The organism is Sphingomonas koreensis (assembly GCF_002797435.1).
Classification (GTDB): Bacteria; Pseudomonadota; Alphaproteobacteria; order Sphingomonadales; family Sphingomonadaceae; genus Sphingomonas; species Sphingomonas koreensis.
The window spans coordinates 3307869-3362754 of record NZ_PGEN01000001.1 but is presented as its reverse complement, the minus strand read 5'-3'; the positions used below and the strand labels follow the sequence as shown (position 1 = coordinate 3362754).

Genomic DNA, 54886 nt, shown 5'->3' with positions numbered 1-54886 from the left:
CCGAGGTGCACGGCTTCACGCCGCCGGCGAAGAAGTTCCAGGGCTGGGTCCAGGAAGGGCGCATCGGTGCGCAGAAGATCCTGCTGCTCAAGCCCGCCACCTATATGAACGAGAGCGGCCGAGCGATCCGCGCGGCGATGGATTTCTACAAATTGCCGGTCGAGGACGTGACCGTCTTTCACGACGAGCTCGATCTCGCGCCCTTCAAGGTCAAGGTGAAGCGCGGCGGCGGCGCGGCGGGGCAGAACGGCATCCGCAGCGCGATCGCGCATGCCGGCGCCGACTTCCGCCGAGTCCGCATCGGCATCGGCCATCCCGGGCACAAGGATCGCGTCACCGGCTATGTTCTCGGCAATTACGGCAAGGCGGAGATCGAGGATCTGTCCGACCTGCTCGGCGCGATTGCGGGCGAGGCGGAATGGCTCGCCAAGGGCGACGATGCGCGCTTCATGAACGACATCGCACTGCGCCTGCACCAGGAGCCCTGACGGGGCGGCACCGGCCTGCTTCGCCCAAACGAAAAAGGCCGGGGTCGCCCCCGGCCTTTCCGTTCTCAAGTCTCCGACAGATCAGCCCTGGCGGCCGATCACCACGCCGACCGCGCGGTTGTCGGCACCGGTGATCGCGAAGGTGATGCCGACCTCGGTCGCCTTCGGACCATAGGCCAGGCCCTGGAAGGTGCCGCCCGCAGGGCTGCCCGGACCGAAGCTGCCGGTGAACTGGTTGTTGCCCGAGGCGATCGCGCCAGTGCCGGTGTAGGTGCCATAGACCGTGCCGTCCTCCCGCGTCAGGTTGAGCGTCAGGTTGACGAGGCCGGTGGCGTAGTTGAGCAGCAGCGTCACGGTGCCGCCCAGCTTCTGGATGTTGCTCGCACCGGCGCCGGGCGAGGTCACCACACGGCCGGCGACACGCGCGATATAGCTGGAATTGCCCGTGGTCGGCATGTCGCTCGGCACGGTCGGGTAGCCGAACGTGCCATAGGTCACGCGCTTCTGGCCCGCCGTGCTGTCACCGCGCCACCATGCCGCATAGCTGACATAGGTGCGCCCCAGCGCGACATCCGTCGTCACCTTGTCCTTGATCGTGTTGTTGAGCCGCTCGAACTGAGCGAACTTGCCCGTCGCAGCATCGCTCGTGCGATACGAATATTCGGTCACGGTGGTGGCGGGGGCGACGAGCAGGTTCGCGCCCTTGAAGCGCGATTCTTCGCTGCTCTCGAGGATGACTTCGTCGGCCGTGGTGGTCGAGCTGACGTCGGCCTGCAGCGCAAGACGGACACGGTTCGTGAAGGCGTCGGTGCCTGCGGTGCCCAGCGTCACGGGCCCGGCGATGTCGCCGGTGTAGCTCATCGCCGCGTTGACGGTGAACTTCTCTTCGGCCGCAGTCAGCGGGAACTTCGAATAGGTGATCGGCGTCGGGGACGGGCTGGTCGATGCCGACGGCGAAGGGGTCGGCGTCGGAGCCGGGTCGTTGCCACCGCACCCGGCGACGGTCAGCGCCACGGCGGTGCTGGCGATCAGAATGGAACGGCGAATCATCCTTCGACTCCTGTTAGTTGCCCGTCTGCTAGGCGGTTTGCGCCTGTACCGCAGATGAACGGTCCTTGCCCGCAAGGGTTGCGTGCGTTCTCCGGTAGCGTGACGGAGACGCAAACGAAAGGCCGCAATTGGTATGGTCCGCGCACTGGCGGCTGCGCCGGCCGCGCTCAGCTTCCCGTCGTGTCCATGATCTGGCGCAGTTGCTGGATCTTGCCCAGCCGCTCGGCGGGGCTGATCTTCGCCATCGTGCCCGTCCCGAACTCGGCCGCGCTTTGAACGCAGTTGGTGACGGTGGCGTAGTTCTGCGTGCGGTCGCCCTTGGCGAACACGTTCTCGGCCTGATCCTTCGCTGCCCAGTCGAGATAGGCGTCGAGATTGGCCTTCGACAATTCGGGCTTGGCGCCTTCCGCCGCGACGACCTGGTCGCCCAGCTTGTCGGCGATCATCTTGCGATAATAGTCGAGAAACGGCTGCGACCCGCCCGCGATCGAGCGCGGCACCGGGCTGTCGAGCAGCCGCTGCTGCCATTTCACCGCGGCAAAGCAGCGCGTGTTGAGCGCCAGCCCGTCCTCAAGCAGCTTCGCCTTCTGCGTTTCCTGCGCCTTGGCCTTGGCTTCCGCCGCCGCCTTTTCCCTGGCGCCATTGTCGCCACAGGCCGAAAGCGCAACCAGCGCCAGCGGCACCAGCGGCGCCAGAATTGCGATGCGCTTCATGGGCTTCCTCCCAAACAGGACGCGCGAGTTTGCCGCTTGCGACGAGCGTGTCAACATCGGTGTCAACATCTCCCGGCTTGCGCAGGCTCCGCCCCCGTGCTGTGCAAAACGGCATGACGATCCGCAATCTCTTCGCCACCCGCTTCTCCGAAACGGCGCTCGCCGACGACGCGCTGCTTGCCGAGCTGGGCGATGCATGCCGCGATCTCGCCGCACAGGACCGTGCGGGTCAGGCCTGGTCCAGGGCGCACGGCTATCGCGGCTACACCTCCTATGCCTCGCTCGACGATCTCCCGGCGCGGGATCCGCGCTTCGGCGATCTGGTCCGCCACCTCAACCGCCATGCGGCGAAGTTCGCGGAGGAATGCGCCTTCGATCTTGCCCGCAAGCCGAAGCTCGACAGCCTGTGGGTCAATATCCTGAAGCCCGGCGGCACCCATTCGGGGCATATCCATCCGCACAGCATCATCTCCGGCACGCTCTATGTCGAGATTCCGCCAGGCGCGGGCACGCTCAAGCTCGAAGACCCGCGCCTGCCGCTGATGATGGCCGCCCCGCCCCGCCGCTCCGACGCGCCGGACGATCTCCAGACCTTCGTCTATGCGCAGCCCGCACCGGGCACGATCTTCCTGTGGGAAAGCTGGCTGCGGCACGAGGTCGTCGCGGGAAACGCCAGGGCCGAGCGGATCAGCATCAGCTTCAACTATCGCTGAATCGCTGCGATCTGGCTTTTTGGCCGGCCCGTTTCGGGAACCATTGCGCATGTGATACGATTCTATCTCCTAAGTTTCAGGAGATTCACCATGCGCAAAGGTCTGACGGCATTTCTCGCGCTGTCGCTCACCGTCCCGCTCGCCACGCCCGCCCTGACGGGCACTGCGCATGCGCAGAGCTGGGAAGAACGCCAGCGCGAGCGCGACCGCGAATATAATGAACGCCGCGGCGACTGGCGCGACCGGAATCGCGACCGCGACTGGCGGGATCGCGACCGGAATCGGACCCGGGACTATCGCTGGCGCGGCGACAGCAACGACCGTCGCTGGGATCCCTATGACAATTACCGTAACGGCAATTACCGCGAGCGGCGGCTGAGCCGTCAGGACCGCATCTATCGCGGTCGCGACGGGCGCTATTATTGCCGCCGCAACGACGGCACCACCGGTCTGGTGGTCGGTGCGGCGCTGGGCGGCATCCTTGGCGGGGCGATCGGCAATGGCGACCTGCTCGGCGTGCTGCTCGGCGGCGCGGGCGGCGCGCTCGCCGGACGCGAGATCGACCGCGGCAACGTGCGCTGCCGCTGATCTTCTAGATCCTCCCCGACACGGGGAGGGGGCCCAGCCGCGAAACACATCGGCTTGTGGCTGGCCCCCTCCGTCGGCGCTGTGCGCTGCCACCTCCCCGTACCGGGGAGGATTTTTGTTGGGCTGGCCTTTTGCGCGCGTCCGCCCTATCTGCGCGCCTTTCCCGGATCACAGGACCTAGAGACAAATGGGCTTTCGCTGCGGCATCGTCGGTCTGCCGAACGTCGGCAAATCGACGCTCTTCAACGCGCTGACCGAGACTGCGGCGGCGCAGGCGGCCAACTATCCCTTCTGCACGATCGAGCCGAATGTCGGCAATGTCGCGGTGCCGGATGCGCGGCTGGAGTCGCTCGCGAAGATCGCCGGCTCGGCCAAGATCATCGAGACCCAGCTCGGCTTCGTCGATATCGCCGGCCTGGTCCGCGGCGCCAGCAAGGGCGAAGGCCTTGGCAACCAGTTCCTCGGCAACATCCGCGAAGTGGACGCGATCGTCCACGTCCTGCGCTGCTTCGAGAATGACGACATCCAGCATGTCGACAACAAGGTCGATCCGATCGCCGATGCCGAGACGGTGGAGACCGAGCTGATGCTCTCCGACCTGGAATCGCTCGAAAAGCGCGTCCCCAACCTCCAGAAGAAGGCCGCGCAGGGCGACAAGGAAGCCAAGATCGCCGCCAGCGTCCTCGGCCAGGCGCTCGACCTGCTGCGCGAGGGCAAGCCCGCGCGCCTGACCGAGCCGAAGGATATCGAGGAGGAACGCGTCCTCAAACAGGCGCAGCTGATCACCGCCAAGCCGGTCCTCTACGTCTGCAACGTCAACGAGGAAGACGCCGCCAACGGTAATGAATTCTCCGCGCGGGTGTTCGAAAAGGCCAGGGCCGAGGGTGCCGAAGCCGTCGTCGTCTCCGCCGCCATCGAGGCCGAGATCGCGACCATGCCCGCCGACGAGCGCGGCGAGTTCCTCGGCGAGCTCGGGCTGGAGGAAACCGGCCTCGCCCGCGTGATCCGCGCCGGCTACAGCCTGCTTCACCTCCTCACCTTCTTCACCGTCGGTCCCAAGGAAGCGCGCGCCTGGACCACCCATGTCGGCGCCAAGGCGCCGCAGGCGGCGGGCGAGATCCACACCGATTTCGAACGCGGCTTCATCCGCGCCGAGACCATCGCCTTCGACGATTATGTGAAGTTCAACGGCGAAGCCGGCGCGCGCGACAACGGCAAGCTGCGCTCGGAAGGCAAGGACTATGTCGTCCAGGACGGCGACGTGATGCTGTTCCGCTTCAACGTCTGACGGCGGGAGCTCGCGCTCCCCTGAAGCGGTGGCGGAGGGGTGGGCGTCCCCGATGGGCGCCATCCTGCCGACGCCGCGCTGAAACGGCTCAAGGCTGCGCTCAAGCCCGACGCATTGCTGTTCGTCGAGGGGATGGCGCCCATCCCCGCGCGCGACCTCCGATGCTGGCGTCCGGCTTCGCCGCAATCGCCTTCCAACCATGCAGCCGCGCTTTGCCGGATTCCGCAACATCGGACGCCACATCTTGCTGCTTGCCTCGCGCACCCACCGGTGACGGCTGGGGCCAAACGCCCCCTTCGTCATGCGCACCCCACCGGCCAGTCTCCGAAAAAGCCCGGCAACTCAGCGTCTTGCAATGATCATTTTCCTACATGAGCCAATGCGGCTATAATAAATCCCATATCACGAACCAAATAGGCAAATGAAACAATGCGCGCCTACCCGAACGCCCAGCGAAAGGTCTTGGCGATCGCCAGCGTGGATCCGCGTACAAAGGGGGCCGCGGGCGGGCGCTTGAGGCCGTGCATTGCGCGCGCCCAGTCGGGCAGCAGGTCGACCGCCGCGGCGAAGATCGCGGTCTGGGCCGGCGCGACGATCAGGCTGGGCGCGGGATGCTCGAGCACGAAGCGCGCCACCTCGCGCGTGCGGGCATCGACCACCAGCTGCGGCCGCATCGCGGCGATCAGCGCTTCGGCCTCGGCCTTGCTGCGCGGGATCGGGTCGGTGCCCAGCGCCTCGGCGGTCCGCGCAGTCTCGGCGAAGTAGATATCCTCCTCCGCCCGGGTGATCGGCACGCCATAGCGCTGCCAGGCAGCAAGAAAGCTCCACATTTCAGTAACATGTACCCAGGCAAGCAGCTCGGGATCGTCGGCGCGATAGGGCGTCCCGTCGGGCAGCGTCCCGGCGACTCGCTCATGCACCTCGCGCACCTTGGCAATGCTCGCCTCGGCGATACTGCGCTCGGCATAGGTCGTCTCGGCGATGAAGCGCGCGGTGCGGCGCAGGCGGCCGAGCATGTCCTTGCGGAAGGCGCTGTGGTCCCACACTCCAGCCAGCACCGCCGGGTGGAGCATCTGAAGCAGCAGCGAGGCGACCCCGCCGACCATCATCGTCGTCACGTCGCCATGCACGCGCCAGGTGACGCTCCCGCGCGGGAACAGGGCGTCGTCGCTGCGCTGGACCGGCTTCTCGCCCTTGTCCTGGTCGTTGAAGGTACGCCGCACCACCCCGATCAGACGGGTGCGCAGGCCGGAGGCTAGGTCGGGCGGGGGCATGGCGCGAAGCTAAGGCAGGATGCCCGCCTGCGGCAACTCCGCCTTCACCTTGTCATGCGGTCCGGGTAGGCGGCTCCGATGCGCTGGTTCCGATCCACGGCCCTCGCCGCGATGGCGGCCCTGCTTCACGCCTGCACGGCGTCCTCCGTCGCGCCCGCGACCTCCCCCGGCACGGCCCGTGAGACGCGGGCGGCAGTGACGATCCTGATCGGGATCGACGGCTTCCGCGCCGACTATCTCGACCGCGGGGTGACGCCGACGCTGTCGCGGCTGGCGGCGGAAGGCGCGCACGGGGCGATGCGCCCTTCCTTCCCGGTCAAGACCTTCCCCAACTTCTACACGCTCGTCACCGGATTGCGGCCCGACCGCCACGGTATCGTCGCCAACCGGTTCGAAGACCCCGCCCGCCCCGGTCAGCGCTTCACCCAGGCCTCGTCCGAGGCCTGGTGGTGGGATCAGGCCGAGCCGATCTGGGTCGCGGCCGAGCGCGCCGGCATCCGCAGCTCGATCCTGTTCTGGCCCGGCTCCAGCGTTGCGGTGCACGGGGTTCGCCCCTCCGACTGGCGCACATTCGACATGGCGGTGACCAGCGCCGAGCGCGTCGATATCGTGCTCGACTGGCTGCGCCGTCCGGCTAGGACCCGGCCCCGTCTGGTCGGGGTCTATTTCGACACGATCGACAGCGCCGGGCACAAGCTCGGCCCTGCCGCCAGCGAACTCGACCGCCCCCTGGCCGAGATCGACGCGCAGATCGGCCGCCTCGTCCGCCAGCTTGCCTTGCTCGGCCAGCCCGCCAACCTCGTCATCGTCGCCGATCACGGCATGGGCGGATCGAGCCCCGAGCGTCGTATCCGGCTCGACCAGATGCTGCCCGACGGCCTGTACCGCGTGATCGAACAGGGTCCCTATGCCGCGATCGAACCCGCAGCGGGACGCGATGACGAACTCGCTGCGGTGCTGCTCAAGCCCCACCCGCACATGCAGTGCTGGCGCCGCAACGCGATCCCCGTCCGGCTCCACTATGGCACCAACCCGCGCACGCCCGCGTTCTTGTGCCTCCCCGAAATGGGCTGGATGATCGCCACCTCCCCGCCCGCTCCCGAAGCAAGCCGCGGCGAACATGGCTGGGACCCGCACGCCCCGGAGATGCGCGCGCTGTTCATCGCCCATGGCCCCTCGATCGCGCGGATCGGCCCCTTGCCGGCCTTCGACAATGTCGACGTCTATCCGCTGTTGCGCCGCCTCACCGGCCTCTCTCCGGCGCAGGGAATCGACGGCAACGCGGCAACGCTCGCTCGGGTCGCGCCATAGGGGTTGCATCACATCCGTTTCCGATCGAAACTGATTGCATGAAATATTTCGAGGACCTGACGGTCGGCGACAAGGCGAGCTTCGGCTCCTACGAGGTCACGCGCGAGGAAGTGCTGGCGTTCGCGGAGAAATACGATCCGCAGCCCTTCCACCTCTCCGACGAGGCGGCGGCCAGGACCCATTTCGGTCGGCTCGCGGCAAGCGGCTGGCACACCTGCGCGATGACCATGTCGATGTTCGTCGAGCATATGAAGGCCAACCCTTCCGCCAGTCTCGGCGCTGGCGGAATCGACGAGCTGCGCTGGATCAAGCCGGTCTTCCCCGGTGACACGCTCCGCTGCGAGAATGAGCTGCTTGAGAAGGAGGCGATGGAGAAGCGCCCCGAAATGGGCCGTACCCGTGCGCGCATGACCGTCTACAACCAGCATGACGAACCGGTGATGAGCTTCGTCGCCCGCGGCCTGGTCGCCCGGCGCCCTGCCTAGCGGGGCTGGCGCCGGTCCCTGCGGTTTTCGCGCCGCAATTCGCTACGGTCGCGGCGGTATTCCCGGCGATAGTCCCGCCGGTCGTCGCGCCGTTCCTCGCGGAACTGGTCGCGCGTCACCTGGCCGTCACGATAGGCTTGGCGATCCTGCCGACGATCCTGGCGGTAGGCGCGGTCGTCCTGCCGCCGGTCGCGCCCGAACTCGCGCCAATTGTCGCGTATCGCGCCGCGGTCGCCGCGCCAGCCATAGCGGCGTTGCTCCCAATAGCGGCGCTGGCCGTCGTTCCAGCGGTGGGGACGGCGATAGCGGTCGTACACATAGTAGCCGGTACCGGGGTAGTAATAGTCGCCGTACCAACCCCAATACGGGCTGCCATAGCTTCCGGCATAACCGTAATAGCCGTCGTCATAGTAGCCGCCGCTGCCATAGCCGACCGAGACGCCCGAATAGCCATAGCCGTCGGTGCAGGCGGAAAGCCCGAACGCCGCCGCACCGATCAGACCTGCGGCGAAGATACGCGGGATATGCATGGTTGCTCTCCACGGACGCGAGAGAACGTCCTTAACCGTCTGGAAACGGGGGAGAGGCCGATGCGGTTCCCTTAGTGACCGTCGAACGCGACGAGGCTGGTGACATGGATCCCCTCGGCGCGCAGGGCGTCGGCACCGCCGAGGTCAGGCAGATCGATCACGAACGCCGCCTGCGTCACCTGCGCCCCGGCCTTGCGCAGCAGGCGAACGGCGGCGCGCGCGGTGCCGCCGGTGGCGATGAGGTCGTCGATCAGCAGCACGCGCGCGCCGGGCGCAAAGGCGTCGGCATGGATCGCGATCCGGTCGGTGCCATATTCCAGCGCATAGTCTTCGGCGATGGTAGCGCCGGGCAGCTTGCCGTCCTTGCGCACCAGCAGCACCCCTGCCCCCAGCGCCAATGCCACGGGCGAAGCGAAGAGGAACCCGCGCGCCTCGATCCCCGCAACCAGATCGACCGGGCCATCCACGGCATCGATGATCGCCTCGACCGCGCGGGCGAGGCCGGCGGGATCGAGCAGCAGCGTTGTGATGTCGCGGAACTGGATTCCCGGCTTGGGGAAGTCGGGGATGGTGCGGATCAACGCGGCGAGATCGTCGGCAGGCATCGTCCTACCCTTTCAAACGAAACGGCCCGGGAATCGCTTCCCGGGCCGGTGGAGAAATCGTCAGACGGCGAAGGTCAGTCCTTCAGGTTCCGCCAGATCTGCTTCTTTGCGCCATAGGCGAGGAAGCAGAAGATCACGAGGAAGATCAGCGTCGCGAAACCAGCGGTCTTGCGCGCTTCCATCTTCGGTTCAGCGGTCCAGGTCAGGAACGCCGAAACGTCCTTCGCATAGTTGTCGAGCGTCGCCGCGGTGCCGTCCGAATAGGTCACCTGGCCGTCCTTGAGAGGCTGCGCCATCGCCAGGTTCAGCGTCGCGAAATAAGGGTTGAAGTGAAGCCCTTCAGGGGTCTTCGCCTCGGGGAAGTGCTTCAGCAGCTCCTCGCCCTTTTCGTTCTTGTAGCCCTTCTGGTCCTGGTAGCCGGTCAGCAGCGAATAGATATAGTTGCTGCCGTCGTGGCGCGCCTTGGCCATCAGCGAAAGGTCGGGCGGGATCGCGTTGTTGTTCGCGGCGCGCGCGGCGACGTCGTTGGCATAGGGCGACGGGAAGCGGTCGAAAGGCGCGCCGTCTCGGGTCGCCGGCTCGCCGGTTTCCGGGTTGATCGACGGAACCTGGAAGCCCTTGGCGATGGTCTTCACCTGACCTTCGCTATAGCCCAGCGCCTCGAGATCGCGGAACGACACCAGCCGCAGCGAGTGGCAGGCAGCGCACACTTCCTTGTACACCTGAAGCCCGCGCTGGAGCTGCCGGTTGTCGTACTTGCCGAAGAAGCCGTTGAACGAGAAGTCCACCTTCTTCGGATGCGCATGGAACTCGTGCTCCGCGGTCGCGGCCGGGGGCTCCTTGATCCAGTTGTACACCGTGTCGAAGATGCCGAGCAGAAGGGCAAAGACAAACCCGACGCCGACGATAAATCCGCCAATGCGAACCATGTTATCTCAAGCCCCTTTTATTCGGCAGCCAGCGCGGTCTGCGCAGGCGACGTGCCGCCCTTGCCGCCAAGCACCGCCTCGGTGATCGAGTTGGGCAGCGGACGCGGACGCTCCATCGCCGACACGATCGGCAGGATCACGAGGAAGTGCAGGAAGTAATAGACGGTTGCGATCTGGCCGATCAGGATCACCCCCGGCGTCGGCGATGCGCCGCCGATATAACCCAGCACGAGCACGTCGATCAGCAGCACGATCAGGAACCACTTGTACGTCGGGCGATAGTTTGCCGAACGGACCGGCGAGGTGTCGAGCCACGGCAGGAAGAACAGCAGCAGGATCGAACCGAACATCGCCAGCACGCCCCACAGCTTCGCCGGGAAGATGAAGTCGATCGTGAACGACTTCAGGATCGCGTAGAAGGGCAGGAAGTACCATTCGGGCACGATATGCGCCGGGGTCGAGAGCGGGTTGGCCGGAATGTAGTTGTCCGGGTGCCCCAGCAGGTTCGGCGCGAAGAAGATCAGCGACGCGAACACGATCAGCGCCACGCCTACGCCCACGCCGTCCTTGGCAGTGTAATAGGGGTGGAACGGGACGGTATCCTGCTCGCTCTTCACCTCGACGCCGGTCGGGTTCGACGAACCCGGAATGTGCAGCGCCCAGATGTGGAGGATGACCACACCGGCGATCACGAACGGCAGGAGATAGTGGAGCGAGAAGAAGCGGTTGAGCGCGGCATTGTCCGGCGCGAAGCCGCCGAGCAGCCACACGCGGATCGTCTCGCCCACGCCAGGGATCGCCGAGAAGAAGCCGGTGATCACCTGCGCGCCCCAGAAGCTCATCTGACCCCAGGGAAGAACATAGCCCATGAAGGCGGTGGCCATCATCAGCAGGAAGATGACGACGCCGAGCAGCCACACCATCTCGCGCGGCGCCTTGTACGACCCGTACCAGAGGCCGCGGGCGATATGGATATAGACCACCAGCAGGAACATCGACGCGCCGTTGGCGTGCGCGTAGCGGATGAACCAACCGGCATTCACGTCGCGCATGATGTGCTCGACGCTGTCGAACGCGATGCCGGCGTTCGCCGCATAGTGCATCGCGAGCACGATGCCCGAAACGATCTGGATGACCAGGAACATGCCGGCGAGTACGCCGAAGTTCCAGAAATAGTTGAGGTTGCGCGGTACCGGATAGCCGGCGCCCACCGCGTTATAGACGAAGCGCGGAAGCGGGAGCCGGTCGTCCACCCACTTCATCACCGGGTGCTTCGGCTCGTACTGCTTTGCCCAGGGAAAGCTCATGTCCTAATGCCCCCTCAGCCGACCCGGATCGCGGTGTCGGAAATGAATTCATATTCGGGAACCGCCAGGTTCGTCGGTGCGGGGCCGGTGCGGATGCGGCCGGCGGTGTCATAGGCCGAACCGTGGCACGGGCAGAAATAGCCGCCGAACGGCCCCTTGTTCTCGCCCTCGCCGGCACCCAGCGGAACGCAGCCGAGATGAGTGCAAACGCCCAGCGTCACCAGCCAGTTCTGCTTGCCTTTCTTGGTCCGCTCGGCGAGCGTCTGCGGATCGCGCAGATCGGAAACCGGCGTGGCGTTCGCCTCGTCGATTTCCTTCTGGGTCAGGTTGCGCACGAACAGCGGCTGCTTGCGGAAGGTCGCCTTGACCGACTGGCCAGGCTGGATCGCCGACACGTCGAGTTCGGTGGTCGACAGCGCGAGCACGTCGGCAGACGGGCTCATCTGGTTGATCAGCGGCAGCGCGACGACGCCAGCGCCCACACCCGCCCAGGCGACCGCACCGATCGCGAGATAGTCGCGGCGGCGAGGATCGGCCGGCGCGTCGATCGCTCCGTCCTGGGTAACAGCATCATCATGCGTTGCCATGCATCAGCCCTTGCACTTCAAAAATTCACCGAGACGCTTTGCACGACTTCGGTCACCGGATGCGGCGGAGCGCGCGAACGCTACGCCAAGCCCTCCGGCGTCCCCCGGTAGGCTGGCGGGCCTGATAGACGGCACATGCCGCATTTGCCAACCGCCTTTTTGCCCCGCGCCGCACCGACTTGCGGCTGGCCCCGCCCCTGTCCTATCGAAGCGGGCATGCGCGTGGCCCTCTTCCAGCCCGATATCGCCGGAAATGTCGGCGCCGTCCTGCGGATCGGGGCGTGCCTCGCCACGCCGATCGACTTGATCGAACCGATGGGATTCGCCTGGGACGACAAACGCGTCGCGCGCGCGGGTATGGACTATATCGGCCATGTCGCGATCACCCGCCACGCTGACTGGGACGCGTTCGAGCGGCAGGCAAAGGGCCGAATCGTGCTGCTGACCACCAGGGGCGCGACGCCGCTGCACGATTTCGCGTTCGAGGACGACGACATCCTGCTGTTCGGCAGCGAGAGTGCCGGGGTGCCCGAGCAAGTTCATGCTCGCGCCGACGCACGCGTGGTGATTCCGATGGCCGCCGGGCTTCGCTCGATGAACCTTTCGGTCTCGGTCGGCATCGTGCTGGCCGAGGGGCTGAGACAAACTGCCCACTGGCCCTCCCCTACAGCGATCGGCTAGGGGCCGCCCATGCTGACCCTCGACACCCAACAAGCCAACGCCCGCGCCTGGTTCGAAGAATTGCGCGACCGCATCTGTGCCGAGTTCGAGGCGATCGAGCGCGAGGCCGGATCGGACGCGGTGTTCGAATACATGCCCTGGGATCGCGCAGATCCCTCCGGCGAGCCCGGTGGCGGCGGTGTGCGCGGCCTGATGAAGGGCCGCGTATTCGAAAAGGTAGGCGTCAACGTTTCGACCGTCGGCGGCACCTTCGAAGGCGAGTTCGGCAAGACCATCCACGGCGCTGGCGAGGACCCACGCTTCTTCGCCACCGGCATCAGCTTGGTCGCGCATATGGCCAACCCGCATGTCCCGGCGGTACATATGAACACGCGCTTCCTGTGCACGACCAAGCGCTGGTTCGGCGGCGGCGCCGACCTCAATCCGCCGATTCCCTATGAGGCCGACACCGCGGACTTCCATGCCGCGATGCAGGCCGCTTGCGACGCGCACGACCCGGAGCATTATCCGCGCTTCAAGGCATGGGCCGACGACTATTTCTACATCCCCCATCGCAAGGTGCATCGCGGCGTCGGCGGGATCTTCTATGATCATCTCGACAGCGAAGGCGATACATGGGCCGCGAACTTCGCCTTTACCCAGGATGTCGGCCGGGCGTTTCTCAAGACCTTCCCGGAAATCGTGCGTAGGCGGATGGCGACGCCCTTCACCGAAGCCGACAAGGCGCAGCAGCTCGAATGGCGCGGCCGCTATGCCGAGTTCAACCTCGTCTATGATCGCGGCACGCTGTTCGGGCTCAAGACCGGCGGCAATATCGATGCGATCCTGATGAGCCTGCCGCCGCTGGCGACGTGGTCGTGACGCGGTGGGGCTGATCCCGATAAAACCGGGCGAGGTGGCGACGATCGTCACCAGCCTGGAGATGCGCGAGCGGCCCCGCCCCCGGCCGCTCCCCGAATCGCCGCTGCGGCTGGTGAAATGGGAGAAGCCCTCGCCCGAGAAGTACCGCGCCCTGTTCCGCCGCATCGGCGAGCCGTGGCTGTGGTTCTCACGCCTGATCATGGACGACGCCCGGCTGACCGGAATCATCCATGATTCCGGAGTCGAGATCTTCGCCGTCGCCGATCCCCGCGGGATCGAGATCGGTCTGCTCGAGCTCGACTATCGCGAGAAGGAGACCTGCGAACTCTCGTTCGTCGGGTTGGTGCCCGAACTGGCGGGGCAAGGCCATGGCCGCTGGCTGATGGCGCACGCGCTGATGCGGGCATGGCGGCCAGACGTGACACGCGTCTGGGTGCACACCTGCACGCTCGACCATCCCAAGGCGCTTGGCTTTTACCGCGCCTCAGGGTTCGTCCCGTTCGCGCGCGCGGTCGAGACCTTTCCCGACCCGCGCCTGTCAGGTCATTTGCCACGCGAGGCGGCGCCTCACATCCCGTTGCTGGATCCCGCCAGCCGGCGATAGACCGCGATCTGCAGGAGCGTGGTCGCCAGCGTCACCGCGCCGCCTGCCAGCGCCGCGATCAGCCCGCTCGCGGCGATTGCGACGATTCCCGCCTCGGGCCCGCGCGCCGAACTTGCCAGCATCGCGACGAGTTGAGCGGGCAGCGACAACAGGATCGCGGCGGTGAACAGCATCCAGCCATAGCCTTGCGTCAGAGCAAAACCGCGCGCCAGCGCCGCAAACGGATCGGCCCGCCGCTCGGCGACCATAGCGGCCCCCGCGACGAAGGCGCGTCCCATCACGTAAAAGCCCGGAAGCAGGAACAGCATCAGCCCGCCCCAGGTGAGGATCGCGACGAACACTGCCAGCACCACGAACATCGGGAACAGCGGCAACGCCGAGCGCATCGCTCCGGCCAGGGTCGGCCGCTCCGGATCGAGGCAGAGGACGAACAGGCTCGCCACGCCGAAGAGTTCGGCGACGCGCTGAATTGCGATCCAGTGCAGATTGTCGGTGATATAGCCGATCAGCGCCTGCCCCGCGAGACGCTCGCCCTCCGCCGGCGGCGTAGGGACCGGCATGAAAAGCATCATCGCCAGCGCCGGCAGTACGAAGAAGAACGCGCTGAGCGCGATCAGCAGTTCGCGATCCGCACGCCAGATCGCAGCCGCGTCGGCGAAAATGGCTCCGAATGACAGGCGCATTATGCCGGAACGGGCTCTTTGGCAGCGCGCAGCGCAAGGTAGAGTTTTGCAGTGAAGGCGGTGCCGAGGACGGTGAAGGCGGTCGAGACCGCGCCGCCGACGATTCCGGTCAGCACCATGGCGATCGACAGCCCGTCCTCACCCCGGCCGGCAACCAGCGTGATGATCGCGCCGAAGGCGGTCGTCGCAGCGAGATAGGCGATCCATGCCACGATCGCATAGAGGATCAGCACGCCGACGATCCGGAGCGCCGACCCGCGGGTTAGCGCCCAGCTGCGCGGCACCGCTCCGAACATCGTATTCTCACCCACGATCACCGGCGCGACCAGCAGCAGACGCGCGCCCAGCCAGACCGCCACCGGGATCAGCACCAGGAAATAGAACAGCAGCCACGGCGCAGCGGCAGCCGGTATCTGCGGCATCGTACCCGCAGCCCCGCTACTCAGATCGGCTCCGCTCGCCGCCAGAATGATACCGGCTGGGATGGCGAGCAGAAACAGCGCCAGGAACAGCACGACCGTCACGGCCAGCGCGGCGGGCAGTCGTCGCGTCGCGGCGCGCGCAGCACCGCGGCCAATCGCGGGATCGAGCGCCAGCGCGGTGATCGCCAACTGGCCCCAGAAGGTTACGATAGCCAGCAGCAGCGAAGCCAAGCCCAGCCCCGCGGCGAGACCGGGCGCAGCCCCCTGCTGCAACCCCGACAAGCTGCCGCTGATCGCCGACGGCACGAAGATCGCACCGAGCGCGAGGGGGAGCAACCGTCCCAGATTGTCGCTCAGAAACTCCGCCGTCCGATCCCAGACGGTACCCATGCTGACCATATCACACCCCTTGTCGCGAACCGTTAGCCGATCGGACCGGCGCACGCCACTAGGCTTGGCGCGGCCCCGCTGAAACGGCACCGCTGCTTCAGACATTGCGAAGCGGCGCGCGGCGGGCCATCTGCGCGCGATGGAGACGAAGAACGGTATCGAATGGCGGGTGGCTGACCATCGCGTGCCCTACCCCGAAGCGCTGGCCGAAATGGAAACGCGCGTCGCCGAGATCCAGAACGGCCAGGCGGGCGAGTTGATCTGGCTGCTCGAACATCCGCCGGTCTATACCGCGGGCACCAGCGCCGACCCGGCCGAACTGATCGACCCGCGCTTCCCCGTCTTCGCCACCGGACGCGGCGGGCGCTACACCTATCACGGGCCGGGCCAGCGCATCGGCTATGCGATGCTCGATCTCAGCCGCCGCAACAAGGACGTGCGCTGCTATGTCCATGCGCTCGAGGGCTGGGTGATCGCGGCATTGGGAGCGTTGGGGATCAACGCCTTCCGCGCCGAGGGACGGATCGGCATCTGGACGCGCGACGGCGGCAGCGAAGCGAAGATCGGCGCGATCGGCGTGCGCGTCCGGCGATGGGTGACGATGCACGGCTTCGCGGTCAACCTGAACCCGGACCTCGACGACTTCAACGGGATCGTGCCGTGCGGCCTGCCCGAATTCCCGGTGATCAGCGCCGCCGCGCTGGGCAAGGATATCTCCCCTGCAACCTTTGACGCCGCATTGGCGTTTGCGTTCCCGGCCTTTCTCGATGCGGTGGGCGGTACGTGCGCCGCCGAGAAGCAGGGTTGAGAGGACAGGCCGTAGCGGTTAATGTCCACCGCGATCCGGGGAATGACGGCAATGCCGACCCCGATCCATTTCTAGGGAGCCTCATAAATGCGCGCAATTTTCACCAAGGCTGTTGCCGGTTCGATGATCGCCAGCGCAGCGCTGCTGCTGTCGGCCTGCGGCGAGAAGACCGAGACCACCGCTGACAACACCGCGGTCATGGACGTGAACGCGACCGACCCGGTGCTCGACGGCACCGTCAGCGACAACATGACCATGGTCGATGGCGCCACCGGCAACGACACGGGCATGGCGAACGACACCATGGGCAACATGGCCATGGGCAACGGCATGTAAGTTCGCTCCGGCGAATTTTCAGTCGCGGGGCCGTTCGGGAGACCGGACGGCCCTTTCGATTCAAGTCGTTGCAATTCTGCGAGTTCTTGCGCAACCGCAATGATCGCCGCGCGCTCGACGGCCAAAAATCGCTTGGGCACAGGGTAAAAAATCCGTAACCCGGGACATCTTTCGTATCGCGTTCAAGAGGGTCAGGATGCTCGTTTCGCGTTTGCTATGCGCGGCCACCGCGGCGGCGGCATTGTCCGGTGCGGCGCCCGCATCGGCCCAATTCTATTTCAAGGGTCCCGACATCGCCGGTCCGCGTGTCACGGGTGAGGAGCCGGGCATCCTCGCCCAGCAGCTGCCGGGCGCGACGCCGGTCGAACTGCGCGCCGCGATGGTGTGGAACCTGCGCGCTGCGCTCAACGTCGCAGCGCTCCAGTGCCAGTTCGCCAAGACCCTGCTGACGCTGCCCAACTACAACACGATCCTCAAGGACCATTCCGCCGAGCTCAACAGCTCTTATGCGACACTGACCAAATATTTCATGCGCACGAACAAGACCGCCAAGGCCGGGCAGATGGCGCTCGATCAATATGGCACCCGGGTCTACTCCAGCTTCTCGGCGGTCCATGCCCAGCTCACCTTCTGCGCCGCGGCTGACGATGTCTCCCATCAGGTCGTCTTCACGCCGCGCGGGCAGGTCGGCGAAGTGGCGGCGCTGCGCCTGCGCGAACTGCGCAACAGCCTCACCAAATGGGGCGAGCAGCAGTTCCCGGGAATCTACTACGCCCATATCCCCGTCTCGGCGCAGATTCCGATGTTCGGCAACGAGAAATGCTGGCGCAAGAACGTCTACACGCCATCGCGTTGCCTGCCGAAGCGCTGATGCGCTAGCGCAGCCCCAAACTCTTGTGCGCCTGCAACGTCAGGCGCCATTTGGGCCGCTCGAGCGCGAAATCGACCGCCGCCTGGACATTTGCGGCGCCGTTCGCGTCGTCCATCGGCTGGACGAGGAAATGGGCGAAATCCCAGGTTTCCAACGCTGCGACATCGGTGCCCGCCTGCGGCCATACCAGCTTGAGCTCGTCGCCGCTGCGCTGGACGACCTCGCTTCCGGCCTTGGGGCTGATGCACACCCAATCGATGCCCGGATGGACGGGCAAGGTGCCGTTGCTCTCGATCGCAATGCGGAAGCCTTGCGCGTGCAGCGCAGCGACCAGCGCGTCGTCGATCTGAAGCATCGGCTCGCCGCCGGTGAGCACGACGAAGCGGCGCTCGATACCCGGCCCCCAGAAGCCCTGGACCGCGACGGCGAGCGCATCGGCATCGGCGAACTTGCCCCCACCCAGCCCATCGGTCCCGACGAAATCGGTGTCGCAGAATTTGCACACTGCCGCCGCGCGGTCCTGCTCACGACCCGACCAGAGATTGCATCCGGCAAAGCGCACGAACACCGCGCGCGCGCCCGCATTTACCCCCTCACCCTGCAGGGTGAGGAACATTTCCTTGACCGCGTAGCTCATCGCCCGCCTATCCGGCCGTTTCAGCGTAGCGCGTGGGATCGGGTACGCCCGCTTCTTCAAACCCCTTGGACCGCAGCCGGCAGCTGTCGCACAGTCCGCAGTGCAGCCCGCCGGGTGCGGGATCGTAGCACGACCAGCTGAGGCCGAGATCGAGGCCAAGGCGCATGCCTTCCTGGACGATGTCCGCCTTGCTCATGAACTGAAGCGGGGCGCGGATGCGGAACGGGGCCCCCTCTACCCCCGCCTTGGTCGCGAGCTCGGCAAGCTTCTCGAACCCCTCGATGAACTCGGGGCGGCAGTCGGGATAGCCCGAATAGTCGAGCGCGTTGACGCCGATATAGAGGTCGCGGGCGCCCGCCGCCTCGGCCCATCCGAGCGCAAGGCTGAGGAAGATGGTGTTGCGCGCAGGCACATAGGTGACGGGGATATCCTCACCCACCCCGTCCTTCGGCACGTCGATATCCGCAGTCAGCGCCGATCCGCCGAATTGCGACAGATCGAGCGGGAGCACTACGTGACGCTCGGCACCCAGCGCCTGCGCGATACGGCGCGCGGCGGCGAGTTCTACATGGTGACGCTGATTATAATCGACCGAAAGCGCGAGCAGGCGATAGCCGTCCGCGCGGGCACGCGCAGCGGAAACGAATGAGTCGAGGCCGCCCGACACAAGGGCGACGGCAATTTGGCTGTCGGTCATCGTCTTCGGCTACCGGCTTTGCCGCAGCGCGGCAAGGCCGCGGCAGAAACCGGGGTCAGCGGCAGGCACCGGTGCGGCGGCCTTCATATTCTTCGGTGAAGGGCAGGCCACGGCTGATTCCCTGTGTTTCGATCCGGACCAGGCGCGGCGTTTCCACCGTGATGCGCGTGTCGGTCTTGCCCGTCGGGCAGCTGAAGGTGATGCGCCCGCCGTTCGCGCCGTTCTCGACGACGAAATTGGTGCAGCCGGCCGACCTGTCTTTCAGCTGGAGCAGTACGCGCGGATCGGTGACACAGATCGCACGCGTGCTTCCGTCGGAGGCGCGCAACGTCCACTCACCGCGCTCGATCTGGGAGAGCGCAGAGAGGGTGCCGGACTGGGCCAGCGCATAGCCGCCGCCCCCGATCGAGAGGACAAGGGCGGTAGCAATGAAGGCGATTCTGCTCATTTCACCGCTCCAATAACACGATTCGGCTTTCAGTCGGCTGACAATTAGACCGCCAATTACGGCTGCAGTCAGGCGGCACTGACCGAGATCGGGAATTTCTGGGCGCAGAAGGCGCAATCGACGGTGATCACGCCATCCTCGGCCATCTCCGCACGGTCCTCCGGACTGAACTTGGCCAGCACCGATTCGATATAGGCGGCGTCGCACCGGCAGCCGCGAACAAGATCGACGCCGCCCTGCACGCGAACTTCCTCTTCCTCGTTGAACAGGCGCCAGACGAGATTCTCGAGCGAGATCGACGCGTCAGCCAACTCGTCGGCGCCCATGGTCGATCCCAATGCCTCGACATGCTCCCACTCGGCATGCCCCTCGCGTGCGTGCAGCCGTTCGCCCCCCTCCTCGCCTTCGGGAAGATGCTGGAGGAACAGGCCGCCCGCGATGCACTTGCCCTGCGCGTCATGGCCGACGCCGAGCCGCACCAGCGTCGGGATCTGTTCGGACTGGTCGAAATAATTCTCCGCCGCCTCGGCCAGCGATCCGCCGTCGAGCGGAACGATACCCTGATAGCGCTCGCCGGTCGCCGCCTGGTCGAAGGTGACCGCCAGATAGCCCTGATTGAACAGCGCGAAGAGCGACGGGTTCTCACCCAGTTCCGCCAGCCGCGTTTCGTCGAACTGCACATAGCCGCGCAGTTCGCCACCCTTATAGTCGCACACCAGCAGGCGGATGATCCCGCCGCCCCGATCCGCCGGCGTCTGGGCTTGAAGCGTGAGCTGCCCGCCCGAATTCTTGAGCGTCGAGCCAAGCAAGGCGGTCAGCGTCAGCGCTTCGGCCAGCACGCGTTCGATCGGTGCGGGATAGCCATGCGCCGACAGGATCCGGTCGAGCACCGGGCCCAGCCGCGCGACACGCCCACGCGCATGGCGCGCCGGCAGCGTGAAGTTGATCGTCCGATCGAGATCGGTGGCGGGGGTCGTCATCGTCGTATCTCCACCATTCATGCCTGACCCGAGACCGTTGCCGATCCCGGGTCAGGAAGCGAATGGATTGTCAGGTTTCGCCGAATATGGGGAGCCGAAGCCCCGCTTCAACTCGCCGCCGATATCACCCGATCTGGCCGAAGCACCAGCGCAGCACCGCTTTCTGGGCGTGAAGGCGATTCTCCGCCTCCGGCCAGATCAGCGACTGAGGGCCATCGATCACCGCGTCGGTCACTTCCTCGCCGCGATGCGCGGGCAGGCAATGGAGGAATTTCGCGTCGGGGCTGGCCTGAGCCATCAGCGCTTCGGTCACCTGATAGGGCGCGAGCGCGGCGAGCTTCACGTCCGCATGCGCCTGACCCATCGAGATCCAGGTGTCGGTAACGACGACATCGGCACCCGCGACCGCCTCGACCGGATCGTTGACGGTCCGCGCGCGGCCCTTGCCCAGTGCCATCGCCTCTTCAGGCAGCGCGAAGCTCTGCGGACATGCAGCGACAACGTCGAAATGCATCAACCCCGCTGCCTCGACGATCGAGGCAAGGACGTTGTTGCCGTCGCCGAGCCACGCGACCTTGAGGCCGGGCAGCGCCTTGCCGCTCTCCAGGATCGTCTGAAGATCGGCCATGATCTGGCAGGGGTGGCTGTCGTCGGTCAGGCCGTTGATGACCGGGACGGTGGCGTATTGCGCCATCTCAAGCAGCTTGGCGTGGTCGTCGGTGCGTACCATGATCGCGTCGCAATAGCCCGACAGGACGCGTGCGGTGTCCGCCACCGTCTCGCCGCGGCCGAGCTGGCTGGTCGCGGCGTCGAGCACCACCGCGCTGCCGCCGAGCTGGCGGATCGCCATCTCGAAGCTGACGCGGGTGCGGGTCGAATTCTTCTCGAACACCATGGCGAGCGTGCGCCCGGCAAGCGGCGCATCGGCATCGACCGCCCCCTTGGGCTGGCCGGCACGGGCACGCTTGCGGTCGATCGCATCGGCCAGCATTGCCGCGATGCCATCGGCGCCCGCGTCGGAAAGCGACAGGAAGTTACGATAGGTCATGAGAAAATCCTCCCCGGCACGGGGAGGGGGACCGTCGGCGAAGCCGGGGGTGGAGTGAACCCTCCACCCGGGGCATCGCTTGGGGCCGGATCCCCTCCACCATGCCTGCGGCATGGTCCCCCCTCCCCGTTCCGGGGAGGAATGGGTCGATCAATCGTCAGCGGGCGGCACGTAGCTGCGCGCGCCTGCGCTCAGCTTCTCGATGCACTCGGCGATATGGCTTTCCTCGATCACCAGCGGCGGGAGGACGCGGAACACGTTCTCGCCCGCAGCGACCGTCAGCAGCCCGTGATTTTCGCGCAGATGCGCCACGAAGTCGCGGCTCACCGCCGGCTCCTTGAGCTTGATGCCCAGCATCAGCCCCTTGCCGCGGATCTCGTCGAACAGGTGATCATGGTTGGGGATCAGCTGCTCGAACCCGGCGCGCAGGCGCTCGCCCATCTTCTCGACATGTTCGAAGAAGCCGGGCTCGAGCATCACGTCGAGCACCGCCTGTCCTGCCGCCATGGCGAGCGGGTTGCCGCCATAGGTCGAGCCGTGGGTGCCAAAGGTCATGCCCTTGGCCGCTTCCTCGGTCGCGAGGCAGGCACCGAGCGGGAAGCCGTTTCCGATCCCCTTCGCCGCGGTCAAGATATCGGGCGTGATGCCGTAATGCTCATAGGCCCACATCTTGCCGGTGCGGCCATAGCCGCACTGGATCTCGTCGAGGATCAACAACAGGCCATGCTCGTCGCACGCCTTGCGCAGGCCCTGAATGAACTCGACCGTGCCGGCGGTCATGCCGCCCTCGCCCTGCACCGTCTCGACCAGGAACCCTGCGGTCTCGTCGTCGATCTTGGCGATCGCGCCTTCGAGATCGTTGAACTTCACATAGTCGAAGCCCGGCAGCAGCGGCTCGAAACCGTCGCGCATCTTCGGCTGGTCGGTCGCGCTGATCGCGCCGATCGAACGGCCATGGAAGGCGTTCTTGAAGGTGATCAGCTTGTGCCGCTGCGGGTTGCCGTTGACATAGTGATAGCGGCGCGCGGTCTTGATCGCGCACTCGATCGCCTCCACGCCCGAATTGGTGAAGAACACCGTATCGGCGAAGCTGTTGTCGACGATGCGCTGCGCCAGCGCCTCACCCTGTGGACTTCCGTAGAGGTTGGAGACGTGCATCAGCGTCGCCGCCTGCTCGGCGATCGCCTTGGTGAACTGCGGATGGCCATGGCCCAGCGCATTCACCGCGATGCCCGCGGCGAAGTCCAGATAGCGCTCCCCTCGCTCCCCGATCAGGTAGCAGCCCTCGCCTCGCACCGGACGCACTTCACACCGCGGGTAGACGGGCATGAGTGGGGTGATCGACATTGACTGCTCCTCCTTGAACTGGCGCTTCGAAAAGCTGGGTTGGGCTCCGGAAACAACAAAGGCGGCCCAACCGGACCGCCCGGAGCGGGGATTTACGAGCGGAAGGGGGGCGGGGTCAACACCTCGCGAGCGCGGCACGGGCCAGCCCGCCCGCACCGCACCTTGTCAACCGAACCTTGTCAGTCGTCCCAGCGATCCTCGCGCCGATCATCATCCCAGCGGTCGCGGTAGCGGTCATCGCGCCGCTCCGCGCGCAGTCGGTAAATCAAGCGGTTGGCGCGATCGTTGATCTGCTCCCGCTCCCAGCGTGAATAGCCGTCGCGACGGAAACGCGCTTCGAGGTGATAGATCTGGCGCAATTCGTTGCGATAATGATTAGCCTCGCCGCGCGACAGGCTCCCGCGCCGGATCGCGCGATCGAGCATCCACGATGCACGGCGCAGCGAATCGCTGCGGTCGCCGCGATCCCATTCGCCATAGCCGCCGCGGCGGTCGCGATCGTCGTCCCAATCCTGTGCCGCCGCCGGCAATGCCGCCATCGACACGCCTGCCAGTGCCAGTCCGATCATCAGTTTACGCATACGCATCGCCTCCTCAGTCGATGGAGACGGCGTAATTGCGCACGCAGAACGAAAGGCTGAACGCAGCTGACAGCGCGCGTTCAGCCTAGCGCTCAACTCCGCGTTTTCCATCCCGAGCGCAACAACGCGTAACAGGCAAGCCCGAGCAGCATGTTCAGCCCCAGAATCACCGCGCTGCCCAATACGATCGGCGAATCGGCGACGCCGAGAAAGCCGTAGCGAAAGCCCGAGATGATGTAGAAGAACGGGTTGGCGTGGCTGATCGCCTGGAACGTCGGCGCAAGCTTATCGACCGAGTAGAACGTGCCCGACAGCAGCGCGAGCGGCGCGACGACGAAGTTGGTGACCGCCGCGGCGTGATCGAACTTCTCCGCCCAGATCGACGTCATCACGCCGAGCAGTGCCAGGAACAGCGATCCGAGGAAGCCGAACCACAGGATCGCCCAGACATGATGTGGCGCGACCGACACGCCCGGCCATAGCGCCATCGCCAGCCACACCGTCGCCCCGACGCAGAAGGCGCGGGTAACGGCACCCGCACAGAGTGCCGCGAGCAGTTCGCCGGTCGATAGCGGCGGCATCAGATAATCGACGATCGTTCCCTGGATCTTGCCGACGAGCAGCGAGAAGCTGGCATTGGCGAAAGCGTTCTGGAGCATGCCCATCACGATCAGGCCGGGCGCGATGAAATCGGCGAAGTGAATCGACTTGCCGTCGAGCACCACCGTACGTCCGCCGCCGCCCAACGCGACCGTGAAGACGACCAGGAATAGCAGCGTCGTGACCGCCGGCGCCCAGATGGTCTGGAGCTGCACCTTGAAGAAACGGCGCACCTCCTTCACATATAGCGTCCAAAGCCCTCCCCAGTTGACGTTGCGAATCACCGGAACGCCGGGGGCGGCGATAGTTGTTTCTTGCACGCGGGGTTGTTCGGCCATGGTTAGGCCGGGTAATGGCTCCCGCTTCCCCCCGCAACGGGGTTGATGAAGGACGTTTGAATGAGCTGGACCGACGAACGGATCGAGACGCTGCGCAAGATGTGGGATAGCGGCTTGACCGCGACCCAGATCGCCGAGGAACTGGGCGGGGTCAGCCGCAATGCCGTGATCGGCAAGGCGCACCGCCTTGGCCTCGCCTCGCGCCCGTCGCCCGTGAAGCCCAATGCGACCGAGGCTAAGGCCGCAGCCGCGCCTGCGCCCGAGGCCGCCCCCGCGCCCCGGCCGGCCCCGCACCCAAGCCGGCGCCCGCTCCCGCGCCCGAGCCGCGCGAGGCCGAACCGGCGACGGCGGCTGCCGCACCTGTAACGCCCGCTGCGCCTCGACCCGCGGCCGACGGGCCGGTGCTGCGTTCGGTTGGTCCCGGTGGCTTCATCCGCCAGAATCCGGGCGAACAGGCACCACCCAGCGCTCCCGCCCCGCCGCGCCGCCTGGTTCCCGCCAAGCCGAGCAAGGAGATCGAGGGAAAGACCAGCCTGCTCGATCTCAACGACAAGATCTGCAAATGGCCGCTCGGCCATCCGGGCGAGCCGGACTTTCATTTCTGCGGCGACAAGGTGAACCCGGGCTTCCCCTATTGCGTCGCGCATTGCGGCCACGCCTATCAGGCACAGCTGCCGCGCCGCGATCGCCGTCCGCCGCCGCCCATGCCCTATGGCGGTCCGCGCGTGCGTTGAACGGCGAACGGTTTACCGCCCGCTACATACGGTTTGCCGCTCAACAGGATATGACTGATGGAAAGGCCGGGTGATCGCGCGGCCTTTCTTCTCTCGCATTTCCCCGCACCTGCTCCAGCTCGGAGTGGTTGTGGCAAGCCTGCTCGGCATCTCCTTCGCTCCGGTCACGCAGGGATCGATGCGACGTGTCAGTTCGTGACCAGGATCAGCGCCGCCTGAGCGCTGCTAGCTCGCCTTGGGCGCACTCACCGACACCGGGCGCGGCGCGAAGGCGATGTCGCCATTCGTCGAGACCGCGAAGCGATAGGCTTCGTTGGTTCCGCGTTCGCCCGAATGGGTGAAGGCGAGCACGCGCTCGCCATCGGTGCGGACATGGACGATGCCGTAATTGGTCCGCTCGAACCCGAAATAGACCGGCTTTTCCTGGGCCCCCGGCTCGAGATCGCGCGACAGGCCGCGCATCGCGAAGAACGCCGCCAGCTCGGTGCAAAAGATCACGGCGGGCGTGGTGCGCGACGCCTTGCCCAGCGCGGCCATCAGCGTGGCGCGCGGGTGGATATGCTCCTTCGCAGCACTCTCGTCGCCCGAGGAGATCATCGACACGACCGCGCCGACTTCCTTCAGAAACTCCATGTCGAAATCCGCAGCGCCATGGTGCGGGGTCTTCAGGATTTCCGATCGCAGCGCCGCACCAGGCAGCGCAGCACGCATCCGCGCCATCGATTCCTGGTTCATGTCGCCGGTGAACATGAAACGGACATTGCCGTAGCGCAGGCGGAAGGTGATCGAATGGCCGTTGATCGTGTGGCTTTCCGACCAGCCGCCCTTGCCCGGCGGCGGGAAGGTGCCGAGCATCATGTCGGCATCGTTGGGCGGACTGCGCAGGAACCGAAGCCCCGGCCCGGCCGGTGTCGGCTCGCTGATCGGGCCGAGCAACTCGACCGTAACCCCATCCTCGTGCAGGAAATCGAACGCGTCGGTGCTGAGATGATCGACCCGGCGGCGGACCATCGGCGCACCGGTCAGCGCCTTGGTCCGCGCGTCCCAGGTCGCGAGCGCGTCCACCCAGGATTTGAAATGCTTGTTGCGCTCGGGCTCGGGAACGTCGGCGGGATCATCGACCAGGCCGGTCACAAAGGGCACCCCGTCCATCTCCGTCGTCGCACCCAGCATCTCGACGTCCTTGCGCGCCTTGCCGTCAGGCCTCTTCCCCGGCCGCTTGACCATGCCGTTATGATAGTAGCGCAAAGGAGCGATGAAGAGCCGCTGCCGCGCGTCGATCCCATCGTCGGTCTCGGTCCCCTGCAGGATATTGAGCCCTTCGAAATGATCGGCATCGCCATGCGTGACGAGCAGCAGATCGACCTTGAGCGGATCGGCTGCGGTAGTTCCCCGGAAACGGAAGGCGGCATGGCGCGCGAACAGCTTGTTGTCGCCGCCGTCGATGAGGATCGTCTTGCGCCCCGGCGTCTCCAGGATCAGCCCGTCGCCCTGCTGCACATCGATCATGGAGAGTCGAAGCAACGCAGTATCGCGGAACCTGGCCGAGGGCCTTACCATCCCCTCCCGCCGCACCTTGCCGCCATGCTCCAGTGCCTTGATGCGATGCCCGGTGGCGCTGGTCGAAACCAGCTCGACCTCATCGCCCCAGTAGAGATGCCAGATGCTGCCGTCGTCGCAGCGCATGTCGACAAAGTCATCGTCAAGAAACGGCATTGCGCTTCCCCCGCGATCCGTGACGAGAAGGCTAGCGCAAAACGATGACAGGCGCGCGGCGAAACCGTCCGAGGCGGCGCTTCAACAAATGGCGCCGGTCCGGCCGTCAGACAAATAGAAGCACGAACGAAAACGGCCGGCGGATCGCTCCGCCGGCCGTCGCCCTCGCTCACGAGCGAATTAGAAGCGGAACGCCGCCGTCGCGCGAAGCGAATGCATGTCGAACCGGCTCTGGCTGCGCGCGAAATCCGCGCCCCCCGCCAGCACGAACGGATTGGTCGCGCCCGCGGTGCCGTTGCCGACCGTCACGCCCGACTTGTCGTCGTCATAGCGACTGTAGAGATATTCGACGCCGAGCGAGAAGTTATTGCCGATCTTCTGCTCCAGCCCGCCGCCGGCCTGCCAGCCCCAGGCATTGTCGTCACCGGTGACCACAAAGCTGTTCGCGGTGTTGCTCGTCGCGAAACTGTGGTCGATCTTGGCATAGGCGCCGCCGCCGGTGGCATAGACCAGGGTCTTGGGGCCGACCGTATAACCGGCGCGGGCGCGCAGCGCCGCGTTCCAGTCGAGTTCGCGGGTCATGGTGTAGAAGGCCGGCGTGGTGCTGAACGCCGAAACGCTGTCGCTCACCTGCGACTTGCCGAACTCGCCGACCAGGCCGAGCACGACCTTGCCCATCTGCTTGTCGAAGCCGATGCGGGCGTAATATTCGATGTCGTCCTTGTCGTTCTTGCAGGCGAGGTTGTCGTTCGATGTCGCGGCACCGTTGCAGAAGCCGGGCGCGAAGGCGTTGCCGCCGGTCGAGGTCGTGATCGTGTCCCCAAAGCTGCCGTTGCGGCCAGCGTCGAACAGAATCGATTCGCCACGGTCGTTCTTCTGGATCGTGTATCCGACCGATCCGCCGACATAGAAGCCGGTGAACTCATCGCCGCTCGGGGCGTCCTGGGCCTGGGCCGGCGCCGCCGCAACAACGAGGGTCAGGGCGCCGGCAGTGGCGCCCAGCAAGGTACGCATACGCATTAGGGGGTACTCCATTGGTTACTAGCGGCGGGATAACGGTCGATTCCGCCATTCTATCCCTCACATTGCCCGAAACCGTCGATTGTGTTGCATTGCAGCAACAGCCCCGCTTGCCGGGACCCCGCGGAACGATATAGCAACAGGCGATGTCCTCCGATCTGTTCCAGCCCTCCTCCGCCACGCCCGCCAACAGCTACGACGCCTCGTCGATCGAGGTGCTCGAGGGGCTGGAACCGGTTCGCCGCCGCCCCGGCATGTATATTGGCGGCACCGACGAGCGCGCGCTGCATCACCTCGCCGCCGAAGTGCTCGACAATGCGATGGACGAGGCGGTCGCGGGGCATGCAAACCGGATCGAGGTGACGCTTGACGTCGGCAACCGGCTGACCATCACCGACAACGGACGCGGCTTCCCGATCGACCCGCATCCCAAGTTCCCGGACAAGTCGGCGCTCGAGGTGATCCTCTCGATGCTCCACTCGGGCGGCAAATTCTCGGGCAAGGCCTATGCGACGTCGGGCGGCCTTCACGGCGTCGGCATTAGCGTCGTCAACGCGCTGTCGGTCGATACGGTGGTCGAGGTAGCACGCGACAAGCAGCTCTATCGCCAGCGCTTCAGCCGGGGCCAGACGCTGGGTCCGCTCGAGCATCTCGGCGGCACCCCCAACCGGCGCGGGAGCCTGGTCAGCTTCACCCCTGATTCCGAGATTTTCGGGGAGATGAACTTCAAGCCGGCCCGGCTCTACAAGCTCGCCCGATCCAAGGCCTATCTGTTCGCAGGCGTCGAGATCCGCTGGAAATGCGCGCCCGAGCTCATCTCCGACGACACCCCGGCCGAGGCGGTGTTCCAGTTTCCCGGGGGGCTGGCCGACCACCTCAAGGAACAGCTCGGCACGCGCGAGGGCGCGACCGCAGAGTTTTTCTCGGGAACCCAGGAATTCTCCGACTCGCAGGGCCGTGTCGAATGGGCGGTAGCATGGCCGCTGTGGAGCGATGGCAGCTACAGCTGGTACTGCAATACCATCCCGACGCCCGACGGCGGCACACATGAGCAGGGACTGCGTCAGGCGCTGGTGCGCGGTATCCGCGCGTTCGGCGAGTTGGTCGGGCAGAAGAAAGCCAAGGACATCACCGCCGACGACATCATGGTCGGGTCCGAACTGATGCTCTCGGTCTTCATCCGCGAACCGCAGTTCCAGTCGCAGACCAAGGACCGCCTGACATCGCCCGAGGCGACAGCTTTGGTCGAGAAGGCCGTGCGCGACCATTTCGACCATTTCCTTGCCGACCGCATGGACCGCGGCAAGGCGCTGCTCGGCTATGTCCTCGACCGGATGGACGAACGCCTGCGCCGCAAGCAGGAGCGCGAGGTCAAGCGCAAGACAGCAACTTCGGGCCGCAAGCTGCGCCTGCCCGGCAAGCTCACCGACTGCTCGGCCGACGATCCCGCGGGAACGGAACTCTTCATCGTCGAGGGCGACTCGGCCGGCGGAAGCGCCAAGCAGGCACGTGACCGCAAGACCCAAGCGATCCTCCCGATCCGCGGCAAGATCCTCAACGTGGCGTCGGCCACATCGGCAAAAATACTTGCAAATCAAGAGATTGCCGACCTTATCCAGGCGCTTGGCTGCGGCACGCGCAAGGACTGCGTTGTGGACAACCTTCGCTACGAACGCATCGTCATCATGACCGATGCCGATGTCGATGGCGCCCATATCGCGACGCTGCTGATGACCTTCTTCTTCCAGGAGATGCCCGACATCGTGCGCCGCGGGCATCTCTACCTCGCCCAGCCGCCGCTCTATCGCCTCACCGCCGGCACAAAGTCGCTCTATGCCCGCGACGACGCGCACCGCGCCGAGATCGAGGCCAATGCATTCAAGGGCCGCAAGGTCGATGTCGCGCGCTTCAAGGGCCTTGGCGAAATGAACCCGGGCCAGTTGCGCGAAACGACGATGGATCCCAAGACCCGCAGCATGATCCGCATCACCCTTCCTCAGGAATATGAGGAACGCGCAGGCGTGAAGGATCTTGTCGATCGGCTGATGGGCACCAACCCGGCGCACCGCTTCGCGTTCATCCAGGAGAATGCTGCGCGGCTGGATGAGGAAGCGATCGACGCATGAGGCGGCTGGGCGCGCTGCTTCTGGCGATCGCCCCACCCGCCGCCTTAGCGCAGCAGCCGTCCACCCCCGTCGCCGCCGTCCCGGCGGGGCTACAGATGCGGATCGATGCGCTGCCCGCGATGGTCAACCGCGTCGGTGACTTCGAGGATTATTTTGCCCCTGCCTTCAAGGCGCAGGTGCCCAAGGCCCAGTTCGACCAGATCGGCGCGCAGTTGAAGGCGCGGTTCGGCGTGGCGGTGAAGGTCGAGAAGGTCACCGTCACCTCGCCCCACGCCGCCACCGTCGAGCTCGGGTTCGAAAGGGGCGTCGGCACCGTCCAGATCGTGGTCGACCCGGCCGCTCCACATCGCGTGACTGGCCTGCTGCTCAGCCGAATCGAGCCCCGCGACGATTCGATCGCGAAGATAGAGGCGGAGATTCGCGCGCTGCCCGGCACCACCGCGATCGGCGTCTATGCGCTGGGCGATGGCGTGACGCCCGTGACCGAACTGGCAGGCAGCCAGTCCATGCCGATCGGATCGGCGTTCAAGCTGTGGATCCTTGCCGAGGCCGCGCGCCAGGTGAACGCCGGCACGCGCAAATGGAGCGACGTCGTTCCACTGGGCGCGCGCTCGCTGCCCTCGGGCATCAGCCAGCGCTGGCCCGATGGCGTGCCGGTGACGCTGCACACGCTGGCGACGCTGATGATCTCGATCAGCGACAACACCGCGACCGACACCCTGCTGAACGCACTCGGCCGCGAGCGGGTCGACGCCATGGTTGCGCAGACCGGGGTCGCCGACGCCAAGGCGACGCTGCCGCTCCTGACGACGATGGAAGCGTTCCAGCTCAAATCGCCCGGCAACGCCGACCTGGCGGCGCAGTGGAAGCCCGCCGGGGCGGACGGCCGCCGCAAGCTGCTCGCCGCAAACCGCGCCCGGCTCGCGGCGACGAAGATCGATCCCGCGATGTTCGCCGACAAGCCGGTCGCGCTCGATATCGAGTGGTTCGCCAGTCCGCGCGACGAAGCCGCAGTACTCGACTGGCTGCGGACGAAGGGCGGCAGCGAGGCGCTGGCGATCCTGGCAGTGAACCCCGGCACCCCCGACACCGGCCTGTTCGACTATATGGGGTTCAAGGGCGGGTCCGAGCCGGGCGTGATCTACACCAACTGGCTGGTGAAGACGAAGAAGGGCAATTGGTATGCCGTCACCGGCGGCTGGACGCGCAGCGACGCCGCGGTGGACGAGCGCGGCTTCGCGATGCTGATGAGCCGCCTGCTTACACAGGTGGCGGCGCAATAGGCGTCAGCGCCCGCCCTCCCACTCGTCGCGCAACAGACCGTAGATCGTCGTATCGCGCACGCCGAGATGCGTTTCCCATTCGGCGCGCAGCACCGCCTCGAGCTTGAATCCCAGCTTCTCGAGCATCGCCCGCGAAGGCGCGTTGTCCGGGTCCGTATCCGCGAACACGCGACGCTGCCCCTCGGCGAAGATCCGGTCGATCACCGCCGACGCCGCCTCGCGCGCGATACCGCTGCCCCAATGGTCGCGCACAAGGATGTAACCGATCTCGGTGACGTTGCCCTGCCGCTTCTCGCCCGCAACGACCACGCCGATCGCGGTATCGTCGCCCTTGAGCGTGATCGCCCAGCGCCGCCATTCGGGCGCATCGCGCGCCAGGTCCGCGCGTGTTTCCTCGACGCTCGCGTGCGGCGGGCCGGACCAGTAACGCATCAGCTCGGCATCGGAGAAGGCGCGGTGAAGCGCCTCGGCATCGTCGAGCCTGCGCGGCCTCAAAATGAGCCGCGCGGTCTCGAGCGTCACCATTTCGCGTTGCGGAGGCGTCACGCCTCTCCCAGTGCCTCGACCAAGGTCTTGACCTTCTTCTGCCGCCATTGCGGGAGCGGCGCGACCATCCAATAGCCGAGGCGTGACGCCTTGGGATCGCCCAGCACCGCGACGCGGCCCGCCTCGATATCGTCGCGCGCCAACAACTCGGGCACGGTCGCCCGGCCCAAGCCCTGCGCGGCCGCATCGAGCGCCAGCCCCGCATCGCCGACGCGCACCAGCGCGACGCCCTCTTCGGCGACGCAGCCCGGCCAGGCGATCGGCGTATCCGCGTTCGAACCGGGACGGCCGACCGTCACCATGCCGTCGCTCTCCAGCGCCTCGCCCTCATGCTCGCCCGGCCCTTCGCCCCAGCGAATCGCCAGGTCGAGATTGGCTTCGGTGAAGTCGATCGCGTCGTCCGCGGTGACCAGCACGAAGCGCAGCTCGGCGTCGTCGCGGGCGATCTCGGCGAGGCGCGGCATCAGCCATTTCTCGGTCAGGTCGCGCGGCGCAGCGATCGTCAGCGACTTGGACGATTGGCCCGCCTGCATCGCGCGAACCGATTCCTCGAACTGAAGGAAGCCGGCACGCAACGCGGCCAGCCCAGCCTCGGCCTCGGGCGTCAGTTCGAGCCCCTTGGTGGTGCGGCGGAACAACACGACGCCAAGCGTGTCCTCGAGCGCGCGAATCTGCTGGCCGACCGCCGCCGGGGTCACCGCCAGCTCGTCCGCCGCACGGGTAAAGGACAGATGCCGCGCCGCCGCGTCGAGCACACGCAGGCCGTTCAGGGGAAGATGAGTCCGCTTCATTCCGCAACCGCCGGGGCCAATAGGGAGAATTTGGGGATCGCCACGTCGAACTCCATGCCGTCCGCGCCAACCATCCGGTAGCTGCCCTGCATCGATCCGGTCGGCGTCGCGAGCGGGCAACCCGACACATAATCGTAGCTGGCGCCGGGTGCGATCATCGGCTGCTCGCCGACCACGCCCTCGCCCTCCACCGAATGCCGCGAACCGCGACCGTCGGTGATGATCCAGTGGCGCGTCAGCAGCTGAACCGCCTGATGCGACTGGTTCTCGATGCGGATGTGATAGGCCCAGAACCAGCGGCCGCGATCGGGCTCCGACTGTTCGGGCAGATAGCTCACCGATACGCGCACGACGATGTCGCGCGTGTTTTCCTCCTGAGAGAAGAGCGCCTTCACAACCCGACCGAGCCGAGGGCCTGATCGAGATCGGCGATCAGGTCCTCCGGATCTTCGAGGCCGACATTGAGCCGCAGCATTCCCTCGCCCACGCCCATCAGCAGGCGCTGGTCTTCGGCGACGCCGCTATGCGTGGTGGAGGCCGGGTGAGTCATCAGCGAGCGAGAATCGCCGATATTGTTCGAGATGTCGATAAGGCCGAGTGCGTCGAGCAGCCCATGTGCCTGGGTACGCCCGCCATCCAGTTCGATCGAGAAGATCGGTCCGGCAGCCGCCATCTGGCTCATCGCCAGATTGTGCTGGGGATGGCTCGGCAGCCCCGGGAAATTGACGCGCGGCACGCGGCCCTCGAGGAAACGCGCGACCTTCAGCGCATTCTCGCTCTGACGCTGGATGCGCAGGTCGAGCGTCTCCAACCCCTTCAGTACGACCCAGGCGTTGAACGGCGACAGCGTCGGCCCGGTGTTGCGGTGGAAGGGCAGCAGCGTGTTGTTGATGAACTCCTCGGTCCCGCACACCGCACCGGCGAGCACGCGTCCCTGCCCGTCCATCATCTTGGTCGCCGAATAGGCGACGACGTCGGCGCCGAAGTCCATCGGCCGCTGCAGCGCCGGGGTAGCGAAAGCGTTGTCGACCACGGTGACGATGCCGCGTTCGCGCGCGATCGCGCAGACGGCCTTCAGATCGACCACGTCCATCGTCGGGTTGGCCGGGGTTTCGAAGAAGAACACCTTGGTATTCGGCCGGATCGCATCGATGAACTGTTGCGGGTCGCGCGCGTCGACGACCGTCGTCTCGATCCCGAACTTGGGAAGCTGCGTATCGGTCAACCAGCGGCACGAGCCGAAGGCGGCACGCCCACCGATCAAGTGATCGCCTGCCGACAGCTGGCAGAGCAGCGCCGCGGTCATCGCGGCCATGCCCGATGCCGTCGCGCGGCACGCCTCGGCGCCCTCGAGCAGGGCGATACGCTGTTCGAGCATCTCGACCGTGGGATTCTGCAGGCGCGAATAGGTCATGCCCTGCTGATCGCCCGAGAAGCGCGCAGCGGCATCGCCCGCACAATCATAGGCGTAGCCCGATGTCAGGAAGAGCGCTTCGCTCGTCTCCCCCCATTCGCTACGAGCGGTGCCACCCCGGATCGCCTGCGTCGCGGGCTTCCAGTTCTGGGTGATGCTGCGGTCTTGTCCGGTACGGCGCTTCATGGCGAACCCTCTAGAAGCCTAGGGCATGGCCGCGCAAGGGCGGTGGGTGACGGCACCCGAAAGCTACGCTATCCACGCCCCCGATGCTCGATCGCCTCGAACAACGCCCCGTCCTGCTGGCACTGCTGATCGGCATCGCAGCGCTGCTGCTGTTCGGCATCGGCGTTCAGCGCCCCAGCATCCTGATGTTCGACGAAGTCCATTACGTGCCCGCCGCGCGTGTCCTGATCGATCTCGCGCATCCGGTGAACATGGAGCACCCTCTGCTCGGCAAATCGCTGATCGCACTGGGAATGCTGATCTTCGGCGACAATCCGATCGGCTGGCGCGCAATGTCGGTGCTGGCCGGCGCGCTGACCATCGTCGGCGTCTACAGCTTCGCCCGCCGCCTGACCGGCGCGACGCGTGCAGGCCTGTTCGCGGCACTGTTCGCGATGCTTGGGCAGCTCGTCTTCATCCAGGCGCGGATCGGCATGCTCGACGTGTTTCTCGGCATGTTGCTGGTATGGGCGGGAGTTGCCTTCCTGCGCGCGATGCAAGGCGATTCGCGGCGGCGCGCGCAGTTTCTCCTATTGGCGAGCGCGATTGCGTTCGGGGGCGCCGTCGCGGTCAAATGGGCGGCAGTGCCCTATGTCGCGCTGGCTGGCATGGCGTTCCTCTGGCTGCGGCGCGGACATCCTGAGCGATTCGGCGGCACCAGCTGGTTTGCGGGCCTGACGATCCTCGGCTGTGTCAGCATCGCCACTTATTTCCTCACCTTCGCACCGGCATTCTTCTACACGACCAATCCAATGACGCTGGCCCGGCTGGTCCCGTTCCAGCTCGAGATGTGGGGCCTCCAGACGCAGGTACTGGCCCCGCACAACTACCAGTCCGACTGGTGGAGCTGGCCGCTGATGCTCCGCCCGATCTGGTATTTCTACGAACCGGATCAGGGCGCTCAGCGCGGCGTGCTCCTCATCGGCAATCCCGCGATCATGTGGGGGGGGCTAGTCGCGGTCGCCGCCTGCTGGTGGGCCGGACTGCGCGACAAGGCGGGCGCACCGCTGACCGCGGCGATCCTCTGGACCGTCTCGCTCGGCGTGTGGGCGGTGATCCCCAAGTCGCTCGGCTTCTACTATTACTACTACCTGCCCGGCATCATCCTGTCGGTCGTGCTCGCCGTCGCCTTCCAGCACTATGCCGCGAAGGTGAAGCGCAACGACGAATGGTATCTCGTGCTGTGCGTCGGGCTGTTCGCCTATTTCTACCCGATCCTTGCCGCGCTGGCGCTGCCGAGCGAGCGGAGCTTCGAACGCTGGATCTGGTTCCCCGGCTGGGCCTGAGCTAGCGCTCGGCGCGCCAAAGCGGACCCTTCACCGACAGGCCCCGACGCTCGAGCCGGTCGAGCACGCCATCTGACTCCGCGAGCACCCGGACCGGTACGACCGCAAGCGTCACGCCAGGCTGTACCAGCGCCTCGTCGATTGCCTCGATCCATTGTCCGCGCAGCGCGGAGCCGAAGCTGTCGTCGGTCCATGGCCAGCAGCGCCCCAGTGCAGTCTCCAACGGATTGCCCATCACCGCAGGAATATCGAAGCGGGTCCACGCCGTGCCACGGGCGGTAACGATATCCGGGCCGATCTCGGCCGCAGCCATCGCCGCATCGAGGCACGGGAGATGACTGGCCGGTGCCATTGCGAACAGATTGTCGAGGATATCCTTGCCCCGTACCTCCCCGACCGGACGGGTCGGAATGTCTGCACGGCGCGCCGACTTGCGTACCACATCGGTGGCGTCTTCCGTCGTATCCTTGCTGAAGGCCAGCCGCTTCGAAAGCAGGTCGAACGCAGTCATCAGGAAGTTCCCGCGGTCATAGCTCTGACCATATCTCGCTTCGAGTGCCCGCAGGCGCGCTAGCCGCTCTGCATCCAGATAGTCGGACGCAACGCCCTTTTCGGGAAGCTTGGTGAGCTTCCCACCCTTGAAGATGATCCGCAGGATATCCCCGGGTGAGACCTTGGCCTTGGTCCCCAGGATGATGCGCTGCGCGCCGGTGGCGGCGGCTTCCAGCCGCTCCGGTCGCCACGGCGCGGTCTGGGGTACATTGGTGATCTCGCCGACGAGCAGCACCACTCCGGCGGATGTCTCTATCGTCCACATCGGCGCGCCCGAGCGCCGCGCCGTGACGACAACCTCCTCTTCCGGATCCGGCACCGCTTCCTGTGCGGCGACGGAGAGGCTGGCACTCGCCCCGATCAGGGCGAGTGGAAGGAGCAGGGAATGAGAGATGGCCATCGCCCTCTCCTCGCGCGCGATCAAAGCGCGAATAAGGCAGCCCTAGTATCTGCCCCACACGAAACGCGACGACAGCGCGAAGTTCCACACCGCGGCCACCACGATCCCCGCCAGCGCGGAGGGGGCCCATTGCGCCTGCTGTACGTCGTGCAGAAACGCCGCGACCCCGACATTGGCGATCGCGCCGACCGAGCATACGATGCAGAAGCTGATCCAGCCGTCGAGCAGCGGACGGAACCCCTTCAGACGCGCATCGCGATAGGTGAGCGCGTTGTTGAGGAAGAAGTTGAAGGTCATCGCGACCAGCGTCGCGACGATGGTGCCGGTCAGGAAGCTGTATCCGAACAGCCGGTAGAACAGCCACAGCGCGCCGAAATGCACGCCCGCGCCCAGCGCGCCGATGGCGGAGAACATCGCGAACCGCACCGGAATGACGCGGCCGAACATGCGATCGTAGAGCGCGATCAGATATTCCATCGCAACGACGTGATCGAGCTTGCTCTCCCCCTCCTGCCGGGTGCGGAAAACATAGGGCAGTTCGACAAACTTCAGCGCGCGCGGGCTCGCCGTCATGATGTCGAGCAGGATCTTGAAGCCGATCGCCGAAAGGTGCGGCACCATCTCGCGCACCACATCGCTGCGGATCATGAAGAAGCCGCTCATCGGGTCGCTGAGCTCGGCCTTGAGCACGCGGCGCGACAGCCTGGTCGCGAATGCCGACTTGGCGACCCGATCCTTGTCCCATTCGCCAGTGCCGCCGCCATCGACGAAGCGCGATCCGATCGCGACGTCGAGGCCCGCATCTCCCTGCAGCGAGTCGAGCATCTTCGGAAGCAGCGTCTCATCATGCTGCATGTCGCCGTCGATCACCGCGACATGCGGCGCGGCGGTAGCGCACATCCCTTCGATCGTGGCGGAGGAAAGCCCGCGCCGCCCAATCCGCTGGATCACCCGGACGCGGGTGTCCGTCCGCCCCAGCTCACGCGCTGCATCGGCGGTGCCGTCGGGGCTGTCGTCATCGACGAAGATCGCTTCCCAACGCCGCCCTGCCAGCGCCTTGTCGAGCGCCGCCACGAGGATCGGCACGTTGCGCCGCTCGTTGAAGGTCGGAATGACGACCGCCAGTTCGAGCGGCCCAGCGCTCATGCAAGCGCCTTCAGCACGGCATCGCCCATCGCTTCGGTCGACAGAGCACCGCCCAGGTCCGCGGTGCGTGCGCCGCCGGCCAGCGCGGCGGTCACCGCGGCCTCGACCTTGTCCGCAGCCGCTTCCATGTCCAGCGAGTAGCGCAGCAGCATCGCCGCCGACAGGATCGTCGCGCAGGGATTGGCCTTGCCCTGTCCGGCAATGTCAGGCGCCGAGCCGTGGATCGGCTCGTACAGCCCCTTGCCGCTGCCGTTGAGCGCGGCGGAAGGCAGCATCCCGATCGATCCCGCGCACATGCTCGCCTGATCGGACAGGATATCGCCAAACAGGTTGCCGGTGACGATGACGTCGAACTGGCCGGGATTGCGCACCAGCTGCATCGCGGCATTATCGACATACATATGGGTCAGCTCGACATCGGGGAACTCTGCCGAAACCTCGATCACCACGTCGCGCCACAGCTGAGAGGTTTCGAGGACGTTGGCCTTGTCGACCGAGCAGAGTTTCCTGTTGCGCACCTGCGCGGTTTCGAAGCCGACGCGGGCGATCCGTGCCACCTCGTCCTCATTGTACGACATGATGTCGTACCCCTCGCGGCGGCCGCTCGCGGTAGTGCGCATGCCCTTCTCGCCGAAATAGACGTCGCCGTTGAGCTCGCGCACGATCACCATATCGATCGCGCCCGCCACCTCGGGCTTGAGCGCCGACGCATCCTCAAGGCCCGGGAACAGCCGTGCCGGGCGCAGGTTCGCGAACAGCTCCAGTTCCTTGCGCAGACCCAGAATGGCCTGTTCGGGGCGCAGGTGGCGATCGAGACCGTCACAGCGAGGGTCGCCGACTGCACCGAACAGCAGCGCATCGGCACGCTTGGCTAGGTCTAGCGTGCGCGCGGGAAGCGGGTGCCCGTCGCTGAAATAGGCCGCGCCGCCGACAGGCGCTTCCTCGAAGCTCAACCCAAGATCGAGCGCATCGAGTACGCGTCGCGCCTGCGCGGTGACTTCCGGGCCGATCCCGTCGCCGGGAAGAATTGCGATCAAAGGCATCTATGCTCCCACCCACTCAGGTCAGGGGCGCATTACCGCCTCGCACGGATCACGCAACCGCCCTGTTGAGCCGATCGACCAGCCGTGCACGTGCCGCGAGCACTTCGGCGGCCTTGCCGTGGAGCAGATCGCGTTCGAGGAAATGCGCGGTGAGTTTGAGCCCGGCAACGATATCGTCCCACTCAGCCGGTCCGCCCGCTACCACGAACCGCGGCAGCCCCAGCAGGCGGGATTCATAGCCGACGGCACCCGAACGGCTCACCGCGATGCCGCTCTTTGGGCTGACAAAGGCGAGATCGTCATTCGTCCCGGTCGCGGCACAGCGGCTAAGATCAAGCCCGAAGCCGAGCTCGGCAAGCATCAGCAGCTCATACCGCACCAAGGCCGCCGCCCAGCCGCGCGCTGCGGGCGCCGCCTCGATCGCGTCGAGCAACCCCTCCAGCGCGGAGTGAACCAGCGGATAGGGTTGTCCCTCAGGCAGCGCTGCGGCGGTGAGCGCGGTTGCCCATTCGAACGCCGCGGCGGGAAGCGGCTCACGGAACATCGGCGCGCGGCTATGCATCAGCTCGACCGTGAGCGCGGGCAATTGCTCCTCGGTCCGCGCGCGCCACTCGCCAAGGATGACGTTGCCCGGCTGGAGCACCGGGCGAAGCTGGCGCGAGCGTCCACCGCGCACATAGCCCGCCATAAGCCCCGCCTCCGCCGTCAGCGCCCGCACGATCGCCCCGGATTCGCCGTGCGGACGGATCGCGAGAACGATGGCGGAAGCGGCGAGGTGCATGGAGGTGGTCTAGACGGTCCGACCGGACACGGGAATCGATGTCTGCGCGGCATTGCTCCCCTTCATCCCAGCCTTATGGCGGGTGACGGCTAGAGCCTGGATGGTATAGCGAACCTCACCCCCGCCGCAGCTTCTTGCTCAGCCCGTCCAGCCCGGCGGCCTCGACCAGCGCCTTGCCGCCCGCGACCGCGCGGTTGAAGCTGCCCAGCGCTGTGGTCGCTGCGCGGTTGGAAAGACTGGGACGGAGCAGCAGCAGATCGAGGCACGCGACACCGTCGGTCGAGAACTGGCGTTTGTGCTGCCCCTCACCCTCGGTGAAATCGAAGCGCGCAAACCTCCCCTCCTCGAACAGGTCGCGAAACGCTTCCATCTGCAGCACCGCGCCGGGTGAGAGATCGTTGAACGCGGTATCGTGCCCGACATATTCGTAGATCAGCGTCTCGCCCGCCGCAGGACAGTAGAGATAGGCCGCGGGCTTGCCGCCGATATGAAGCAGCCATGCGCGCACCTTGTCGGCCGCAGCATTCTCCAGCATCGCGCGAACGAACTCCGGCGTATCCGGCAACCCCTCACCCATCAGCTTCTCCTGATAGGTGTTGACCGCAATGCCGCGTGCGATGCGGTGGAATTGCTGCAACTCCACCGGGGTACGGAAACGCCGCACGTCGAGCTGCCCGCCCGATGCCTGCGCGACCTTCTTGGCCTTGCGCTTCACACCCTGCCGGGCGCTCGACGACAGACCGGCGAGATAGCCGTCGTAGCCTCCCGTCAAATCCGCGAAATATCGCGTGTAACGCTGGCGAACGAAGCCGATCATTCCGCCAGAGGCAAAGGTCATCGCCTCTACCCGGTCTTCGGGCAGCGAAGTGACGACATAGCCCTGGGCTTCGTCAGGCAGTGGCGGAAGCGCGGGCAACTCCCCTTCTCGCGCCGCATCGAGGCTGATCGCGACCGGGACCAGCTTTCGTTTGACGCGCAGCACCGTGCGCGCACCGATGCGGAAATTGAGCGCAGCGGCCGCAACACTGGTCACGCAGCACGTTCCGACACGAGGTTCGACCAGAGCTGCTGCGCCTGCCGGATGCGGGTGCGGATCAGGCTTGGGCCAAGCGGCACGTCGTTGTGATCGAGCGGCAGGCCGGAGAGTCCGGCGAAATGACTGGTGACGAGCGCGCCGCGGCGCTCATCGAGCATCCGGCACAGCGCCTCGAAACGCCCGACATGCACCGCATTGGCGCGGATGCCGGCGCGGTTTGCGAGTTCGAAGCCGTGGCTGACGATCGTCACCGCGGCATGGCTTGCGCGCACGGCGTGATCGAGCGCGTCGCGCATCTCCGCGGTCGACAGCGCGCAGATCTGGAAGTGACGCAGATGCCCGGCGCGATCTTCGATCAGCGTCACCGGCAGCTCGATCACCCCTCGATGCTCGGTCGGCGCGATCTGGCGTTCGTGCAGCCCGATCGCGCTGGGCCAAGGATGTTCGGAGCCGTTATGGCTGCTGTCGTATCGGATGCCGAGCTCGGCAAGTGCCGTCAGCGTGTCGTCGCTGGCCGAGTAGCTGCCTGACCGGAACGCGATCGGCCGCGGTGCGCCCGCTGCAACCAGCAGGTCCGACGCCGCGCGGATCAACTCGCGCTGCTCGATCAGCGTGAAGTCGATCAGCTCGAACGAGGCGTGCTGGGCGCGATCCTCGGCACTCGCTGCGGCCCAGTTCGGGTGAAGATGCAGTTGCACTTCCTGCCCCGCTTCCAGGATCGCGCCGACCACCCGCCTGATCGGATCGAGGCCATAGGCGACCGCAGGCATCGGATCGACGAAGAAGGTCGCCTTGAGATCATGTTCGGCGAGCTTGCGCAGCTGATAGCCGATCCCCACCCCCGCCGGTTCCAGCGAGCGCTCGGCGATGGTGTCGATGTCCAGCCCCGCGGCGTGGTGACGCCACATCAGCTCGGTATCGACAGTCAGGAACGCGCGAGTCGGCATGACGTCGCATTATCCTTACCGCATGAAGAAATCCCAAATCCGGTCATCAGCGCGCGTGATAGAAGTCGTAGACCTGCTGCGCCACCGCCGCGCTGACCCCTGGCGCCTTGCGCAGATCCTCAAGACTCGCGCCGCGCACCGCGCGCGCGGTGCCGAAATGCATCAGCAACGCCTTTTTGCGGGCCGGGCCGATACCCGGTACCTCGTCGAGCGGGCTGGCGGTGAGCGTCTTGGCGCGTTTCTGGCGATGCGCGCCGATGGCGAAGCGGTGGACCTCGTCGCGCAATTTCTGGATATGGAACAGCGCGGGCGAGTTGACCGGCAGCATCCGCTCGCTGCCGTCGAGCAGATGGAACACCTCGCGCCCCTCCCTCCCGTGATGCGGCCCCTTAGCGACACCGACCAGGCAGACGTCTTCGATCCCCAACTCCTCAAGCACGCTGCGCGCGGCGTTGAGCTGGCCGCGCCCGCCGTCGATCAGCACGAGATCGGGCCACACGCCTTTGTCGCGATCCGGGTCCTCCTCCTGCGCGCGGCTGAAGCGGCGCGTGAACACCTCGCGCATCATCGCGAAATCATTGTCGGTCGCTGCGGTCCTGATGTTGAACTTGCGGTACTGGCTGGTACGGAAGCCCTCCGGCCCGGCGACGATCATCGCGCCGACCGCATTGGTCCCCTGGATATGCGAATTGTCATAGACCTCGATCCGGTCGGGCGGCTCGGCCAGCCCGAACAGATCGGCAATGTCACGCAGATTCTTCGCCTGGGTCGTCGATTCGGCCAGCCGACGGTCGAGCGCCTCGACCGCGTTGCGCTCGGCCTGCTCCATTAGCCGGCGCCGCGCGCCGCGCTGCGGACGCGAAATCTCGACCTTAAACCCGGCACGTTCGCCCAGCGCCTCCGCCAGTAGCGGCGCCTCGGTCAGGTCGCGGTCCAGCAGCACCATCTTCGGCGGCGGAACCTCCTCGTAGAATTGCATGAGGAACTGGCTCAGCACCTCCTCCTCCGGCACCTCGGCGGTGTGCGCGGGGAAAAAGGCGCGGTGCCCCCAATTCTGGCCGCCGCGGATGAAGAAGGCCTGGATGCCGATCGTGCCCTGTTTGGCGGCAAGCGCGAAGATGTCGGCGTCGCCCACTCCCTCGGCATTGATCGCCTGCGACCCCTGGATGAAGGTCAGCGCCTTCAGCCGGTCGCGCAGCACGGCCGCCAGTTCGAAGTCGAGATTCTCCGCCGCGGCCTGCATCTGCTCGCCGAGCTTGGCCTGGACCTTGGTCGACTTGCCCGAGAGGAAGGCGCGCGCGTCGTCGACCAACTCCTCATACCCCGCCCTGTCGATGCGATAGACGCACGGGGCCGAGCAGCGACGGATCTGGTAGAGCAGGCACGGCCGATCGCGGGTGTTGAAGAAGCCGTCGGTGCAGCTTCGCAGCAGGAACAGCTTCTGCAGGGCGTTGAGCGTCTTGCGCACCTGCCCCGCACCGGCGAACGGGCCGAAATAGTCGCCCTTGATGCGCCGCGCGCCACGATGGAGCTGGACGCGCGGAAACGCGTGATCGCCGCGCAGCAGGATATAGGGAAACGACTTATCGTCGCGCAGCAGTACATTATAGGCCGGGCGGAAGCGCTTGATCAGCTGCGCCTCCAGCAACAGCGCCTCGGCTTCGTTGTTGGTCGTCACCACCGTCATCGACCGGGTCTGGGCGATCATCCGGCGCAGGCGGTTTGAGAGCTTGGCGGGCTGAGTGTAGTTGGCAACACGATTCTTGAGCGCGCGCGCCTTCCCCACATAGAGCACGTCGCCGCGCGCATCCTGCATGCGATAGACGCCGGGCCGCGCGGGCAGCGTCTTCAGCACATTGCGGATCGCCGCCACACCCGTATCGAGATCGGGCGTCTCCGACCCGCGCACGGCATAGGTCGCGGTTTCTTCATTGAAGCGATTGGGGGAATTGGGATCGGACATGCTGCGCGCGATGTAAGGCGATTGCGCGCGGGTTTCCATCTGATAGCTTTGAGACAAGCCAACATCGGGGGACTCAAAGTTATGCGTATGCTCGCCACCCTGCTCGCCACAAGCCTTTTCGCCGCACCCGCGCTGGCCGGGCCGGACTTCGCCCCCGCGGTGGACGCGGACTATGCCGCGCATCTCGAGAAGCTGTTCATCGATTTCCACAAGAACCCCGAACTGTCGTTCAAGGAAACCCGCACCGCCGCGATGATGGCGAAGGAACTGCGCGCGGTCGGCGGGATCACGGTGACGGAGGGCGTCGGCGGGACCGGGGTGGTCGGCGTCATGAAGAATGGCGATGGTCCGGTGGTATTGGTGCGCGCCGATATGGACGGGCTGCCGCTCAAGGAGGACAGTGGCCTGCCCTATATGTCGAGCGTCACACAGACCGATATCGACGGCGTGGTGAAGCCGGTGATGCACGCCTGCGGCCATGACGTGCACATCACCTCTATGATTGGCACCGCGCGCCAGCTCGCCAGAATGAAGGACCGGTGGAAGGGCACCGTGGTGTTCGTCGTCCAGCCGGGCGAGGAGCGGATCGACGGCGCTCGCCGGATGCTCGCCGACGGGCTCTATACACGCTTCCCCAAGCCCAACTACGCCGTCGCGTTCCACGTCACCGCGGGGATCCCGACGGGCAAGATCGGGCTGGAGCCGGGGATCAGCAGCTCTTCGTCCGATAGCGTGGATATCACGATCCACGGCATCGGCACGCACGGCGCGGCACCGCATCTGGGCAAGGACCCGATCGTGATGGGCGCCGAGATCGTGATGGCACTGCAGACGCTGGTGAGCCGCGAGATCGCGCCGCTGAAGCCCGGCGTAGTCACGGTCGGATCGTTCCATTCAGGGTTCAAGCATAACATCATCTCGGACAAGGCCGAGCTTCAGCTGACCGTGCGCTCGGACGATGAGGACACGCGCAAGAAGCTGCTCGACGGGATCAAGCGGATCGCCGCCAATGTCGGCCGCATGAACGGCCTGCCCGAGGACAAGCTGCCGCAGGTGAAGGTCGGGTTCGAATCGACCCCGGTAACGCTCAACGACCCCGAGCTGACCAAGCGCGTGCGCGGCGCGATCACCAGCGCATTCGGCGACAACATCATCCACTATGAGGAACGCGCAGGCATGGGCGCCGAGGACTTCGCCTATTTCATCCAGAAGGATCTGGGCGTCCCCGGCGCCTATTTCATCGTCGGCGGCACGCCGCAGGCGGAGATCGATGCGGGCAAGGCCGGCGGCAAGCCGGTCTCCGGCCATCATTCGCCCTTCTTCAAGATCGATCCCAAGCCCTCGGTCACGCTCGGCACCACCGCGATGACCGTCGCGGTGCTCGACCTGCTCAAGAAGTGACGCGGACCGGCGGCCTGTAGTTTGTCGAAAGGCGATTGCGGGCCGCCGGGCGGCTTCATAGCCTTCTCCCCATCACAGGGAGGATGCCATGAAACTTGCCGTCGCCGCCGCCATCCTGCTCGCCGCCGCCGCGCCGCTCGCCGCGCAGAAGGCGACGCCCGCGATCACCGCCGCGCTTGCCGACACGTCGCGCCCCGCCGACCACCGCGCCCGCGACGCCGCGCGCAAGCCCGGTGAACTGATCGCCTTTGCCGGGATCAAGCCAGGGGACAAGGTCGCCGACTTCATCATGGGCGGCGGCTATTGGACGCGCATCCTGTCGCCGCTGGTCGGGGCGAAGGGAAAACTCTACGCCTATCAGCCCGACGAGTTCATCAAGTTCCGCGCCGCCTATGCCGACGAGCAGAAGGCCGCAGTTGCGGGCCTTTCCAACACCGTCGCGCTCAGCGAGAGCCTCGCCGCGATGAGCTTTCCCGAAAAGCTCGATGCGATCGTGACCGTGCAGAACTATCACGACCTGTTCCTCGCCCCCTTCCCCAAGGGCACGGGCGAGGCGGTGACGCGCAAGCTCTACAATTCGCTGAGGCCCGGCGGGGTGCTGCTGGTGGTCGATCACGTCGCCAATGCCGATCCGGAGAACAAGGCGCCGACCGCGCTCCACCGCATCGACCCGGCGGTCGCGCGGCGCGAGCTGGAAAAGGCCGGCTTCCGCTTCGCCGGCAAGCTCGATCTGCTGCGCAACCCGGCCGATCCGCACACGGCGGGGGTCTTCGACCCGTCGATCCGCGGCAAGACCGACCAGTTCGTGTTCAAGTTCGTGCGGCCGCGCAGCTGATCCGGCCTCCGGCGCTGCTCCCGCTCGGGAACAGCGCCTTGCGGGCCTCACTGCCAGTCGACGCGGCCTTCCTTGCCGTCGAGGAACGGGCGGACGGTCCGCACCAGTTCGGGCGCGAGAAAGATGTCGTAATGGGTGCGGCCGGGCAGGATCGCGAGGCGGTGCTTCGTCACATGTTCGCGCTGCCACCCGCCGTCGCGCTGACCGCCGCCGAGCAGCTTGAAAAACTCGACGCTCCCCTCGGGCCGCCACATATCGGCGTCGCCTACTACCAGCATCACCGGCATGGTCAGCGCCTTCACCTGAGCCGACCAGTCGAAGTCGCGGCGCATCAGGTCACCCATCTGATCGAGCAGGCGCGGAAAATCCTCGGGCTTGGGCGCGCGCGCGACATAGCCCGTGTACATCGGTGTCTCCTTCATCATCGGAGCCATCGCCGCGGTCAGCTGGCGCTGGATCGGCACCATCTCGGGCTGGATGCCGGCGGTTGACAGTGTCATCGACACCAGCGCCAGGCGGCGCACGCGGTCCGGGTGCCGGGCAGCAAGCTGGAACGCGACCCCGGCGCCCATCGAATAGCCCATCACATCGACCTGCTTGTAGCCGAGCTTGTCGAGCAGGATGCTCATGTCGCTGCCCATCGGCTCGATCGCAATCGGGCGGGTGCCGAGCGGAGTGCGGCCATGACCCTGGAGATCGACCGCGATCACCTGGCGCCCCTCGGCGAGCGCGGGCAGGATCGGCGCGAACATGTCGATCGAGCCGAGTCCGCCATGGAGCAGCAGCAGCGGCTCGCCCTGCCCGCGGATCTCATAATAATAGGCGATGCCCGCGACTTCGACGGTGCCGGAGCGGACCGGTGTGGGTTGGGCGGCCACGGCGGGCGTCGTCTGGGCGTGAGCAGCGAGCGGCGTGGCCAATGCGGCGGCGGCGAGCAGCAGGTGCGAGCGGATCGTTGCGAACATGTCTTCGTCTCCCGGTTCGGCGCGCAACTTCTGTGCGCCTTCATAGGGACGACGAACGACGATCGCCGTAATCGACACGCGATCCGAAAAAAGTTTCGCCCGCGCGGCAGCACCCCGCGCGGGCGAAACGATCAGAAGCGGACGCCGAGGCCGACCGTGCCCTGATGGCGGTGGCCGGCAAAGCCGCTATAGTCCGAATAGCGATATTCGGTGCGGACTAGGAACTTCCCGATATCGAGCTCGACACCGGCGCCGACGCGATAGCCGTCGCTGTTTCCGGCATAGGCCATGTCCGGCTTTGCCGGGGTTCCGAGATTGTCGGAGCTGCTGCTGGTGCGCGCGTTGGTGTAGCCGGCCTTGCCGTAGACCATCAGGTTCGGCGCCACGACCGCGCCGATACGGGCCCCGGCATAGAGATCGCGGCCCATGTCGTAGCAGTTCCGCACGCTGGTCGCGCCCGAGGTGCTGGTGTAGCAGTTGCCGGTGGTCGTTCCGGTCACCTCCGCCTCGACACCGTAGCGCAGGCTGCCCGATCCCAAATCGTAGGTGACCGCGCCGCCATAGACGAAGCCCGTCGGATCGTTGCTGCCCCCGTTCGAGTGATCGACGCCGCCAAGGGCGACGATGCTGGGGCCGGTGAAGGGTTCGGCATCTTGTGCCGCGGCGGGGACCGCGATCAGAACGGCGGGCAGAATCAAGGCTTTGGCGAAATATCGCATGATGTTGCTCCTCATGGTTGGGGTGCCGGCAAGGGGACCGGCTAGGGGTACGCGATTGCTCCTCGAGCGGACTCGGCCGCTGCATATCGGCCAGGAGCGGTGGTCGTTTCGGAGCCGGGCCGAAGTAGGACAGAATTACGGCATGCGAAATTTAACCCGCCGCAAGGCTGAACCTCAGATCAACGGCAGGTGTCAGGCGTCGAGGACTTCGCGGACCTTGAGCGCCAGTTGCTGCACTGTGAAGGGCTTCGCCAGGAAGGCGACGTCATGGTCCAGCATCCCGTTATGGACGATGGCGTTGCGGGTGTAGCCGGTGGTGTAGAGCACCTTGAGCCCCGGCCGGGCTTCCCGCGCCCGATCGGAAAGGACGCGGCCATTCATGTCGGGCATGACGATATCGGTAAACAGCAGGTCGATCCGCGGCTGGATCTCGAGCACGGTCAGCGCCTGATTGGCGTCGGACGCCTGAACCACGACATAGCCGAGCTCGCGCAACGCATCGACCGACATGTGCCGCACGCCTTCCTCGTCCTCGACCACCAGGATGATTTCGTCGTCCTTCGCACGTGGCAGCGCGTCAGGCGACAGCGGCACGCCGGGCGTTTCGGCTTCGCCGAAATGGCGCGGGAGGTAGAGCTTCACCGTCGTGCCGACACCGGGCTCCGAATAGATCTTCACATGCCCGCCCGACTGCTTCACGAAGCCGAAGACTTGGCTGAGTCCGAGCCCGGTTCCTTTTCCGACGCCCTTGGTTGTGTAGAAGGGATCAAACGCGCGCTCGATCACCTCGGGCGGCATGCCGGTGCCGGTGTCGGTAACCGACACCATGACATATTGCCCCGACAGCACCTCTGCATGGGCGGCGGCATAGGCATCGTCGAGATGCGTGTTCGCGGTCTCGATCGTCAGCCGTCCGCCGCCGGGCATCGCATCGCGCGCATTGACGCACAGGTTGAGCACCGCATTCTCGAGCTGTGCCCCGTCGATGAAGGCCGGCCACAGCCCGCCTGCCAGCACGGTCTCGATGCGAATATTCTCGCTGATCGTCCGACGCAGCAGTTCGGACATTCCGCCAACCAGCTTGTTGGCATCGAGCGCCTTGGGCGCAAGCGGTTGCTGGCGCGAGAAGGCGAGCAACCGCGCGGTGAGCTGTGCGGCACGCTCGGCGCCCTCCATCGCGTTACCGATACCCTCCAGCGCCTTCTTCGGATCGCTTTCGAACCTCCGCTTCGCCATGTCGAGGCTGCCGATGACGATCGCGAGCATGTTGTTGAAGTCGTGCGCGACCCCGCCGGTCAGCTGACCGATCGATTCCATCTTCTGCATCTGCCGCAGCTGCGCCTCGACCGCAGCGCGGCTCTCCGCTTCGTCGGTGATCTTGCGATTCGCCTCGAGCAGCGCCTGTCCCATCTTGATCGCGGCACGAGCACGACGGCGGGCGTCGCGGGTCGCATAGACGGCGAGAGCGAAGACCATCAACGCGCCGCCGATCAGCCAAAGCGTAAGCCAGCTCGACCAACTCGCCAGCGCTTCCGAGCGTGCAGTGAGCAGCCGGCTTTCCTCCGCCTTCATCGCGCCGATGATCGCACGGCACCGATCCATCAGCGTCTTGCCGACTCCCACGCGCACAACCTCAGCGGCGTGGTCGAAACGCCCCGCACGAGCCTGGGTCAACCCCACGGAGAGCCGTTCGACGCGTGCGACCGCGCACTGTTCCAATTGTCTCGCGGCGGCAAGCTGAATCGGATTGTCGGCCAGCATCGGCCTGAGCGCGGCAAGGTCACCGGCGAGCTGGCGACGGCCATCGAAATAGGGCTGAAGGTAGACGGGATCGCGCGTGACCAGATAGCCGCGCTGCCCCGTTTCGGCATCCTGCAGCCGCGAACGGATCGTGCTGAGCTGTTCCTGCACCCGCAGCGTGTGGACCACCATCCGCTGGGCACTCTGTTGCTGCTTGAAGAGAAGCAGCGTGCCAAACACCGCCACCGCGATCACCGCAAAGCCGATGATCAGCGCAATCAGTCCACGGTCTCGGCGCACTTCCCCCATGCTTTTGATAATACGCGAAAAAAAGGGCGCAGCAAGATGCCGCGCCCTCTTGTTCCGTTAGCGTCGCGCTAAGCCTAATTGAGCCGCGAAAGCCCCGCGATCGTGCTGTCGACCAGCGGCTTGTCGGCGCCCGCATCATGCTTCTGCGCGATGATCGCCGCCGCGGCCTTGGCAGCAGCTTCGGCGGTACGGGCGCGGACCTGATCGATCGCGGCGCGTTCGGCAGCGGCGATCTTGTCCTCGGCCATCTTGGCGCGGCGCTTGACCAGCTCGTCCGCATCGCTCTTGGCCTTGGCGACAAGCGCCTTCGCCTCTTCGTCGGCATGAGCGACCATCGCCGCCGCCTGCGTTTCTACGCCAGCGAGCTTGCGGGCATATTCGTCGCGCAACGCTTCGGCTTCGGTACGCAGCTGTTCGGCTTCGGCGAGGCGGGTGCGGATCGCCGCGATCTGCTTGTCGAGCATCCCGCCGATCAGCTTCGGCACGCCCTTCCAGAGTGCGACGAGAATGAGGATCGCCATCGCCGCCGCGACCCACATGGTCGCGTCGAGACCAAGCGCGGTCGGCTCGGCATGATGTTCGGCACCGCCCTTCGCCTCAGTACCGGCATGGGGCATGCCCTCAAGCTTGTCGGCGTTCTCCAGCCGGTTCGCGACCGCGGCCGAAGCCGGGGGCAAGGTGTGTGCATTAGCCATTGGCGATCACCGTCTTCACCGCGCTGCTGGCTTCGGCGGCAGTCGTCTTCACGCCCGACAGGCGCGCGACGATGTCCTGCGCCGCGTCCGCCGCGACCGATTCGATTTCCGCCAATGCCGCGTCGGTCGAGGCGGCGATGCGCGCCTCGTCCTCGGCCAGCTTGGCGTTCAGTTTCTCGGCGGCTTCGGCAAGCGACTTGGCGGTCGCCGCAGCGGCCTTGTCGCGCGCCTTCGCCAGCAGGGTCTGCGCCTGCTCGCGCGCCGCGTTCTCCTGCTGCCGCCAGGTTTCCTCGGCCGCATCGGCCTGGGCGCGCGCGGCTTCGGCAGCAGCGAGATCATCGGCCACCGACTTGTCACGGCTGTCGATCGTCCCCTGCACCTTGGGCACCATGCCCAGGCCGATGACGAAGAAGACGAAGCCGAAGGTCAGCAGAAGCCAGAAGATCTGCGACGCATAGGTTGCGGCGAGCTGGGATATCTGAGGCATCGGAATTCCCCTTCCGCCGCCGGACGGTTCCCCGCCCGGCGTGGAAGTTCAGACGAGTGTTAGGCGACGAAGATCAGCAGGACTGCAACGACGAACGCGAGCAGACCGAGAAGCTCGGCGGCCGCGAAGCCGATGAACATGTTGCCCTGCTGGCCAGCGGCCGCACCCGGGTTGCGCAGCGCACCCTGCAGGAAGGCGGCGAACACCGCGCCCACGCCCAGCGCCGCGAGGCCGGCGCCAACCGCCGCGAGACCTGCACCGAGGAGCTTTGCTGCTTCTGCGTCCATGATTCTAACTCCAGTTCTAAAAGTTCAGTGGTTCAACGGAAAACGGATCAATGATGTTCGTGCAGGTGCACGGCATCGTTGATGTAGAGCGAGGTAAGCAGCGCGAAGACATAGGCCTGCACGCCCGCCACCAGCAGTTCGAGCGCCGAAACGCCGATCATCAGCGCGAAGCTGGCCGCGCCCACCGGGATCGCCCAGCCGGTCGGGCCCGACATGATGATGAAGCCGGCCAGTACCTTGAGCAGGATATGGCCCGCGGTCATCGCGACGAAGAGTCGCAGCGCCAGGCTGAACGGCCGCACCATGAACGACACCATCTCGATCGGCACCACCAGCAGCAGAACCGGAATCGGGGTGCCATGGGGCACGAACAGCTTGAAGAATCGCAGACCATGCTTGCCGAAACCGACGATCAGCACGATCGAGAAGGACAGGATCGCCAGCACGCCGGTGACGGTGAAGTGGCTGGTCGCAGTGAAGGGGTGCACGCCGGGAATCAGGCCCAGCGGAAGCAGGCCGACGATGTTGGCGAACAAGATGAACATGAACAGCGAGAAAACATAGGGAAGGAACTTGCGCCCTTCCTTGCCGATATTCGCCTCAAGCAGCTTGTCGATGAAGCCGGTAAAGCCCTCAACCGCCATCTGCCAGCGGCCCGGCACGACCTGACGCTTCATCCCGCCGAGCATGAAGACCCACAACAGCGCCGCTGCCGCGATCAGCCACAGCGCGCTGTTGGTGAAGGCGATCTGATGTCCACCGACATTGAACATGTCGGCGATCGACTGCACCTCGAACTGGTGCATCGGGTCGATCTTGCCTGCTTCTTCAGCCACGTCCGCTTCCCATGTAACCGAAGCGCCCGAAAGTCATTTCGAGCGCTGGTTCGAAATCCGAATGATGTTCCTGAAGGCGCTGACGACCCCAAGGGTCAACATCACCAGCAGGAGCCAGGGAGAGGTGCCGAGGAAATAATCGAGCGTCCACCCGATCACCCCGCCTCCCAACAGCCCGCCGATCAGCTCGGCAAGAACCCGGTTGCCCAGACGATAGTTACGCCCGCTTTCCCCGTCGCCCTCGCCCTTGCGGATCGCCTCTTCGGATTGTGCCCGTGCCAGCCGCTCGTTGAGCGAAGTGACGCGCGCATCCTCCTTGAGGGGGTCCAGTCCGGGCTCGTTTTCGGTCATATCGTCTCTCCTGAGTGCCTGTGACACTAGGCTTAACGCATGTACCGAGCGGCGAGCCCGCCAAGGCACGCGCGCTTTAGAAAGGGGGGTGCCCCGAGTCAACCGCAGTGCAATATCGCGGTCACATGAAGCCGGGCCGAAGCCGCCCCTTCCCTGCCGGTCGCGTGCCGGATAGGCTCTCTATATGGGCGCATCCGATAGCGAGGGAATCACCGACGGGACCGGGCATCGCGCGCGCCTGCGCCAGCGCTTGCTGACAGATGGTGACGGGCTGCTCGATCACGAGCTGATCGAGTATCTGCTCGCCCTGGCGATTCCCCGTCGCGATACCAAGCCGCTGGCCAAGACGCTGATTCACGAATTCGGCGGAATCGCCGGACTGCTCACCGCCGATGCCAAGGCGATTGCGCGGGTGCCGGGCATGGGCGAAACCTCCATCGCCGCGCTCAAGATCGCACATACGGCCGCGTTGCGCCTCTTGCGCGGCGAGGTCGCGGCGCGGCCGGTGCTCGCCAACTGGCAGGCTTTACTCGACTACCTCCGCGCCGACATGGCGCATCACGCGATCGAGCGGGTACGCGTGCTGCATATGAACAGTCGTAACATTCTGATCCGCGACGAGCTGATGCAGGAAGGGTCGGTGGACGAGGCACCGGTTTATGTTCGTGAAGTGATCCGGCGAGCGATCGACCTGGGATCGGCAGCGATTATCCTGGTCCACAACCATCCGAGCGGCGACCCAGCCCCCAGCCGCGCCGATATCGAGCTGACGCGCAACGTGGTCGAGGCCGGCAAGCGGCTCGGCATCGCCGTCCATGACCACATCATCATCGGCACCGAAGGGCATTCGAGCCTGAGGTCGATGGGATTGATGTAGCCGGCGACAAGGCCGGGTGACGGCACGATTCATACGCACAGCGAGACGGCCGCCGGACCCGAGTCCGGCGGCCGCGGGGCGGGAGATGCGAGGTTCCCGCCCTGACGCGCTAGCGCTTACGAAGCCGAGGCGGGCGTCAGAAAGGTCTTGAGCTCATCCTTGTTCACAGCACCCGACTTGTCGGCGTCGGCCTGGGTGAGCGCAGCGCTCAGCCACTGTTTGTCGGCCGCGGATTCGCCCTTGAAGGCAGGCTCGCTCGCCGATCGCAGCGCGACCATCCAGCTGTTGAATTCCTCCGCCTTCAAATTGCCGTCAGCATCCTTGTCATAGGTTGGGAAACCCTGATCAACGACTGCCGCAATCTGGGTCGCGTTCGCCGGCTGCTGGCCCTGGGGCGCAGGCTGCTGCTCGGCTGTCCGCGCGGACTGTTCGGCGGGGGCCGTTGGTTCAGCGGGAGTCGCCTCCTGCGGCTGCTGAGCGGTCTCGGCGGGCTGTTCGGTCGCGACCGGAGCCTCGGCGGGCTTAGCCGGCTGTTCAGCCGGCGCCGGCGGCGCTTCCTGCGCAGGAACCTCCTGCGCAATTGCCGGAACCGAAATCATCACCGCGCTTGCAAGAAGAATGGATTTAATCATGGATTATCTCCTAATTCACTCCATCGACTACTCACTTGAGAAGCCTGGATCGAGTCGTTGATCTGCGAGCACTTAACCCGTTGTATATTTGTCACGTTCCATAGTTTATTTTCTCCGAGATCGATTTGACGACGAATAGCCTCAACTCACCGCACACCCGTGGTGAATTCGGGATGAAATGGTTGGGGTTATTTGCAGAGCGGGCCGGTTTGCCGCGGCGCGGCTGCTTTGCTAGTGGCGCCCGCGCAGCACGAAAGGCATACCATGGTCCCCCGCTATTCCCGCCCCGCTATGACCGCGATCTGGTCGCCCGAAACCCGCTTCGGCATCTGGTTCGAGATCGAGGCGCATGCGACCGAGGCGCTGGCCGACCTTGGCGTGGTGCCCAAGAGCGCAGCCAAGGCGCTGTGGGACTGGTGGGCGACCAAGCCGCAGATCGACGTCGCCGCGATCGACGCGATCGAGGCCGTCACCAAGCATGACGTCATCGCCTTCCTGACCTGGGTGGCGGAGAATGTCGGCGACGAGGCGCGCTTCATGCATCAGGGCATGACCAGCTCCGACGTGCTCGACACCTGCCTGTCGGTGCAGCTCGTCCGCGCGTCCGACATCCTGCTCGACGATCTCGACCAGCTGCTCGAGGTGCTCAAGCGCCGCGCCTATGAGCACAAGCTGACCCCGACCATCGGCCGCAGCCACGGCATCCATGCCGAGCCGGTGACCTTCGGCCTCAAGATGGCCGAAGCCTATGCCGAGTTCGCGCGCAACAAGGCGCGCCTGCAGGCCGCGCGCGCCGACATCGCGACCTGTGCCATCTCCGGCGCGGTCGGCACCTTCGCCAATATCGACCCGCGCGTCGAAGCGCATGTCGCGGAGAAGCTGGGCCTCGCGGTCGAGCCGGTCTCGACTCAGGTCATCCCGCGCGATCGACATGCGATGTTCTTCGCCACGCTCGGCGTGATCGCAAGCTCGATCGAGCGCCTCGCGGTCGAGGTCCGCCACCTTCAGCGCACCGAAGTTCTGGAGGCCGAGGAATATTTCTCGCCGGGCCAGAAGGGTTCGTCGGCAATGCCGCACAAGCGCAACCCGGTGCTGACCGAAAACCTCACCGGCCTCGCCCGCATGGTGCGCAGTGCGACCATTCCCGCGATGGAGAATGTGGCGCTGTGGCACGAGCGCGATATCAGCCACTCCTCGGTCGAGCGTTACATCGGCCCGGACGCGACGATCACGCTCGACTTCGCGCTCGCGCGACTCACCGGAGTGATCGACAAGCTGCTGGTCTATCCTGCGCGGATGCAGAAGAATCTCGACCGGATGGGCGGCCTCGTCCATTCGCAGCGCGTGCTGCTCGCGCTGACCCAGGCCGGCGTGTCGCGCGAGGACAGCTATCGCCTGGTCCAGCGCAACGCGATGAAGGTGTGGGAAAGCGACGGCGAGCTGTCGCTGCTCGAACTGCTCAAGGCCGATCCTGAAGTCACCGCGGCGCTTTCGGCGCAGGAGATCGAGGAGAAATTCGACCTCGATTACCACTTCCGCCAGG

59 protein-coding genes and 1 pseudogene (2 of these 60 only partly in view) are annotated in these 54886 nt (G+C 65.9%); 20 read left to right on the top strand and 40 right to left on the bottom strand.

Annotation, left to right across the window (positions count from 1 at the left end):
* A protein-coding gene (gene pth / locus BDW16_RS15965; RefSeq protein ID WP_066573671.1) for an aminoacyl-tRNA hydrolase crosses the window boundary here: on the top strand, positions 1–488 show its 3' portion. 88 nt of this gene lie to the left of the window's left edge; the window shows 488 of its 576 coding nt (coding positions 89–576); the start codon falls outside the window, past its left edge; the stop codon is at positions 486–488.
* Positions 489–569: 81 nt separating this feature from the next.
* Here pth and BDW16_RS15960 read toward each other — a convergent pair whose 3' ends face one another.
* Together BDW16_RS15960 and BDW16_RS15955 are read right to left on the bottom strand one after the other, a co-directional pair.
* A complete protein-coding gene (locus tag BDW16_RS15960; RefSeq protein ID WP_066573670.1) occupies positions 570–1538 on the bottom strand; it encodes a hypothetical protein in 969 nt (322 codons plus the stop codon).
* Positions 1539–1705: 167 nt separating this feature from the next.
* The gene (locus tag BDW16_RS15955; protein ID WP_066573668.1) at positions 1706–2251 is read right to left on the bottom strand and encodes a hypothetical protein; all 546 of its coding nucleotides are present in this window, start codon (positions 2249–2251) and stop codon (positions 1706–1708) included.
* A gap of 113 nt (positions 2252–2364) precedes the next feature.
* Between BDW16_RS15955 and BDW16_RS15950 the strand changes: the two genes are divergently transcribed.
* The 3 genes from BDW16_RS15950 (at position 2365) to ychF (ending at position 4840) form a co-directional block, all read left to right on the top strand.
* Positions 2365–2964, top strand: a complete 600-nt coding sequence (locus BDW16_RS15950) for a TIGR02466 family protein (RefSeq protein WP_066573666.1) — start codon at positions 2365–2367, stop codon at positions 2962–2964.
* A 90-nt stretch (positions 2965–3054) separates the two neighbouring features.
* Positions 3055–3552, top strand: a complete 498-nt coding sequence (locus BDW16_RS15945; RefSeq protein WP_066573663.1) for a glycine zipper 2TM domain-containing protein — start codon at positions 3055–3057, stop codon at positions 3550–3552.
* A 187-nt stretch (positions 3553–3739) separates the two neighbouring features.
* Positions 3740–4840 carry a redox-regulated ATPase YchF gene (gene ychF, locus BDW16_RS15940; protein ID WP_066573661.1) on the top strand — a complete coding sequence of 367 codons (1101 nt, stop codon included), beginning with the start codon at positions 3740–3742 and terminating at the stop codon, positions 4838–4840.
* A gap of 437 nt (positions 4841–5277) precedes the next feature.
* On the opposite strand, the gene BDW16_RS15935 is transcribed toward ychF, so the two are convergent.
* The gene (locus tag BDW16_RS15935) at positions 5278–6114 is read right to left on the bottom strand and encodes an oxygenase MpaB family protein (RefSeq protein ID WP_066573660.1); all 837 of its coding nucleotides are present in this window, start codon (positions 6112–6114) and stop codon (positions 5278–5280) included.
* 78 nt (positions 6115–6192) lie between these two features.
* Between BDW16_RS15935 and BDW16_RS15930 the strand changes: the two genes are divergently transcribed.
* Together BDW16_RS15930 and BDW16_RS15925 are read left to right on the top strand one after the other, a co-directional pair.
* A complete protein-coding gene (locus BDW16_RS15930) occupies positions 6193–7425 on the top strand; it encodes an alkaline phosphatase family protein (RefSeq protein ID WP_066573658.1) in 1233 nt (410 codons plus the stop codon).
* 38 nt (positions 7426–7463) lie between these two features.
* A complete protein-coding gene (locus tag BDW16_RS15925) occupies positions 7464–7910 on the top strand; it encodes a MaoC family dehydratase (protein WP_066573656.1) in 447 nt (148 codons plus the stop codon).
* Here BDW16_RS15925 and BDW16_RS21710 read toward each other — a convergent pair.
* The 5 genes from BDW16_RS21710 to petA form a co-directional block, all read right to left on the bottom strand.
* A complete protein-coding gene (locus BDW16_RS21710) occupies positions 7907–8440 on the bottom strand; it encodes a hypothetical protein (protein ID WP_237241166.1) in 534 nt (177 codons plus the stop codon). The two genes, BDW16_RS15925 and BDW16_RS21710, sit on opposite strands and share 4 nt — an antisense overlap.
* 71 nt (positions 8441–8511) lie before the next feature.
* Positions 8512–9045, bottom strand: a complete 534-nt coding sequence (locus tag BDW16_RS15915) for an adenine phosphoribosyltransferase (protein ID WP_066573654.1) — start codon at positions 9043–9045, stop codon at positions 8512–8514.
* Between the two features lie 74 nt (positions 9046–9119).
* Positions 9120–9974 carry a cytochrome c1 gene (locus BDW16_RS15910; RefSeq protein WP_066573651.1) on the bottom strand — a complete coding sequence of 285 codons (855 nt, stop codon included), beginning with the start codon at positions 9972–9974 and terminating at the stop codon, positions 9120–9122.
* 17 nt (positions 9975–9991) lie between these two features.
* A complete protein-coding gene (locus tag BDW16_RS15905; RefSeq protein ID WP_066573648.1) occupies positions 9992–11281 on the bottom strand; it encodes a cytochrome b in 1290 nt (429 codons plus the stop codon).
* Positions 11282–11295: 14 nt separating this feature from the next.
* Positions 11296–11868, bottom strand: a complete 573-nt coding sequence (gene petA, locus BDW16_RS15900; RefSeq protein WP_066573645.1) for a ubiquinol-cytochrome c reductase iron-sulfur subunit — start codon at positions 11866–11868, stop codon at positions 11296–11298.
* Between the two features lie 216 nt (positions 11869–12084).
* Here petA and BDW16_RS15895 point away from each other — a divergent pair, with 216 nt between their 5' ends.
* The 3 genes from BDW16_RS15895 to BDW16_RS15885 are packed head-to-tail and all read left to right on the top strand — an operon-like array spanning position 12085 to position 14014.
* Positions 12085–12549: a tRNA (cytidine(34)-2'-O)-methyltransferase gene (locus BDW16_RS15895; protein ID WP_066573640.1), complete on the top strand. Its 465-nt coding sequence runs from the start codon at positions 12085–12087 to the stop codon at positions 12547–12549.
* A gap of 9 nt (positions 12550–12558) precedes the next feature.
* On the top strand, positions 12559–13410 hold the full coding sequence (gene hemF / locus BDW16_RS15890; RefSeq protein ID WP_066573638.1) for an oxygen-dependent coproporphyrinogen oxidase: 852 nt from the start codon (positions 12559–12561) through the stop codon (positions 13408–13410).
* Between the two features lie 4 nt (positions 13411–13414).
* The gene (locus BDW16_RS15885) at positions 13415–14014 is read left to right on the top strand and encodes a GNAT family N-acetyltransferase (protein ID WP_066573636.1); all 600 of its coding nucleotides are present in this window, start codon (positions 13415–13417) and stop codon (positions 14012–14014) included.
* On the opposite strand, the gene BDW16_RS15880 is transcribed toward BDW16_RS15885, so the two are convergent.
* Together BDW16_RS15880 and BDW16_RS15875 are read right to left on the bottom strand one after the other, a co-directional pair.
* Positions 13978–14697, bottom strand: coding sequence for a hypothetical protein (locus tag BDW16_RS15880; protein ID WP_066573634.1), 720 nt, complete (start codon positions 14695–14697; stop codon positions 13978–13980). The genes BDW16_RS15885 and BDW16_RS15880 overlap by 37 nt on opposite strands.
* On the bottom strand, positions 14697–15518 hold the full coding sequence (locus tag BDW16_RS15875; protein WP_066573632.1) for a hypothetical protein: 822 nt from the start codon (positions 15516–15518) through the stop codon (positions 14697–14699). The genes BDW16_RS15880 and BDW16_RS15875 overlap by 1 nt, the downstream gene beginning before the upstream one ends.
* A gap of 130 nt (positions 15519–15648) precedes the next feature.
* Here BDW16_RS15875 and lipB point away from each other — a divergent pair, with 130 nt between their 5' ends.
* From lipB to BDW16_RS15860, 3 genes are all read left to right on the top strand, one after another.
* Positions 15649–16317, top strand: a complete 669-nt coding sequence (gene lipB / locus BDW16_RS15870; protein WP_066573630.1) for a lipoyl(octanoyl) transferase LipB — start codon at positions 15649–15651, stop codon at positions 16315–16317.
* An 87-nt stretch (positions 16318–16404) separates the two neighbouring features.
* Positions 16405–16653, top strand: a complete 249-nt coding sequence (locus BDW16_RS15865) for a hypothetical protein (protein WP_066573625.1) — start codon at positions 16405–16407, stop codon at positions 16651–16653.
* 196 nt (positions 16654–16849) lie between these two features.
* The gene (locus tag BDW16_RS15860; protein WP_066573624.1) at positions 16850–17524 is read left to right on the top strand and encodes a hypothetical protein; all 675 of its coding nucleotides are present in this window, start codon (positions 16850–16852) and stop codon (positions 17522–17524) included.
* A 4-nt stretch (positions 17525–17528) separates the two neighbouring features.
* Here the strand turns inward: BDW16_RS15860 and queE are convergent, their stop codons facing one another.
* The 8 genes from queE to BDW16_RS15820 all read right to left on the bottom strand — a co-directional run bounded on the left by queE (position 17529) and on the right by BDW16_RS15820 (position 24200).
* A complete protein-coding gene (queE, locus tag BDW16_RS15855) occupies positions 17529–18161 on the bottom strand; it encodes a 7-carboxy-7-deazaguanine synthase (protein WP_066573623.1) in 633 nt (210 codons plus the stop codon).
* Positions 18162–18168: 7 nt separating this feature from the next.
* Entirely contained in the window at positions 18169–18858 is a 690-nt protein-coding gene (queC, locus tag BDW16_RS15850; protein WP_066573622.1) for a 7-cyano-7-deazaguanine synthase QueC, read from the bottom strand.
* A 55-nt stretch (positions 18859–18913) separates the two neighbouring features.
* Complete coding sequence (locus tag BDW16_RS15845; RefSeq protein WP_066573620.1) at positions 18914–19306, bottom strand: hypothetical protein; 393 nt, start codon at positions 19304–19306, stop codon at positions 18914–18916.
* A 68-nt stretch (positions 19307–19374) separates the two neighbouring features.
* Positions 19375–20286 (bottom strand): Hsp33 family molecular chaperone HslO, encoded by a 912-nt coding sequence (gene hslO / locus BDW16_RS15840; RefSeq protein WP_066573973.1) that lies wholly within the window; start codon positions 20284–20286, stop codon positions 19375–19377.
* Positions 20287–20410: 124 nt separating this feature from the next.
* On the bottom strand, positions 20411–21334 hold the full coding sequence (gene argF, locus BDW16_RS15835; protein WP_066573617.1) for an ornithine carbamoyltransferase: 924 nt from the start codon (positions 21332–21334) through the stop codon (positions 20411–20413).
* A gap of 150 nt (positions 21335–21484) precedes the next feature.
* Complete coding sequence (locus tag BDW16_RS15830) at positions 21485–22681, bottom strand: aspartate aminotransferase family protein (protein WP_066573614.1); 1197 nt, start codon at positions 22679–22681, stop codon at positions 21485–21487.
* Between the two features lie 179 nt (positions 22682–22860).
* Positions 22861–23262: a hypothetical protein gene (locus BDW16_RS15825; RefSeq protein ID WP_066573610.1), complete on the bottom strand. Its 402-nt coding sequence runs from the start codon at positions 23260–23262 to the stop codon at positions 22861–22863.
* A gap of 92 nt (positions 23263–23354) precedes the next feature.
* The gene (locus tag BDW16_RS15820; RefSeq protein ID WP_066573607.1) at positions 23355–24200 is read right to left on the bottom strand and encodes an ABC transporter permease; all 846 of its coding nucleotides are present in this window, start codon (positions 24198–24200) and stop codon (positions 23355–23357) included.
* 60 nt (positions 24201–24260) lie between these two features.
* On the opposite strand from BDW16_RS15820, the pseudogene BDW16_RS15815 reads away from it, so the two are divergent.
* Positions 24261–24934, top strand: a pseudogene (locus BDW16_RS15815) (GcrA family cell cycle regulator).
* Between the two features lie 225 nt (positions 24935–25159).
* Here the strand turns inward: BDW16_RS15815 and BDW16_RS15810 are convergent.
* Both BDW16_RS15810 and BDW16_RS15805 read right to left on the bottom strand, forming a co-directional pair.
* Entirely contained in the window at positions 25160–26650 is a 1491-nt protein-coding gene (locus BDW16_RS15810; RefSeq protein ID WP_066573593.1) for a ComEC/Rec2 family competence protein, read from the bottom strand.
* 180 nt (positions 26651–26830) lie between these two features.
* The gene (locus BDW16_RS15805) at positions 26831–27670 is read right to left on the bottom strand and encodes an outer membrane protein (protein WP_066573590.1); all 840 of its coding nucleotides are present in this window, start codon (positions 27668–27670) and stop codon (positions 26831–26833) included.
* Positions 27671–27816: 146 nt separating this feature from the next.
* Here BDW16_RS15805 and parE point away from each other — a divergent pair, with 146 nt between their 5' ends.
* Both parE and BDW16_RS15795 read left to right on the top strand, forming a co-directional pair.
* On the top strand, positions 27817–29796 hold the full coding sequence (gene parE, locus BDW16_RS15800; RefSeq protein ID WP_066573588.1) for a DNA topoisomerase IV subunit B: 1980 nt from the start codon (positions 27817–27819) through the stop codon (positions 29794–29796).
* On the top strand, positions 29793–31079 hold the full coding sequence (locus tag BDW16_RS15795; protein WP_066573586.1) for a serine hydrolase: 1287 nt from the start codon (positions 29793–29795) through the stop codon (positions 31077–31079). The genes parE and BDW16_RS15795 overlap by 4 nt, the downstream gene beginning before the upstream one ends.
* A gap of 3 nt (positions 31080–31082) precedes the next feature.
* On the opposite strand, the gene BDW16_RS15790 is transcribed toward BDW16_RS15795, so the two are convergent.
* The 4 genes from BDW16_RS15790 to BDW16_RS15775 are packed head-to-tail and all read right to left on the bottom strand — an operon-like array spanning position 31083 to position 34016.
* Positions 31083–31604, bottom strand: a complete 522-nt coding sequence (locus BDW16_RS15790; protein ID WP_066573972.1) for a GNAT family N-acetyltransferase — start codon at positions 31602–31604, stop codon at positions 31083–31085.
* 17 nt (positions 31605–31621) lie between these two features.
* Positions 31622–32416: a LysR family transcriptional regulator gene (locus BDW16_RS15785; RefSeq protein WP_066573580.1), complete on the bottom strand. Its 795-nt coding sequence runs from the start codon at positions 32414–32416 to the stop codon at positions 31622–31624.
* Positions 32413–32811: a Co2+/Mg2+ efflux protein ApaG gene (gene apaG, locus BDW16_RS15780; RefSeq protein ID WP_066573578.1), complete on the bottom strand. Its 399-nt coding sequence runs from the start codon at positions 32809–32811 to the stop codon at positions 32413–32415. Before apaG ends, BDW16_RS15785 begins: the two co-directional genes overlap by 4 nt.
* Positions 32808–34016 carry a trans-sulfuration enzyme family protein gene (locus BDW16_RS15775; RefSeq protein WP_066573576.1) on the bottom strand — a complete coding sequence of 403 codons (1209 nt, stop codon included), beginning with the start codon at positions 34014–34016 and terminating at the stop codon, positions 32808–32810. The genes apaG and BDW16_RS15775 overlap by 4 nt, the downstream gene beginning before the upstream one ends.
* A gap of 83 nt (positions 34017–34099) precedes the next feature.
* Here BDW16_RS15775 and BDW16_RS15770 point away from each other — a divergent pair, with 83 nt between their 5' ends.
* On the top strand, positions 34100–35341 hold the full coding sequence (locus BDW16_RS15770; protein ID WP_066573574.1) for a glycosyltransferase family 39 protein: 1242 nt from the start codon (positions 34100–34102) through the stop codon (positions 35339–35341).
* A 1-nt stretch (position 35342) separates the two neighbouring features.
* Here the strand turns inward: BDW16_RS15770 and BDW16_RS15765 are convergent, their stop codons facing one another.
* The 7 genes from BDW16_RS15765 to uvrC form a co-directional block, all read right to left on the bottom strand.
* The gene (locus BDW16_RS15765; RefSeq protein WP_241230617.1) at positions 35343–36293 is read right to left on the bottom strand and encodes a TraB/GumN family protein; all 951 of its coding nucleotides are present in this window, start codon (positions 36291–36293) and stop codon (positions 35343–35345) included.
* 42 nt (positions 36294–36335) lie between these two features.
* The gene (locus BDW16_RS15760; protein WP_066573572.1) at positions 36336–37439 is read right to left on the bottom strand and encodes a glycosyltransferase; all 1104 of its coding nucleotides are present in this window, start codon (positions 37437–37439) and stop codon (positions 36336–36338) included.
* Entirely contained in the window at positions 37436–38482 is a 1047-nt protein-coding gene (leuB, locus tag BDW16_RS15755) for a 3-isopropylmalate dehydrogenase (protein WP_066573570.1), read from the bottom strand. Before leuB ends, BDW16_RS15760 begins: the two co-directional genes overlap by 4 nt.
* Before the next feature lie 49 nt (positions 38483–38531).
* Positions 38532–39263 (bottom strand): DNA repair protein RecO, encoded by a 732-nt coding sequence (recO, locus tag BDW16_RS15750; RefSeq protein ID WP_066573568.1) that lies wholly within the window; start codon positions 39261–39263, stop codon positions 38532–38534.
* A gap of 115 nt (positions 39264–39378) precedes the next feature.
* Positions 39379–40296 (bottom strand): GNAT family N-acetyltransferase, encoded by a 918-nt coding sequence (locus BDW16_RS15745; RefSeq protein ID WP_083954156.1) that lies wholly within the window; start codon positions 40294–40296, stop codon positions 39379–39381.
* Positions 40293–41246, bottom strand: a complete 954-nt coding sequence (locus BDW16_RS15740) for a polysaccharide deacetylase family protein (RefSeq protein WP_066573558.1) — start codon at positions 41244–41246, stop codon at positions 40293–40295. The genes BDW16_RS15745 and BDW16_RS15740 overlap by 4 nt, the downstream gene beginning before the upstream one ends.
* A 46-nt stretch (positions 41247–41292) precedes the next feature.
* Positions 41293–43209 (bottom strand): excinuclease ABC subunit UvrC, encoded by a 1917-nt coding sequence (gene uvrC, locus BDW16_RS15735; protein ID WP_066573968.1) that lies wholly within the window; start codon positions 43207–43209, stop codon positions 41293–41295.
* 81 nt (positions 43210–43290) lie between these two features.
* On the opposite strand from uvrC, the gene BDW16_RS15730 reads away from it, so the two are divergent.
* Both BDW16_RS15730 and BDW16_RS15725 read left to right on the top strand, forming a co-directional pair.
* Positions 43291–44610 carry an amidohydrolase gene (locus BDW16_RS15730; protein WP_066573556.1) on the top strand — a complete coding sequence of 440 codons (1320 nt, stop codon included), beginning with the start codon at positions 43291–43293 and terminating at the stop codon, positions 44608–44610.
* A gap of 88 nt (positions 44611–44698) precedes the next feature.
* Complete coding sequence (locus BDW16_RS15725; protein ID WP_066573555.1) at positions 44699–45445, top strand: class I SAM-dependent methyltransferase; 747 nt, start codon at positions 44699–44701, stop codon at positions 45443–45445.
* A gap of 47 nt (positions 45446–45492) precedes the next feature.
* Here BDW16_RS15725 and BDW16_RS15720 read toward each other — a convergent pair whose 3' ends face one another.
* The 8 genes from BDW16_RS15720 to BDW16_RS15685 form a co-directional block, all read right to left on the bottom strand.
* On the bottom strand, positions 45493–46488 hold the full coding sequence (locus BDW16_RS15720) for an alpha/beta fold hydrolase (RefSeq protein ID WP_198585803.1): 996 nt from the start codon (positions 46486–46488) through the stop codon (positions 45493–45495).
* Positions 46489–46541: 53 nt separating this feature from the next.
* Complete coding sequence (locus BDW16_RS15715; RefSeq protein ID WP_066573553.1) at positions 46542–47129, bottom strand: outer membrane protein; 588 nt, start codon at positions 47127–47129, stop codon at positions 46542–46544.
* Positions 47130–47321: 192 nt separating this feature from the next.
* A complete protein-coding gene (locus BDW16_RS15710) occupies positions 47322–49178 on the bottom strand; it encodes a CHASE3 domain-containing protein (protein WP_066573551.1) in 1857 nt (618 codons plus the stop codon).
* Between the two features lie 74 nt (positions 49179–49252).
* On the bottom strand, positions 49253–49873 hold the full coding sequence (locus tag BDW16_RS15705; RefSeq protein WP_066573548.1) for a F0F1 ATP synthase subunit B family protein: 621 nt from the start codon (positions 49871–49873) through the stop codon (positions 49253–49255).
* A complete protein-coding gene (locus BDW16_RS15700; RefSeq protein ID WP_066573545.1) occupies positions 49866–50360 on the bottom strand; it encodes a F0F1 ATP synthase subunit B family protein in 495 nt (164 codons plus the stop codon). The genes BDW16_RS15705 and BDW16_RS15700 overlap by 8 nt, the downstream gene beginning before the upstream one ends.
* 59 nt (positions 50361–50419) lie before the next feature.
* Positions 50420–50647, bottom strand: coding sequence for an ATP synthase subunit c family protein (locus tag BDW16_RS15695; RefSeq protein ID WP_066573537.1), 228 nt, complete (start codon positions 50645–50647; stop codon positions 50420–50422).
* A gap of 47 nt (positions 50648–50694) precedes the next feature.
* Entirely contained in the window at positions 50695–51453 is a 759-nt protein-coding gene (locus tag BDW16_RS15690) for a F0F1 ATP synthase subunit A (protein WP_066573964.1), read from the bottom strand.
* A gap of 63 nt (positions 51454–51516) precedes the next feature.
* Positions 51517–51834: an AtpZ/AtpI family protein gene (locus BDW16_RS15685; RefSeq protein ID WP_066573535.1), complete on the bottom strand. Its 318-nt coding sequence runs from the start codon at positions 51832–51834 to the stop codon at positions 51517–51519.
* Between the two features lie 184 nt (positions 51835–52018).
* On the opposite strand from BDW16_RS15685, the gene radC reads away from it, so the two are divergent.
* The gene (radC, locus tag BDW16_RS15680; RefSeq protein ID WP_066573534.1) at positions 52019–52711 is read left to right on the top strand and encodes a RadC family protein; all 693 of its coding nucleotides are present in this window, start codon (positions 52019–52021) and stop codon (positions 52709–52711) included.
* A 116-nt stretch (positions 52712–52827) separates the two neighbouring features.
* Here the strand turns inward: radC and BDW16_RS15675 are convergent, their stop codons facing one another.
* Positions 52828–53343 carry an EF-hand domain-containing protein gene (locus BDW16_RS15675; RefSeq protein ID WP_083954154.1) on the bottom strand — a complete coding sequence of 172 codons (516 nt, stop codon included), beginning with the start codon at positions 53341–53343 and terminating at the stop codon, positions 52828–52830.
* Positions 53344–53607: 264 nt separating this feature from the next.
* On the opposite strand from BDW16_RS15675, the gene purB reads away from it, so the two are divergent.
* Positions 53608–54886, top strand: the 5' portion of a protein-coding gene (gene purB, locus BDW16_RS15670; protein ID WP_066573529.1) for an adenylosuccinate lyase. Its footprint extends 35 nt past the window's final position; the window shows 1279 of its 1314 coding nt (coding positions 1–1279); it begins with the start codon at positions 53608–53610; its stop codon lies beyond the right edge, outside the window.

Excerpts from the sequence above, each read along its gene's own strand:
- radC (WP_066573534.1), top strand. The coding sequence starts at position 52,019 with ATGGGCGCATCCGATAGCGAGGGAATCACCGACGGGACCGGGCATCGC.
- BDW16_RS15915 (WP_066573654.1), bottom strand. The coding sequence starts at position 9,045 with ATGCCTGCCGACGATCTCGCCGCGTTGATCCGCACCATCCCCGACTTC.
- BDW16_RS15820 (WP_066573607.1), bottom strand. The coding sequence starts at position 24,200 with ATGGCCGAACAACCCCGCGTGCAAGAAACAACTATCGCCGCCCCCGGC.
- BDW16_RS15905 (WP_066573648.1), bottom strand. The coding sequence starts at position 11,281 with ATGAGCTTTCCCTGGGCAAAGCAGTACGAGCCGAAGCACCCGGTGATG.
- BDW16_RS15945 (WP_066573663.1), top strand. The coding sequence starts at position 3,055 with ATGCGCAAAGGTCTGACGGCATTTCTCGCGCTGTCGCTCACCGTCCCG.
- BDW16_RS15790 (WP_066573972.1), bottom strand. The coding sequence starts at position 31,604 with ATGGTGACGCTCGAGACCGCGCGGCTCATTTTGAGGCCGCGCAGGCTC.
- hslO (WP_066573973.1), bottom strand. The coding sequence starts at position 20,286 with ATGACGACCCCCGCCACCGATCTCGATCGGACGATCAACTTCACGCTG.
- BDW16_RS15770 (WP_066573574.1), top strand. The coding sequence starts at position 34,100 with ATGCTCGATCGCCTCGAACAACGCCCCGTCCTGCTGGCACTGCTGATC.
- BDW16_RS15880 (WP_066573634.1), bottom strand. The coding sequence starts at position 14,697 with ATGCGCCTGTCATTCGGAGCCATTTTCGCCGACGCGGCTGCGATCTGG.
- BDW16_RS15950 (WP_066573666.1), top strand. The coding sequence starts at position 2,365 with ATGACGATCCGCAATCTCTTCGCCACCCGCTTCTCCGAAACGGCGCTC.
- BDW16_RS15715 (WP_066573553.1), bottom strand. The coding sequence starts at position 47,129 with ATGCGATATTTCGCCAAAGCCTTGATTCTGCCCGCCGTTCTGATCGCG.
- BDW16_RS15710 (WP_066573551.1), bottom strand. The coding sequence starts at position 49,178 with ATGGGGGAAGTGCGCCGAGACCGTGGACTGATTGCGCTGATCATCGGC.
- queC (WP_066573622.1), bottom strand. The coding sequence starts at position 18,858 with ATGACCGACAGCCAAATTGCCGTCGCCCTTGTGTCGGGCGGCCTCGAC.
- BDW16_RS15805 (WP_066573590.1), bottom strand. The coding sequence starts at position 27,670 with ATGCGTATGCGTACCTTGCTGGGCGCCACTGCCGGCGCCCTGACCCTC.
- BDW16_RS15765 (WP_241230617.1), bottom strand. The coding sequence starts at position 36,293 with ATGGCCATCTCTCATTCCCTGCTCCTTCCACTCGCCCTGATCGGGGCG.
- BDW16_RS15860 (WP_066573624.1), top strand. The coding sequence starts at position 16,850 with ATGCTCGTTTCGCGTTTGCTATGCGCGGCCACCGCGGCGGCGGCATTG.
- recO (WP_066573568.1), bottom strand. The coding sequence starts at position 39,263 with ATGCACCTCGCCGCTTCCGCCATCGTTCTCGCGATCCGTCCGCACGGC.
- BDW16_RS15930 (WP_066573658.1), top strand. The coding sequence starts at position 6,193 with ATGCGCTGGTTCCGATCCACGGCCCTCGCCGCGATGGCGGCCCTGCTT.
- BDW16_RS15690 (WP_066573964.1), bottom strand. The coding sequence starts at position 51,453 with ATGCACCAGTTCGAGGTGCAGTCGATCGCCGACATGTTCAATGTCGGT.
- uvrC (WP_066573968.1), bottom strand. The coding sequence starts at position 43,209 with ATGTCCGATCCCAATTCCCCCAATCGCTTCAATGAAGAAACCGCGACC.
- petA (WP_066573645.1), bottom strand. The coding sequence starts at position 11,868 with ATGGCAACGCATGATGATGCTGTTACCCAGGACGGAGCGATCGACGCG.
- BDW16_RS21710 (WP_237241166.1), bottom strand. The coding sequence starts at position 8,440 with ATGCATATCCCGCGTATCTTCGCCGCAGGTCTGATCGGTGCGGCGGCG.
- BDW16_RS15825 (WP_066573610.1), bottom strand. The coding sequence starts at position 23,262 with ATGCGTAAACTGATGATCGGACTGGCACTGGCAGGCGTGTCGATGGCG.
- BDW16_RS15675 (WP_083954154.1), bottom strand. The coding sequence starts at position 53,343 with ATGATTAAATCCATTCTTCTTGCAAGCGCGGTGATGATTTCGGTTCCG.
- BDW16_RS15895 (WP_066573640.1), top strand. The coding sequence starts at position 12,085 with ATGCGCGTGGCCCTCTTCCAGCCCGATATCGCCGGAAATGTCGGCGCC.
- parE (WP_066573588.1), top strand. The coding sequence starts at position 27,817 with ATGTCCTCCGATCTGTTCCAGCCCTCCTCCGCCACGCCCGCCAACAGC.
- BDW16_RS15795 (WP_066573586.1), top strand. The coding sequence starts at position 29,793 with ATGAGGCGGCTGGGCGCGCTGCTTCTGGCGATCGCCCCACCCGCCGCC.
- leuB (WP_066573570.1), bottom strand. The coding sequence starts at position 38,482 with ATGCCTTTGATCGCAATTCTTCCCGGCGACGGGATCGGCCCGGAAGTC.
- BDW16_RS15740 (WP_066573558.1), bottom strand. The coding sequence starts at position 41,246 with ATGCCGACTCGCGCGTTCCTGACTGTCGATACCGAGCTGATGTGGCGT.
- BDW16_RS15910 (WP_066573651.1), bottom strand. The coding sequence starts at position 9,974 with ATGGTTCGCATTGGCGGATTTATCGTCGGCGTCGGGTTTGTCTTTGCC.
- BDW16_RS15695 (WP_066573537.1), bottom strand. The coding sequence starts at position 50,647 with ATGGACGCAGAAGCAGCAAAGCTCCTCGGTGCAGGTCTCGCGGCGGTT.
- BDW16_RS15725 (WP_066573555.1), top strand. The coding sequence starts at position 44,699 with ATGAAACTTGCCGTCGCCGCCGCCATCCTGCTCGCCGCCGCCGCGCCG.
- BDW16_RS15935 (WP_066573660.1), bottom strand. The coding sequence starts at position 6,114 with ATGCCCCCGCCCGACCTAGCCTCCGGCCTGCGCACCCGTCTGATCGGG.
- hemF (WP_066573638.1), top strand. The coding sequence starts at position 12,559 with ATGCTGACCCTCGACACCCAACAAGCCAACGCCCGCGCCTGGTTCGAA.
- lipB (WP_066573630.1), top strand. The coding sequence starts at position 15,649 with ATGGAGACGAAGAACGGTATCGAATGGCGGGTGGCTGACCATCGCGTG.
- BDW16_RS15830 (WP_066573614.1), bottom strand. The coding sequence starts at position 22,681 with ATGTCGATCACCCCACTCATGCCCGTCTACCCGCGGTGTGAAGTGCGT.
- BDW16_RS15685 (WP_066573535.1), bottom strand. The coding sequence starts at position 51,834 with ATGACCGAAAACGAGCCCGGACTGGACCCCCTCAAGGAGGATGCGCGC.
- BDW16_RS15705 (WP_066573548.1), bottom strand. The coding sequence starts at position 49,873 with ATGGCTAATGCACACACCTTGCCCCCGGCTTCGGCCGCGGTCGCGAAC.
- BDW16_RS15760 (WP_066573572.1), bottom strand. The coding sequence starts at position 37,439 with ATGAGCGCTGGGCCGCTCGAACTGGCGGTCGTCATTCCGACCTTCAAC.
- BDW16_RS15955 (WP_066573668.1), bottom strand. The coding sequence starts at position 2,251 with ATGAAGCGCATCGCAATTCTGGCGCCGCTGGTGCCGCTGGCGCTGGTT.
- BDW16_RS15960 (WP_066573670.1), bottom strand. The coding sequence starts at position 1,538 with ATGATTCGCCGTTCCATTCTGATCGCCAGCACCGCCGTGGCGCTGACC.
- BDW16_RS15775 (WP_066573576.1), bottom strand. The coding sequence starts at position 34,016 with ATGAAGCGCCGTACCGGACAAGACCGCAGCATCACCCAGAACTGGAAG.
- ychF (WP_066573661.1), top strand. The coding sequence starts at position 3,740 with ATGGGCTTTCGCTGCGGCATCGTCGGTCTGCCGAACGTCGGCAAATCG.
- BDW16_RS15700 (WP_066573545.1), bottom strand. The coding sequence starts at position 50,360 with ATGCCTCAGATATCCCAGCTCGCCGCAACCTATGCGTCGCAGATCTTC.
- BDW16_RS15865 (WP_066573625.1), top strand. The coding sequence starts at position 16,405 with ATGCGCGCAATTTTCACCAAGGCTGTTGCCGGTTCGATGATCGCCAGC.
- BDW16_RS15810 (WP_066573593.1), bottom strand. The coding sequence starts at position 26,650 with ATGCCGTTTCTTGACGATGACTTTGTCGACATGCGCTGCGACGACGGC.
- BDW16_RS15785 (WP_066573580.1), bottom strand. The coding sequence starts at position 32,416 with ATGAAGCGGACTCATCTTCCCCTGAACGGCCTGCGTGTGCTCGACGCG.
- BDW16_RS15875 (WP_066573632.1), bottom strand. The coding sequence starts at position 15,518 with ATGGTCAGCATGGGTACCGTCTGGGATCGGACGGCGGAGTTTCTGAGC.
- argF (WP_066573617.1), bottom strand. The coding sequence starts at position 21,334 with ATGACCTATCGTAACTTCCTGTCGCTTTCCGACGCGGGCGCCGATGGC.
- BDW16_RS15925 (WP_066573656.1), top strand. The coding sequence starts at position 7,464 with ATGAAATATTTCGAGGACCTGACGGTCGGCGACAAGGCGAGCTTCGGC.
- BDW16_RS15845 (WP_066573620.1), bottom strand. The coding sequence starts at position 19,306 with ATGAGCAGAATCGCCTTCATTGCTACCGCCCTTGTCCTCTCGATCGGG.
- queE (WP_066573623.1), bottom strand. The coding sequence starts at position 18,161 with ATGAGCTACGCGGTCAAGGAAATGTTCCTCACCCTGCAGGGTGAGGGG.
- BDW16_RS15730 (WP_066573556.1), top strand. The coding sequence starts at position 43,291 with ATGCGTATGCTCGCCACCCTGCTCGCCACAAGCCTTTTCGCCGCACCC.